This window comes from Nitrosospira sp. Nsp1, assembly GCF_900100985.1.
Lineage (GTDB): Bacteria > Pseudomonadota > Gammaproteobacteria > Burkholderiales > Nitrosomonadaceae > Nitrosospira.
The window spans coordinates 115,344-173,014 of the sequence record NZ_FMUF01000005.1; the positions used below are offsets into that span (position 1 = coordinate 115,344).

The following is a 57,671-nucleotide window of genomic DNA, read 5'->3' on the forward strand; positions in this document are numbered from 1 at the left end:
GTAGCCATTGTATTGGTGCTGTGTGCAGTGTTTGTGCCTGTAGCCTTCATGGGCGGCATCGCCGGTGAGCTATATCGCCAGTTTGCCGTGACGGTTGCCGTCGCCGTGGTAATTTCCGGCATAGTAGCGCTGACGCTCACGCCTGCGTTGTGTGCCATCATCCTGAAAACCACTCATGGCGAATCTGCGTTCTTCCGGAAATTTAACAGCGGATTCAAGGGCCTGACTAATTTCTATACGCATACGGTCAACCTGACATTACATCATCCCATTATTGGCGCGCTCGTGTTCGCAGGGATCGTTGGCGTGGCAATTTACCTGGGCAAAACGGTTCCCGAGAGCTTCGTGCCGCCTGAAGACCAAGGCTATGTGGTGACCGCAACGATCCTGCCTGATGGCGCAACGCTGTCTCGAACAACCAGGACGGCTGAAGCCGTGCGAGCCGCCATTGCGGAAGACCCGGCAGTTTCCCACCAGTTTGTGGTGAATGGTTACGATCTTATCGGCGGTGGAAACAAGACAAGCTCGGCAACCATGTTCGTGACATTCAAAGACTGGTCCGAACGGACTGCCACCGCGGAGGATATTGTCAACAAACTGTTCGGTATCGGCATGCAGCAGCCTGATGGCATCGCGATAGCATTTAATCCCCCCGCCATCCGTGGACTGGGCACCGCTGGGGGTTTTGAAGTTTATGTGCAAGCCCGCGGGGGGTCGGACCCCTTGAAATTGTCAGGTGTCGTAAGCAACCTCATCGACGCATTGAACCAGGAACCGCGCCTCGCCGGCATCAATACTTTCTTTCGTCCTACAGTACCGCAATTTTTCATTGAAGTGGATGAGGCCAAGGCGATTTCGCAGGGAGTATCGATCGCCGACCTGTATGCCACCTTGCAAAGCACCATGGGTTCGCTCTATATCAACGATTTTAACAAGTCCGGCCGTACCTACCGGGTGCAACTGCAGGCGGAACCCCAATACCGTATGAAGCCGGAAGATCTCGGCAGGGTGTACGTGCGTTCCGAATCCGGCGCGATGGTGCCCATGTCGGCGCTGAGCACGATAAAAAGCATCGTGGGTGCGGAACAACTGGAACGCTATAATGGGCTTCTTGCCGCAAAAATCATGGGAAGTGGCGCACCCGGCGTAAGCTCGGGTGACGCCATTAAACTCGTGGAAGAGATCGCGGCAAAAAACCTGCCGGATAATTATCAGATTAGCTGGACGGCACAGGCTTTTCAGGAGAAACGTACCGGTTCCGCAGCAACTCTCGCTTTCAGTTTTGCCATTATTATGGTATTTCTGATTCTGGCTGCGCAATTCGAAACTTGGGGATTGCCGCTGGCCGTTATCATGGCCGTGCCTTTTGCACTGACGGGTGCGCTGCTGGCGGTGCTGGTACGCGGGATGCCAAACGATATTTACTTCCAGGTGGGCTTGATTACACTGATAGGCCTGGCGGCAAAAAATGCAATCCTGATCGTGGAATTCGCCAGTCAGAAAATGAGGGAAGGCATGCCCGTCGCAGAAGCCGCGGTTGAAGCTGCGCGTTTGCGTTTCCGCCCTATCGTCATGACTTCCATGGCTTTCGTGCTGGGGATCGTACCGCTGGTCATCGCGACCGGGGCCGGAGCCGCCGCACGCCGCTCAATGGGAACCGGTGTCTTTGGCGGCATGCTGCTCGCGACCTTTGTCGCAACCATATTCATTCCGTTGTTCTTCACCTGGCTTACTCGCAAGAGCGCGGGAAAACCGACTGAACATGAACATGTACAAAAGGAAACGGCATGATGCGCCAATATAATGTCTGGATCAGAATATTATTCTTACTCCCGTGTCTCGCCATAGCCTCTTGCGCCATGGGACCCGACTATGTCCGGCCCCACATCGACACCGCTGATACGTTTCGCATGGCTGAGAACGAAGGACACTCCATTGCCAATCTTCCATGGTGGGAGCTGCTTCACGACGATGTACTTCAACAACTTATCCGGCAGGCTTTAGCGGAAAACAAAGATCTCAAGCAGGCCGTGGCAAGCGTCGAGGAACTCGAAGCCCGTAGTGCCATCAGCCGTTTTGACCTGCTCCCGAAGCTGGACTACAACATCAACGCGCCTGCATTCGGCACCCTCGGCGGATTTCTTTTCCCCGGGTTTCCCACACCGTACAGCTACTTCGCACAAAATAACCTGGCCTGGGAAATAGATATCTGGGGCAGGCTCCGCCGCGCCAACGAGGCCACTCGTGCGGACTTGATGTCGCGCGAGGAAAATCGCCGGGCCGTTGTCCTCACACTGGTGAGCTCGGTAGCACAATCCTATTTCGATCTTTTGCAATTCGACATGCAGTTGGACATTGCGCAAAATGCACTGCGGTCCTGGGAGGAGTCGGTCGCCCTCTCCCGGGCACAACTGCGTGGAGGCCTCATCTCGCGCCTGGATCTGGATCAGTTCGAGGCAGAGCGAGCCAACGCGGCCACGCGCGTGGCGGAGATCCAGCGTCAAATGGTTCAGAAGGAGAATGAGCTGAGCGTGTTGTTAGGCAAGAATCCGGTGCCGATCGGGCGAGGCATTTCACTGACAGAACAACTGTTGCCGCCCGCAGTCCCTGCCGGCCTTCCCTCCGAGTTGTTGCAGCGGCGCCCGGATATTTTGCAAGCCGAACAAACGCTGGCAGCAGCTACCGCGAGGATTGGAATGGCCAAAGCGGCACGCTTTCCCAGGATTACAATCACCGGTTTTCTTGGCGTGGCCAGTCCGGCGTTGTCCAAGCTACTCGTGTCGGGAAGCGAATTTGGAGCGGCGGGAATCGGTCTGGCGGGCCCATTACTGAATCCGCAAAGCCTGGGGTTCGAACAGCGGGCGGCTGAGGCGATAGCAAGACAGGTATTGGCCAAGTACGAACAGACCATTCTTGTGGCCTTCAAGGAGGTTGAAGATGCCTTGGTAGCCGTTCGTACGTTTAATGATCAACGCACGGCGCAACAAGAACAGGTCGAAGCGTTGCGCTCGGCTTTGCGTGTGGCAGACCTCCGCTACAAGGGCGGCATTACCAGTTATGTGGATGTACTTCTCGCCAAGCGCAACCTGTTCGATGCCGAGTTTGGGCTTTCGGCAACACGCCGGATGCATCTGGTGTCTGTCATTCAACTCTATAAGGCGCTGGGCGGAGGGTGGTTGCCAGCGTAACGAACATCGTCCGCACCAGGTCGTCGCGGTTGGCGGATGGCACGCGCCGCTTCGGTTCTGAACGTATTTTTTTTATACCCGTCTTTTTGCAAAAACTTGCCGGTCCGATATTTCAAGCACCGGCCAGACGTTTCGCCCATATATCAGTACCGCTGGCAAGCCAGCGATACATTTTATATGCTTCACGTTATATTGCTTCACTGCTCTGCTGTGGATCGCTCATAATGGAAGAAGATGCAAGGAGGCGTTTGGTTTTTTATCCAGAACTTTCTTCAGTTGAATCCGCATTTGCGGTCAACTCAAGCCTCACAGTCAATTGCGGCGTGAGCCGCAGCGGAAATCAAGAGTAGCAAGGCTGAACAATACGATTTCATAGCCATGGCTTCCCGCTATGCGTCGATCGCGGCCTCAATCGAAACAGAAATGCACATCCAGCAGCTGAATTTCCGGCAAAATCCGATCGCCGGGTAACTCAGCCCTGGAAACCTGTCCTCTATTCAGGGCAACCCAAGAGCCGGGATATGAATCTGACAATTCAGCGGTTAACAGCATCAGTCATCCGAAATGGAACCCGCATCATTCGCATGAGCGTGGGGTTGCTCCTGGTCCTCCTCGCCGCTTGCTCGGAGAAAGCGCCGCCCAGCGCGGCCCAGCCTGCCCCCGAAGTGGAAGTGATCACCGTTACCACGCAAACGGTCCCGGACGAACCGGAGTTTATCGGACGAACGGAGGCTTTCCGTCCCGTGGAGATTCGGCCACAGGTTACCGGCATCATTCAAAAAATATTTTTTACCGAAGGCCGGAATATTCGCAAAGGTGAACAGTTGTACCTTATCGACCCTGTTCCCTTTAAAGCCGCTTATCTCAGTGCCAGCGCACGCGTGGCCCAGGCTCAGGCGCGACTGGTACAGGCGGAGCAGGATCTGGTCCGTGTAAAACCCCTTCTCGAGGAACAGGCTGTCAGTAAAAAAAACGTCGACGATGCCGTAGCCGAGACACTGGCAGCCAAAGCCGCACTGGAAGCGGCGCGCAGCGACCTGGTGAAGGCGAAATTCGATATGGACAATACGCTGATCACGGCGCCGGTAAGCGGCCGAATCGGCCGTAGCCAGTTCTACGAAGGGAGGCTGGTCTCCGCACAGACGACCCTTTTGACGACTATCGATCAGTTGGATCCCATGTACGTCAATGTGAGCGTCCCGGAAAGCTATCTCCTCCGGCGGCGCCGCGATCTTGCCGAGCGCAGGATCGAAAGACCGGATATTTTTCAGTTACGGGGCGTGATGACCTTTTCCGACGGGAGCGTATATCCGGGAGAAGGGTTGCTTGATTTTGCGGATGTCAACTTACGATCCGAGACAGGCATGCTACAGACGCGATTCACATTTCCTAATCCGGAAGGCGGCTTTGCGCCGGGGCAGTCCTATTTTTATCCCGGGCAGTTCGTCAAAATTCGCCTCAAGGGATATATCCGGCCCGATGCGATCCTCATCCCGCAACGAGCCGTTCAACAGATGCCTACCGGATCGTTTGTCTACGTGATCGGCGAGGGCGACAAGGCGGAGCTTCGTCCGGTTCAAGCGAGCTTGTGGTACGAAAACGAGTGGTTGATCGACAATGGGCTTCAGCCAGGGGAACGGGTGGTGGTGGAAGGTTTTCATCGGGTTCGGCCAGGGGCTCAGGTGACCGCTGTCCCATTCCAGGGTGGAAAGACTCCAAATAGTCGTCCGGAGGAAAAAACCACGCAGAACGCATCATGAGTTCTCATTTTTTTATCGATCGTCCAATTTTTGCGTCGGTCCTGTCCATCATCATTGTCGTGCTGGGTCTGGTGTCTTTGCAGAAGCTGCCGATAGCGCAATTTCCACAGATCACGCCGCCCATGGTGCAGATTGATGCGGATTATCCCGGCGCAAGTGCGGAAATTGTCGCAGAAGCGGTAGCGCGTCCGATCGAGGTACAACTCCCTGGTATCGACAATCTCCTCTACTACGACTCCACCAGTACGAATGATGGGCACATGACGATGAGGCTCACGTTCGAGATCGGAACTGATGTGGATATCGCGCAGGTCCAGACGCAGAACAGGCAACGTCTTGCCGAACCCCAGTTGCCCGATGAAGTCATCCGTCAGGGGGTGACTGTAAAAAAGACGTCGCCGGATCTGCTGGCGGTCATCATGCTGAGCTCCACCGATCCCAGGCATGAGACGGTTTTTCTCTCGAACTATGCCCTGCTTCGCGTTCTTGACAACGTCAAACGAATCCCCGGTGTCGGCGACGCCATCATCTTCGGCGCGCAAAATTATTCGATGCGGTTGATCCTCAATCCCGTCCGCATGGCGCAACTCGATATCACGCCGACCGAGGTTGCGGCCGTGGTTCGTGAGCAGAATCGGGATTTCCCGGCCGGGAGGATAGGCCGCGAACCCACGCCCAAAGGCACTGAGCTCACCATTCCCGTCATTACGCGTGGCCGAATGAGTGAGGTCAAGGAATTCGAGGATATGATCGTTCGGGCTTATCCGGATGGTTCCATGGTCCGGATGCGGGATATCGCACGGGTGGAGCTGGGTGCTCAATCCTATGACCTTGAGGGGCGATGGAACGGGCAGCCGAACGCGTTCCTGCTGACCTTTCTTTCCCCGGGCGCCAATGCGCTCGAGACGGTCAAGCACGTTCGCCATGAAATGGAAAAGCTGGCCAGAAGTTTTCCGGCAGGCGTGTCCTATGATATTCCCTATGACACGACCACATTCATTGATGTCTCCATCAAGGAAGTGGTGAAAACCCTTATTGAAGCGACGCTCCTGGTCATCCTGGTCGTCTTTCTTTTTCTGCAGAGCTGGCGTGCGACGCTCATCCCTGCTGTTGCCGTTCCAATTTCCCTTATTGGAACGCTGGCAGGGATGGAAGCACTTGGATTCTCGATTAATACGCTGACCCTGTTCGGCATGGTTCTGGCCATCGGCATCGTGGTGGATGATGCGATTGTTGTGGTGGAGAATGTCGAGCGGCATATGACCAAGGGAGGCTTGTCACCCAGGGACGCAGCCAAAAAAGCCATGGACGAGGTAACGGGGCCCGTGGTTGCAATTGTCCTTGTACTGGCTGCCGTGTTTGTTCCAGTCGCTTTTCTAGGCGGAATTACCGGTGAGCTGTATAAACAGTTTGCCATCACCATTGCCCTGTCCGTGGCCATCTCCGGGTTCGTGGCGCTTACGCTCAGCCCCGCGCTTTGCGCGCTGGTTCTCAAGCCAGGCCACGACTCGGCCAATAAGTTCTGGAATATTTTCAACCGGTCGTTTGACTGGCTTCAGAGCCGCTACGTCGGAACCGTCGGGATGATCCTGAAGCGATCCTTGATTGCTCTGGCCATCTTCGGAACTCTGATAATCGTCATCCTTGGGCTGTTCAAGACCATTCCGGGCAGTTTCCTTCCGGAAGAAGATCAAGGCTATTTTATTACGATCGTCCAACTGCCGGAGGGGGCCTCCAAGACACGTACGATCGAGGTCCTTAAAAAAATAGAGACCTATTTCCGGGCGAATCCCGCAGTCCATTCGACGGATGTTCTGGCGGGCCAGAATTTCGTGTTCGGCACACGGGGAACGAATCAGGCGACGATGTTCGTACCACTGCAACATTGGGATACACGCACCGATCCCAGCGACCAGGTTCCGGGTCTTATTGCGGCGGCTCTCGGGGAATTTGCCAAAATCCCCGAGGCCTTGATCCTTGCATTTAATGCGCCTTCCATCCCGGGCCTCGGTTCCACAGGAGGTTTTTCGCTTCAATTGCAAGATCCCAGTGGCGGCGATTTTACCGAGTTCGCCGCTGTCGCTCAGGAGTTTGTGGCCAAGGCTGTGGAATACCCTGCGATTGCGGCTGCCAATACGAATTTTCGGGTAAGTACCCCACGGCTGTATGCCCAGGTAGACCGTGAGCGGGCTAAAGCGCTGGGGGTGCCCATTTCTGAAGTCTTCGATACCATGCAGGCTTATTTTGGAAATCTGTATGTCAACGATTTTGTGAAATTCGGCCGCGTCTACCGGGTGCAAACAGAGGCGCTACCGGAGTATCGTTCCCGCCCGGACGACATCAGCAAGGTATATGTGCGCGCCCAGAATGGTACGGAACATACCATGATCCCGCTGGACTCGGTCGTGTCCACCGAATTCAGCAGCGGCCCGGACCCGGTTACGCATTTCAATGGCTTCAATACCGCACTCGTGCTGGGCGGCGCCGCGCCGGGATACAGCTCGGGACAGGCGCTGGCAGCGCTGGAACAAGCAGCAAATGAAATCCTGATACCTCGCGGTTATACGATCGACTGGAGCGGGATATCATTTCAGGAGCAGAAGGCTGGAGGACAGTCCATCATGGTGTTTGCCTTCGCTCTGCTCATGGTCTTTCTGGTGCTGGCCGCGCTGTACGAAAGCTGGTCCGTTCCCTTCGCAGTCATTCTTGCGATACCTTTCGGGGTCCTGGGGGCACTACTGGCCATATGGGTTCGCGGGTTAACCAATGACATCTATTTTCAGATCGGATTGATAACGTTGATCGGTCTCACGGCAAAAAATGCAATCCTGATTGTCGAATTTGCGAATCAGCGATATGCTGAAGGCGTACCGCTGGTCGATGCCGCGCTCGAAGCGGCACGCCTTCGTTTCCGGCCTATCATCATGACCTCCATGGCCTTCATACTGGGTGTGTTTCCGCTTGTGGTGGCATCCGGGGCAGGCGCAGCAAGCCGGAATTCCATCGGCACGGGCGTGTTCGGCGGAATGCTGGCCGCCACATTCCTGGCCATTTTTTTTGTACCGCTCTTTTTTGTCATGATAGGCAAGGTCACTCGACGGGGTAAGCAACCAATCGCTGAGCCTCAACAGATTGCGGCTGGCGATTTATCTCCTGAAGAAAAATCATAGTGTCTATGCGAATAACCGCATCGAATGGCAGCGGGGGGCAGCCGGAATCAGACGCAATAAAACAGGTGGATAACAACACTACTACTTCAGTGTTTCACTCCTGTTATTTCCGGCATCAGCGCTGGGGCCTCCTTCAACAAAAACTCCCTGAATGCTTGCGCTACGCTCGAAAGCCGCTTGTTTTTTCGGTGCACCACATGCCAATGGCGAATGATTGGAAAATCCTGCACATCCAGAATCGAGAGACGCTTTGTCTCCAGTTCCAGCTCAGCGGTATGCAACGACATGATGCCCAGCCCCATCCCCGCTTGTACCGCCTGCTTTATCGCCTCGCTGGTATCCGTTTCCATCCCCCGGTTAATGGCAATATGATGCGCCGCAAAGAAACGTTCCATTGCGCCGCGCGTGCCCGAACCGGGCTCACGCACGAGGAAAGTTTCCCGCTCCAGCCGTTTTACGGGAATACGGCGCATCTTGCATAAGGGATGATTCGGCGGCGCAATGACCACCAACGGGTTCTCCATAAAAGATTCAGTAGCGATGTCCGGGCCATCCGGTGGTTGCCCCATAATGGCCATATCAACCGCATTGTCGGATAATTGCTTCAGAACCGTCTCCCGATTGGCGACATTCAGGCTGACGGTAACGCCGCTATAGCGCTGGCAGAATCTTGCGAGCAGGTGCGGGGCAAAATAATTGGCGGTACTCACTACCGCGATATTCAGTTTGCCTCGCTCCAGACCCTTCAACTCATCGAGCGCCAGTTCCATATCGGCCAGTTGCTGGGAGATCGCGCGGCTGTAATGATAAAGTTCGCGTCCGGCATCCGTCAGATAGATTTTCTTGCCCATCTGTTCAAACAACGGCAAACCGATACTTTGCTCCAACTGCTTGATCTGCATCGAGACCGCGGGTTGGGTCAGGAAGAGGCTTTCGGCCGCACGCGAAAAACTCAGGTGGCTGGCAACGGATTCGAAAACCTTTAATTGCCTCAGAGTGAGATGTAGCATAGTCGTTTTTGTCGAGGCCAATTTTGAGGAATCATATAAGATAAAGATTATCATAACAATCAAAACACGTGACTGTTGTTTATGATAATTCGGGTTACAATTCACCCTGTAGTACTTTTATCTACCCCTATGAGGAGAATCGACATGAGTGAAGAATTAACCGGCAAGGAACGCTACAAATCCGGCGTGCTGCCCTACAAAAAAATGGGTTACTGGGATTCCGATTACGTACCCAAAGATACGGATGTCATTGCTGTGTTTCGTATTACCCCTCAGCCAGGGGTGGACCATGAGGAAGCCGCCGCTGCTGTTGCCGGCGAATCTTCCACCGCAACCTGGACCGTGGTATGGACCGACCGGTTAACCGCTGCCGAGCTCTACCGCGCCAAGGCCTATCGCTCCGAGCTGGTGCCCAACACCGGGCCCGGCACCAAGAACGAGCCTCAGTATTTCGCCTACATCGCCTACGATCTGGACTTGTTCGAAGGCGGTTCCATTGCCAACCTGACCGCATCGATCATTGGCAACGTATTTGGTTTCAAGGCCGTAAAAGCACTACGTCTGGAAGACATGCGCATTCCGGTCGCTTACCTGAAAACTTTCCAGGGTCCCGCTACCGGGATCGTGGTAGAACGCGAACGCCTCGACAAATTCGGGCGCCCATTACTCGGCGCCACCACCAAACCGAAGCTGGGTTTGTCAGGACGTAATTATGGGCGCGTAGTATATGAAGGGCTCAAGGGTGGTCTCGACTTCATGAAAGACGACGAGAATATCAATTCTCAGGCCTTTATGCACTGGCGCGACCGTTTTCTGTATTGTATGGAAGCCGTCAACAAGGCGTCCGCTGCGACCGGTGAAGTCAAGGGCCACTACCTGAACGTCACGGCAGGCACGATGGAAGAAATGTATGAGCGCGCCGAATTCGCCAAATCGCTGGGCTCGATCATCATTATGATTGATCTGGTGATCGGCTACACGGCCATCCAGTCGATGGCCAAATGGGCGCGCAATAACGACATGATTCTGCATCTGCACCGTGCCGGCAACTCGACCTACTCGCGTCAGAAGAATCACGGCATGAATTTCCGCGTGATCTGCAAATGGATGCGTATGGCAGGCGTGGATCATATACACGCAGGTACGGTCGTTGGGAAGCTTGAGGGCGATCCACTCATGATCAAGGGCTTTTACGACACATTGCGCGACACACATACTCCGAAAAATCTCGAAACCGGCCTGTTCTTCGAGCAGGACTGGGCTTCTCTGAACAAGGTTATGCCAGTTGCTTCAGGTGGCATTCACGCGGGTCAGATGCACCAGTTGCTTGATTATCTCGGCGAAGACGTGATATTGCAGTTCGGCGGCGGAACCATCGGTCACCCGATGGGCATACAAGCCGGTGCTGTTGCCAATCGTGTTGCGCTGGAAGCGATGGTCTTGGCGCGTAATGAAGGTCGCGATTATGTGAACGAAGGCCCCAAGATTCTCGAAGCCGCTGCCAAATGGTGTACGCCGCTCAAGCAAGCGCTGGATACCTGGAAAGACATCACCTTCAACTACGAATCCACTGATACTGCCGATTTTGTGCCTTCCACCACGGCCAGCGTTTAATCATATTCAAGGAGATATATAAACCATGATGACCAATGTAGGAAATCTCGTCACGCAGGGGCAGTTTTCTTTCCTGCCCCCATTGACGGACAAACAAATCTCGGCGCAGATTAAATATGCGCTGAAGAATAATTGGGCAATAGGTATTGAATACACCGATGACCCGCATCCACGCAACACTTATTGGGAGATGTTCGGTAATCCGATGTTCGATCTGAAGGATCCCGCCGGCATATTGGCAGAGATCAATGACTGCCGTAAAACCTACCCGAATCATTACATACGGGTAACGGCATTCAACTCCACTCGTGGGGTCGAGAGCCCAACCATGTCGTACATCGTCAACCGTCCCAAAACCGAACCAGGCTTTGGCGTGGTACGCCAGGAGGTGGAAGGCCGCAGCATTCGCTATACCATTCATTCCTACGCAACCGACAAACCGGAAGCCGAGCGGTATTAATCAGGATCTCCCCTACTCCTTTTGACGGATAGGGGCTGATTGGAGGCAGGAACGAATTGGGTGGCAATAGCACTCAGTCGGCTTCTGCCTCTTCCCTGCAGCTTTTCGACTGACGGATGAGCTCGCAGCACTATTAGCACCACACTGATTTCGATGCATAGCAAGCAGTACAGGCGGCGTCTAATGGCGCGCATAAGTTTATAATTTCCCCGTACAAGCTTTGTATGGCCATTTTGTATGGATCAAACGTGAAAAAACCTTCAAAAGAACCTGTCTCTTCGGATGATGATAATCCGGTTGATCTGGCCGCGGAATTTCGCGACTCCAACATCAAGGAAGTGTTGGACAAGCTGGACCTCGAGCTGATCGGCCTTAAGCCGGTTAAAACGCGTATTCGCGAGACGGCTGCGCTGTTGCTTGTCGATCGCCTGCGCAAAAAACTGGACCTGACGGCTGGGGCACCCAGCCTGCACATGTGTTTCACCGGCAACCCCGGTACCGGGAAGACAACCGTGGCGTTACGCATGTCCGAAATTCTGCATCGCTTGGGATATGTGCGTGAAGGGCATCTTGTCTCCGTCACACGCGATGACCTGGTGGGTCAATATATCGGTCACACCGCACCTAAAACCAAGGAAGTATTGAAGAAAGCAATGGGCGGCGTCCTATTCATCGACGAAGCTTACTATCTTTACAAACCCGAGAATGAACGCGACTATGGTGCCGAATCGATAGAGATTCTGTTACAGACCATGGAGAACAACCGTGAAGACCTGGTTGTAATACTGGCTGGCTACAAAGATCGGATGGATAAATTTTTCCATAGTAACCCTGGCATGCGTTCACGCATCGCGCATCACATCGACTTCCCTGACTATGGCGCCGATGAATTGGTTGCCATCGCCAAACTCATGCTGGCTGCGCAAAACTACCGCTTCAGCCCGGAGGGCGAGAAAGCTTTCCGCGAATATATCGGGTTAAGAATGAAGCTGGAGCATTTCGCGAATGCCCGTTCCGTTCGTAATGCCCTGGATCGAGCGCGTCTGCGCCAAGCCAATCGCCTGTTCGCCGGGGCGAAGAAAAATCTTTCGCGAATAGACCTGATGACTATCGAAGCCGAAGACATCCGCGCGAGCCGGGTGTTCAAGGAAGGCGCGGTGGATCTGGACGGTGATGAAGGGGCGAACGAGGTGCCGTCAAGCGGCTGATCTGGTGTATCAATCTGTAATAAAACGCCGCTGAAATTATCGAGGCATGACATGAGGGCGCCCACTCGGGCGCCTTTTTTTTGCACGCGAAACGACTTGCCTGTGGGGGTCATCTGTCAGATCACTGGCGACAGCACCACGTTATACTTATTCCCTCATTCGACATTTCATCCGAAGATAACTGATGCGTCCCACCCGCCTGGAAAAACCATCCGACAATCGCAACGATTGGCAGACCATTCGTTCCTTGCTGCCCTACCTGTGGGAATTCAAGGGCCGGGTAATCACGGCATTGACACTGCTGATCCTGGCCAAGCTCGCCAACGTATCCGTACCGCTGATTCTCAAGGAAATCATAGACGCGCTTGACCGTCCGCGCGCGTTGATGGTTCTGCCGGCTCTGATGCTCTTGGGTTACGGCATCCTGCGCCTGTGCAGCACGCTGTTCGGTGAACTGCGCGATGCCGTATTCGCCAAGGTGACACAGCGCGCCATTCGGCGGGTAGCAATCAGAGTATTCAACCACTTGCATGCATTGTCGCTGCGTTTTCACCTGGAGCGTCAAACAGGCGGCGTCTCCCGCGACATCGAACGCGGCACGCGAGGTATCTCGTTTCTGCTTAACTTCATGTTGTTCAACATTCTGCCTACGCTGCTGGAAATCGGCTTGGTAGCCGCTATTCTTCTCTCCAGATACGACATCTGGTTCTCCGTGGTTATTTTTGCGACGCTGGCTGCCTATATTGCACTCACGTTGATCGTTACCGAGTGGCGCATGATCTTTCGTCGCACCATGAACGACATGGATTCGAAAGCCAATACCCAGGCCATAGACAGTTTGCTGAACTATGAAACAGTCAAATATTTTGGCAATGAGTCATGGGAGGCGCGGCGCTACGACGAGCATATGCAAAAGTGGGAGACTGCGGCCGTGCGAAACCAGACTTCGCTGGCAGCGCTCAATTCCGGGCAAAGTGCCATCATCGCGGTCGGTGTCACCCTGCTGCTGTGGCTGGCAGCGGATGGCGTCATCGAGGGCACCATGTCGTTAGGCGACCTCGTACTGGTCAATACCTTTATGCTCCAGCTATATATGCCTCTGCATTTCCTGGGATTCGTTTATCGCGAAATCAAGCATTCCCTGGCGGATATGGAAAAAATGTTCAGCTTATTGGCGGAGAATGAGGAGATAAAAGACAAATCAGGCGCAGCCGATCTCATTCCTGGACATGCAGCGGTTCGCTTTAAGGAAGTGAATTTTAGCTATGAGCCCAATCGCCAGATTCTGTTTAATGTGAGCTTCGACATACCGGCTGGCTGTAACGTAGCAGTGGTCGGGCATAGCGGATCCGGTAAGTCGACATTGGCCCGCCTGCTGTTCCGTTTCTACGATATCAACAGCGGCTGTATTTTGATAAACAACCAGGATATTCGCGATGTCACTCAGCAAAGCCTGCGTGCAGCGGTGGGCATCGTGCCCCAGGATACCGTGCTGTTCAATGACAGTATTTATTACAATATTGCCTACGGGCGCCCGGATGCAGCCCGCGAAGAAGTACTCGAAGCCGCCAGGCTGGCGCACATTCACGACTTCATCGAAAGCCTGCCGGGAAAGTATGAAACTACCGTAGGAGAACGAGGATTGAAACTTTCGGGTGGAGAAAAACAACGTGTCGCGATTGCACGCGCAATTCTGAAAAATCCCAAAATTATTATTTTCGATGAGGCCACGTCGGCACTCGATTCAAAATCGGAAAAAGCCATCCAGGCAGAGTTGAAGCGTATTGCCGTGGATCGGACTACACTGACCATTGCGCATCGATTGTCCACTATCGCGGATGCCGACCAGATTCTGGTCATGGACAGCGGCAGTATAATTGAACGTGGCACCCACTGGGAGCTGCTTGCAGCAAACGGTACTTATGCCCACATGTGGGAACTGCAGCAGCAGGAAGAACAAACAAGACAACTGCTGGATGGCACCGAAGCGCACTTGGATACCATTGCGAGCTCGGGTTAGTTTTTCCGTCAATCATCATTCGCTATTGTCGAGGATAGACGGCGCCAGATGTATCTGGACGATATTGGGCACGCCATTGGTCAGTTCGGATAACGGCTGAAGCGCTTCCAAAAATCAGCGTGGCTCCAATCCCTACTACCGAAAAAAATACGATGTACCTGAAAAGCTTCTCCTATTAACCTAAATCCGGTAGTTGGACGGGGTGAAGTATACGGTTTTTGGGGTGCAGGGCAAGGCGCAACGACGCGGAATGGTCGTTCCATTCCAAGAAGTTGCAACGCAACCATGTGCCCCAAAAACTGTGCAATTCACCCCGTAGCGCCCTCACCCGAAGGTGAGCGTCAAATAATATGAAATATTGTTATTAATCATAACACCGATCTATAAATGAGCGGTCAACTACCGGATTTAGGTTTAAGCATTGGGCAAGTCATTTACGGTAAATGACTTGCCCGGTGTACGATATCGCTGTGTGGAATCCGATGGGAATTTTTTATGGCCTACCCGTGTCGAAAAAATATTGAGCGGTCAAAATATTTTTGATCCATCGAGCACAAACGGAATCCACAAGGCGTTTTAGCAAGACTTAATTTACCCAACCTAATATAATTACCGTCCGGCTTCCAAAGGTACCCAAAGTGTCCAAGGCGTCTTTTTCGGTTCTTCCGCAATATCTGCTACCCAAGCAGGCAATTACCGTATTTGCCGGAAAGGTTGCAAGCGCCCGCGCGGGTCGTCTGACGGCATTTTTGATTCGCTGGTTCATCAAGCGCTACGATGTGAATATGGACGAAACGATTAATCCGGATATTCACAGTTATAGGACCTTTAATGATTTTTTTACTCGCGCGTTGCTCCCTGGAAAGCGGCCCCTGGCCCAAGCGGACTTTGTTTGTCCGGTCGACGGCAGTATAAGTCAGCTAGGCGTTATTCGCGGCGATCAAATATTTCAGGCCAAGGGGCATAATTTTTCTACGACCGCGTTGGTCGGCGGCGATAGCGAGTTAGCTGAGAAATTTCGCGGAGGTAAGTTTGCGACGCTGTATCTGAGCCCTAAGGATTACCATCGGGTACATATGCCTTGCGATGGCCGATTAACTCGTATGATATATGTCCCAGGCGTGTTGTTCTCCGTAAATCCTCTTACAGCCCGCGGCATTCCAAGCCTTTTCGCCCGCAACGAGCGTGTGATTTGTGTATTTGAGTCGGAACGTGGGCCATTTGTGCTTGCGCTGGTAGGCGCCACTATCGTTGGAAGTATTGCCACGACGTGGCATGGTGTCGTAAATCCTAAACGCCCTGGACGTGTTCGCGAGTGGCGGTACGATTCGCAAAACCTGGTGTTCCGAAAAGGCGATGAAATGGGCCGTTTTCAGCTAGGCTCAACGGTGGTGATGTTATTTCCCAAAAATACAATGCAATTTAATTCACTTTGGACGCCCATGCGAGCCATACGTTTCGGCGAAATGATGGCTATCGGAACCAGCGACAACAATCGGGATGTGTAGTCAACCTGGTTCCCATGAGTTGAGATGTTAGCTTTTCTTGAGCCCGCTTGTTTCTGAACAGCTACATCAGAAGCACGTCGCTCACCACAGTCAACACTGATGCAGAGGTCTACTCTGGATTGTTCAGGCTGAGGCACTCTTCAACACTACCGAACGAGCAGCAGGCTTGTCGATAGCGAGATTCGATGGATAGGAACGTTCGGACGCGAGTTCACGCCCTACTCGCAGTATCACTTCCCGGAATTGTCTGCCTACCTCGGGATGCTGCAAACCATACGCTACCGTGGCTTCCAAAAAACCTATCTTGCTGCCGCAATCATAATGCCTGCCCTGGTAACGGTAGCTCACCACGGATTCCAGTTTGAGAAGACGCGCGATGCCGTCCGTAAGCTGGATTTCTCCCCCTACCCCAGGGTCCAGATTTGCGAGGCATTCGAAAATCGTGGGCGAAAGAATATAACGACCTACGATGGCCAAGTTGGACGGGGCCACATCGGGCGAAGGCTTCTCCACTACGTTTCGAATTTTCATGGTGCGGCTTTCGGCATCTTCCCCGAAAGCGTCCACAATTCCATAATGACAGGTGTCTTCGCGGGGCACCGTCCGGACAGCCACGAGACTGCTCGGTGCTTGCTCGTACTGGGAAATCATCTGCGCCAGTACAGGGGGTTGGGCATCAATCAGATCATCCGGAAGCAGCACAGCAAAAGGCTCGTTCCCGATTTGATGCTGGGCGCATAAAATCGCGTGTCCCAGTCCCCTGGGCTCTTCCTGGCGCACAAAAGTGAAACGGACCCCGTTGGGTGTGAGTTGCCGCAACATCTTCAATGACGCATGTTTCTCTTGTGAAGCCAGTTCGTTTTCCAGTTCCACCGCACGATGGAGATGGTCTTCAATAGATCGCTTGCTGCGATGAGTGACAAAAACGATCTCTTCGATACCTGCCGCCGCTGCTTCATCCACCGCATATTGAATCAGTGGCCGATCCACGATTGGCAACATTTCTTTAGCTACCGCCTTGGTTGCAGGCAGAAAACGCGTGCCGAGCCCCGCCACGGGGAATACGGCCTTTCGCACCAATTTTGTCGATTTACGAATAGATGCGCCACTAAATGACACGACTTCTTTTCGGTTTGGAGTTGCAGTTGCAGCAGAAATACTCATGAGTCCTCTCCCTGATTATGTCGTCATCTTTACATCGATCGTTTATATTCCAGCCATAAAATTCTAAGGATGCGTTCCGCTGATTTCTCTTGCGCCCGAAGTTGCAAAGCGTTAACTATAGTTGACGCATATAAGCTACCAAGTCGGATTTCTCTTCATCGGTCAGTTTGAGCTGCAACACGAGATTGAAGAATTCAACCGTATCTTCGAGGGTCAGCAAACGGCCATCATGCAGATAAGGGGGGCTATCCTTGATGCCTCGCAACGTGAAGGTCTTTATTGGCCCGTCTCCTGGCTCGTTTACGAAGCGTTCGAGTTTCAGGTCGTGCATTTGCTGATCAAGGAAAGAGGGCGGCTGATGACAGCTCACGCACTGCCCCTTCCCGAAAAAAACTTTTTCACCGCGAAGTTCATGTGCGGTCGCTTTGGACGGATCGAGCCGACCTTGCGTATTGAGTTTTGGCGCGGGGGGGAAATCCAGCATATTCTGAAGCTGCGCCATATGACTCACGTGAATTCGATCGAATATCGTAAGGCCCTTTTTCATCGAATGGATCGCGTCTCCATTGAAGTAGGCGGTACGGAATTCGAACTCGGTGAAGTCTTCCACCGAACGAAGGCTGCGCTTAGAACCATGAATCTGCTGGTTGAATAACCCGCGCAAACTGACCGTATCGAGACGAAAACGCCGCTCCTCGGGCCGGATATCGGGGCTAAGATGAAACTGCCCTGTCGTATGACCATTTACATGGCAGTCGAGACAAGTCACTCCCAGGCTGGGTTGAGCACTTTTGCGATCGTCCGTCGGGTTGAATTCTTCCTGCGGGAAAGGGGTGAGCAGCATCCTCAGACCATCCAGTTGTACTGGCGTCAGAATATCCTTGAACAGGCGATAATAATTGTTGATCGATACCACTTCGCCCCGCGAGACATCCCCTAGTTCAGGCCGGTTCTGAAGAAACATGGCCGGAGGGAACTCCGGAAGAAATGCTTCGGGCAAATCATGTTCGATGTCAAACCGCTCCAAGCGTGGAAACATGTCGATCTGAGCCTGGGTGAAGACTTGTCCCCCTGGGGATTGTTTCGGGTGAGGTAACGCCGGATACGGAAACATATTTTTTACCCGTATTTCCGGCGGAGACATGTCGGCTAATTTTTGCCAGGTCATTCCCGCCGGTAGACGCGCCGTAGGCCCAACAGCCAGAGGTTTGCCGCGCGACATTTTTGCTTCTTTATCGAGCCGGGGGTTTAAATCGTATCGCCGCAGGAGAAGCTCACGCTGTGTTTTCATGACCTTGGGGCGAGCGGCTACATCGGCTTTCATGGTTTCCTCGAAGGTCTGCATCGGCTTTTTCGCGTTCAGGGGATCACGATAAAATTCGAATCCCAGTGTCTTTCCCTTGTCGGGCTGATTTTCAAAAGCGGGTGAAGAAGGCATCGCGTTCGGGGCAGCAAATTCGCTGGAACGGTCGTGCTCATTCTTCTGCTGTTCGGGCCGGGTAACGCGTGTTTCGCGCACGGTCTGAGCGCGAACGACAGCATCCTGCGATTGCGGATCTGCCGAGCGGGTGTCGTAATCGTTCTGGCCGAAAACGCTTCCCGTGGTCAACCCTAAGCCAAACATCAGAAAACCCAGTCTTTTCATGGTAGATCTCCATTCTTGATCGCGGGAAGCGTTATCAGCTCTTCACGTTCATTTTTTTCGGATATCCCACACGTTTAATTAACCTAAATCCGGTAGTTGGACGGGGTGAAGTGTACGGTTTTTGGGGTGCAGGACAAGGCGCAACGACGCGGAATGGTCGTTCCATTCCAAGAAGTTGCAACGCAGCCATGTGCCCCAAAAACTGTGCAATTCACCCCGTAGCGGCCTCACTCGGAAGGTGAGCGTCAAATAAGATGAAATATTGTTATTAATCATGACGCTGATCTATTAAATGAGCGGTCAACTACCGGATTTAGGTTGAATCAGCGTGAATAGTCCCATGCCTCAGGTAGCAGGTCTGTGCGAAACCGCACACTAGCAGCCTGTCGGGCTTGAAGAATCGCAGCGAAAAAGTGACTGGGCGAGAGCAGATTTTGAGGATTTTGAAGGCTAATAGTTATTCTATTGGCTGAATAAGCGGTGAAATATGAACCGGCCAGATGCTTTTGCAGCCAATTCCTTTAGGTCCGACAAGCTGCCAGGGGTTGAGCATTCTTTCCCCCGACCTCATACTCGACCGTAGATGCCTTGTTTCCTTTCTCCAAGGCGCAACTGTCGTGTTCGGGAAAATTCGTGACCTACTTGATTGATTGGAAAAACCGCTTGAATTGTTTCTCGGGAAGCCGTCCAAAATGGGTGGCAGACGATACATAAGTTTCCAGCAACCGCTCATACTCTTCTTTTACGATCTTGTAGTTCTCGCCCGCGCTGGCTTCCAGTTGATTGCGGTCCGCTATCGCGATGTGGCCTCGTCTGCAATGAATCGCGCCGGCCATGTGTAGTTTGTTCGCTGCTACCGTTACGCTTTCCCGGCGTACTCCCAGCATAATCCCAGCCTGTTCATGCGTGATGTGAAGCTCATTGCCCGAGAGGCGGTCCAGGCTCATCAGCAGAAAGTAGGCAAGCTGCTGATCGACAGTATGATATCGATTTGAAACCGCTATCTGTTCCGTCTGGATCATCAGCGCATGTGCAAAACGCAGGAGGAAATGTCGTAGCTCGGTTCCCGCCTCAAATTCACTTTTTAATAAGCCAGTTTTGATCCGATAAGCTTCACCTGTGCTCTGCACTATCACGCGAGCGTGGCTGCTCTCGCCGCCAAAAAGAACAGAAATATCGACCACGCCTTCATTACCGATGATGCCGATCTGGGTGCACGCGCCGTTTTCAGTCTCATACAGCCGCGTGACGATGCAGGTCGTCGGAAAATATAGATACCTTATGGGGAGCCCAATCTCATAAATTACGTAACCCGCCGGCATCGATACCAGCTCAAGGAGAGGTAGCAGATGTGTGTAGTCCGCAAGGGAAAGTGCTGCCAGCATTCTGTTCTGCTTGGGGCTTTGAGGCGGAGGCATGATAAATCCCAGTATCGGTTGTCGTATCGGAAGAATACGTCTCGCAATGCATAGCCGAGAGTATGCGTTTAGCCGCGATGTATTGACGTTTTTGGGCTCGTTTCCAGGACACCATCTCTGCTATTGAAAGCTTAGGCTGGTGAGATGTTAATGCCCGAGAACAGGTGGTTCTGTACGGCGACACACATAGGTACGAGGCCTCGTGGATCAAATCAGTGGAAGAAAGCTCGGGGTGACCATGATGGCAGTAAAACCATCAATGGATGGGATAAACGAGTCGAGCATACCCAGCCCACCGTACAAACTTGAATTGAGGACGTGTAGCGGATCGGGGAATGTTTCGATCCGATGGGATGCCGGTTCAGAGCGGCATGGACCTGCCCTCATTAAGAGCCATCCAGCCGCGCCTGACGCGGTAGATGACCCAGATACCGGTGCCTACCGCGAGTATGTATGCAAATGTGATACCGATGACTGTCGCAAAAGGCATTGCCGCAATGGCCAACCATGGCAACGCATACCAGAACGTCCGTATTTGCCAGCGGAAATGGGAATCAAGATAAGTGTGGCGTACTTCTTTACGCTTCAAATAGTTAAGGATCACAGCGATAATTGAAGGCCAGCCGCTGAGAAATGTCGCAATGATAAGCGCCGGCCCTAGAATACCCATCAGGACGCTGAAACCATGCAGTAAATAAATGATGTGTGTAAGACGAACGAGGCCCGCCGGAGGGACGGCAAGCACAACTCGGGGGTCGACTTCGCTCATGTTTTGAATATCCGCCTCCGGGTGAATAATCGCGCGAAACCCGGCCTGGAAGATGAGGTGTTTGCGATATCATCGCGCAAACACCCCTGGGTACCTTTGGTGCTACTATAATTTATCCACAGATTTATCCGTCGATTTATCGGCAGATTTATCCTCAGACTGATCCTCGGCGGGTTGATCGTAAGCTTCGGGTGGCGGCTCTCCGTCATATATCACGTGCTTCCGCTGCTGCAAGTACGCATCGCGCACAAAGAGATAAGGCTCCAGCGCTGCCTGGTCACGAATGCGCATGGGGCCGGCCAGCCTCGCCCGCTTGTCAATGGCACCGAGAACGCCAAGCGGCACGGTAACAGGTGCGCCGATTACGAAAATACCGGTCCAAAAGAGGACATTGGTGAGGACGGTGACAGGAATCCCAGGTGCATCGCGGTTACTGCTGGGGCCAAGCAGAGGAACAAACAGATAGGTTTTTGCATCAACACCCCATACCCCCAGCGTTTGCCCAAAATCTTCGTCGTGCTGCGCCAAACCCATAGGTGACGCCATGTCGAAGAGTCCAACGCCGCCAATGGTCGAATTGATGGCAAAACGAAGACTGTCCCGAAATCCCTGACGCAACTTGCCTTGCAGGAAGTCATTCAGAATGACATTCGGATACTGGAGATTGTCGAAAAAATTCCCGACGGACCGCTGTGCACGATTGGGCAGGTAATCGATATAGAAATCGGCAACCGGCTCCATGATCTTTCGGTCAAGTACATCGGTGAACGTATAGAACTTGCGGTTCATTCTTTCGTAAGGATCGATCGGATCGAACGACTCTGTACTCTGATCGTGCGGGCGTGTGGTAGCGCAACCCGATAGCAGCGCTATACATATCAACAACAGGAGGGAAGTAGAATAATTATGTCTCACGATTGGATAATTAAGTGAAATGACACGGTTGATTAGAACTTCCGAGAATCAGTGAGGCATCGATTCCCTCTGGATGAGATCAGAGTATAACCATAAATAGTCAGATAACGGATAAGATTATTCAATTATTCCCGGAAGACAATATTTCCCCGTTTAACGCTTCCTGGTGCCTCCGGCGAGAACGGAAAATATACCGTCAATCATCTTTTCACCTGATAGGCTAAGCATCGACTCATTCTGCAGTTTGCAGTTGTAAGACTACGATACGGGCGGACCCGGAAGAGACCGGCATTCAAGACAAATGCCGTGATCCGCGCTCGACCATAAATCCCACCAGGAGCCCATCCATAATCAAGGTAGTACTCAAATCGAGGCCATGTTCATTTGCTTTAATTCCTGAACCACGCTACTTAAGGCCTTAAGAAAATCCTCCACCTGTGTCGCTGAATTGTCACCGCCCAAGCTTACACGCACCGCACAGCGCGCCAAGGCGGATTCCACCCCCATCGCGTCCAGGACATGGCTTCTGCCGGGATTTACGCTGGAGCAAGCCGCTCCACTTGCGACTGCAAAACCTGCTTTGTCGAGGCGCACGACCAGCGTGTCGCCTTCGATGTCAGGCAATGCAAAATAGCAGGTATTGGGCAAACGCGCGGCGCCTAACCCGAAAATAACAGCGCCCATCTCAACCAACCCTTGCTCCAGCCGGACGCGCAACGCCGAAATGTGCCCCGTTCTTTCCGCTATCCTTGCCTTGACTAATCCACAGGCCACGCCAAGTCCCACAATGGCAGGAACATTTTCAGTACCGGAGCGCAGCCCATTCTCATGACCGCCACCATAGATAAGGGGCTTAAGTAATAACCGTTTATCGATAATCAACGCCGCCGCGCCCTTGGGTCCATAAATCTTGTGGCCGGACAACGTCAGCGCATGCACATTGAGCGAAGCGAAATCCACAGGTATTTTGCCGAACGCCTGTACCGCGTCGGTATGGACCCAGGCGCCAAGTGATCGCGCTTTCTCGGCAATCGCCGCTACATCCTGAATAACACCCGTTTCGTTGTTTGCGAGCATTACCGATACCAGGCCGGGTTGCCGTTCCGGCAAGGCATTATCCAGATCGGCCACATCTACCCGCCCCAGGCTATCTACTGTCAACCGATGCAAATTCCAGCCATACGGGTTCCGGACCAGTGCCTGGGCGGATCGCATCACACAGGGATGCTCAACCGCGCTCACGGCAATTCGCGCCGGCTTCAGGTAACCTGCCGCTCCCTGGATGAACAGATTATTCGCTTCCGACCCGCCACTCGTGAAAACAACCTGCGCCGGTTGCACGCCTACCGAATCCGCCACCCGCTCCCGCGCCTGATTCACTGCGCGGCGGGCAGCCACACCTGGCGCATGACGACTGGAAGGATTGCCGTACTCTTTTTGAAAATATGGCAGCATTGCATCCAGCACTGCGTCATCAACCGCGGTCGTGGCGTTATGGTCGAAATAAGCGTAAGTCACTTTCTCCGCTCCCGGCAAATACTGATTTTTGGAACATCTGGTTTGGATCGGATTCCACCTTCATCGATATGAGCCGTTTGTCGATATGAGCCCTCACTCAAGCCAGAACCGTTTCATGAGATTTCTTGCAGGCCCTCATGTCTTGCAGTACAGCAATATCCTTTACCTTTGGATTTGCCACGAGCTGATCCAGCGTAACCAATGCCAGATAATCTCGTATCCTGGCATTAAGAGTGGCCCACAGGTCGTGGGTCATACAACGCTGATCGTTATGGCAATTTTCCTTGCCCCCGCATTGCGTTGCATCGATCGGCTCATCCACCGCAAAAATGATGTCTACTACGGATACCTCGTTCATCGGTTTCGTCAAGCGATAGCCGCCGCCCGGTCCGCGCACACTACCCACTAGCTTATTACGACGCAGTTTTCCAAATAATTGCTCCAGATAGGACAACGAAATTTTCTGCCGTTCGCTGATACCCGCCAGCGTAACCGGCCCCTGCGCGCTGTGCAACGCAAGATCAATCATCGCGGTTACCGCAAAACGCCCCTTAGTCGTTAATCGCATTTTTCGCTCCCAATAGGATTTATACCAAATTAACATCTGCCGGAGTTATCGGCTTAATACCCGACAACGTTAGTCAAGTATATGAATCCCCTCCATCCCGGTCAACTATTTTGTTCAGCTAATTTGAATCAAACTTGACCGTTGTCAACTTTTCTCCCCTTTACCAGCCTGATAACCTCTGGCTTGGTTCTTGCGGAGCGCATTGCGGCAAAAGTAATTGGATGATAAGGACGAGGGCGAAGATAGGGAAGTCCGACAGGCTGCCAGATGACTACAAGTTCTAATCCAGATTTCCCGGAGTAGCAGTCGAACCATTCGAAGAAATACGCTGATGCGCTGCCTGCATCTGTTTTTCGCAAGCACCAAGCATACCGCGCAAAATATTGACTTCGTCCTTTTCCAGGTGGGTACGGGCAAACATCCGTCGAATTCGCTGCATCAACCGTTTTGGTTGCTGCGGATCCAGAAAACCGCTATTGATCGCGACCCGCTCCAGGTGATGGTAAAGTAATTCGATTTCATCAAAGCCTGCTGGCACGCCAGCCGTTGATACAGGCTCGATCGATGGGAGCGCCATACGTAATTCATACGCCATCAATTGCACTGCGCTGGCGAGATTAAGGGAGGAATATTCGGGATTCGCGGGAATATGCAGGATAATTTGGCACTTGCTCACTTCCGGCGTAGTGAGACCGGACATTTCCGTACCAAAAACCAGTGCTACCGGATTTTGCCGAGCATGACGGAGCAGTTCCTGCGCTCCCCGGCGGGCATCAAAAACTTCATGCGAAAGATCGCGCTGGCGCGCGGTAATTGCCGCCGCCAGAACCGTGCCGCTTAGAGCCTCGTCAAGATTCCGGCAAACCTTGGCATTATTGAGTACGCTCCACGCGCCGGCGGCGCGTCTTTCCGCTTCCTTGTCGGGAAACGACCTGGGATTCACCAGATAGAGCGAATCCAGCCCCATCGTCTTCATTGCTCTCGCCGCCGCGCCGATATTGCCCGGATGGCTGGTATGGCTTAATACCACGCGAACATTGTCAAGTGGATCGGTAAGATTCATATCAAGTCCGGATAAGGCAATTGATCGCTCATTTCAGTTCAACCTAAATCCGGCAGTTGGACGGGGTGGAGTGGGCGGTTTTTGGGGTGCAGAGCAAGACTTTTTGTGCCACTTGACCTTCACTTTGCCCGCTGAGCTGAACCGTTACAGGACAGATCGAGCACTCCACCCCGCCTTACTGCCGGATTTAGGTTAAGATTCACGCTCATCCACTCTGAATCCAGCCAATGCATCCTATGCTCACCATTGCGGTAAAAGCCGCACGCCGCGCAGGCAGTATCATCAATCGTGCCGCGCAGAATCTCGATTTGCTGCATGTCTCGCGTAAAGCGCACAGCGATTTTGTCAGTGAAGTGGACGGTGCGGCTGAAGAAGCTATTATCGGGGTACTGCTGGATGCCTACCCGAATCATTCCATTCTAGCAGAAGAAAGCGGCGCTCAAGGTGATCCGGGCAAGTCCGAGTACCAATGGATTATCGACCCGCTCGATGGCACCACCAATTTTCTCCACGGCTTTCCGCATTATTCGGTATCCATCGGACTGATGCATAAAAATATACTATTTCAGGCGGTTGTCTACAACCCGGCCGCCAATGAGCTATTTACCGCCAGCCGTGGTGCGGGGGCCTATCTAAACGATCATCGTTTACGTGTGAGCAAGCGCGCTCAGCTCGCTGATTCCCTGATTGGCACGGGCTTTCCGTTCCGCGAGTTTACGCATGCTGAAGCGTATCTTGCGATGTTCAAGGATATCATGCCCAGGGTCGCCGGCATTCGCCGCCCAGGCTCGGCCGCGCTGGACCTGGCCTACGTGGCCGCGGGCCGCTATGACGGCTTCTGGGAATTCGGGCTCTCTCCCTGGGATATGGCTGCCGGCTGCCTTCTTATTACCGAAGCCGGCGGACTCGTGGGCGACATGGAAGGCAACGACTCTTATTTGCAGAGCGGCAACGTGCTTGCGGGAAATCCCAGGATTTTCGGACAACTGTTGCAGGTGATTGCACCGCATCTGACAGCCGAACTGAAGGCGAACTAAAGACACAAGCGGAAAGGAGTCCTCATGCACTTGAAGTAGCGAAAATGGAGCTGCCCAAATTCGTTCACTTCGGCCGTGCCATCTGCTGCGATCTTGACCAAGCCAGCCAGCGTGAATGGTGGCTTGCAAATGGCCTCGGCGGATATGCTGGCGGCACGATTGCGCAATGTCTGACACGTCGTTATCACGGTCTCCTGATCGCTGCCGCACATCCTCCTCTCGGCCGTCGCCTGGTTTTTGCCAAAGCCGACGCCACCCTGCATGACAACGAGCGTAGCTGGCCGCTGTTTACCAATTGTTGGGGCAGTGGGGCGGTTGAGCCCCAGGGACTCATACATATCGAATCGTTCCGACTGGATGGCGGTATACCGGTCTGGCGCTTTGCCGTTGGCGATCTGATTCTGGAGCAATGCATCTGGATGGAGCGGGAGGAGCAGACCACCTGTATTGCCTGGCGCCTGATCCATGCCGTAGAGCGTCCCGTGCATCTCGGCATCGACCTGCTCGTGAATAGCCGCGATCATCATGGCGAAAGCCAGCCGCACAAATTCGTCCCTGCAATTGAAGGCGACGAAAAGCATATCAGCGTCAGGCACCCCGGTGGACCGCCGCTGCATTTTCATACCCATGATGGCCAACTCTTCCGCAGGCATCAGTGGATCAAGGATTTTGACCTTCCGCGGGAACGCGAGCGGGGGCTTCCGGACCGCGACGCGCACTTTTGTGCCGCACATTTGCGTTTGCAGTTGAGCACTAAATGGAGCGGCCTGATCGCGACCTTGGCGGATGGTTCTCCGCCGCACTGCGATACCCTGCTGTTGCGCCGCTGCACTCATGATGCCACGCGACTGGCTACCGCCGTGGCGCAAACACCGGAATTACGCTGTGCACCGCCGTGGATTCATCAACTTGTCGTGACCGCAGACAGTTTCCCGATAGTGCGGCCATTGAAGGAGCAAGAGGGAAACAAGCAGAAGCGCGGAGAGTCGATTATCGCGGGCTACCCCTGGTTCAGCGACTGGGGACGCGATGCGATGATCGCGCTGCCAGGGTTGATGCTTGTTACCGGACGCCATGCTTCTGCCCGGAACATCCTCATGACGTTTGCCCGTTTTATCGATCAGGGCATGCTCCCGAATACATTCCCGGATAGTGGCGGACTACCGCAATACAATACTGTCGATGGTGCGCTATGGTACTTCGAGGCCTGGCGCGCCTATATCGCCGCCAGCCATGACATCGCGGCACTGCGGGAAATTTATCCCTTACTCCAGGCGATGGTGGAGTGGCATGTGCGCGGCACCCGCCACGGTATCATTGTCGACTCTGCGGATGGCCTGTTGCGTGCGGGCGAACCCGGCATGCAACTGACCTGGATGGATGCCAAGGTGAACGATCAGGTGATCACGCCGCGATGCGGAAAACCGGTGGAGATCAACGCGCTATGGTTCAACGCGCTTATGTGCATGACGGAGTTCAGCCGCTTGCTGGAAAGAAAGAATCAAGTCTTCAAAACGCTGGCTGCGCATGCGCAAACCGGTTTCTCCCGTTTTCTGAAGCCGGACGCGGGTTTGTACGATGTGCTGGACGGTCCGGAGGGAAATGACGGCAGCGTGCGCCCCAACCAGATCATGGCGGTGACCCTGCACTACTCCCCGCTTGCGTCACAGGCGCAGGCGCGGGTGGTGGCCGAGACAAAGCGGCATTTGCTCACTTCTTACGGTTTACGCTCATTGTCCCCGGAATATCCCGGTTACCGTCCCCGCTATGGAGGCGGGGTATGGGAGCGAGATTCCGCGTATCATCAGGGTACGGCCTGGAGTTGGCTATTGCCCCACTATGCGATGGCGGAGTACCGGGTCACGGGCGACGCCGAGATGGCTCAATCCCGCTTGGCTCCCTTTCGTGATCACCTGCTGGATGCGGGGCTGGGTACAATATCGGAAATTTTCGACGGCGAACCGCCTCATGCGTCGCGTGGCGCCCCGTCACAGGCATGGAGCGTGGCCTGCGTGCTGGAAGCCTGGGTCAAGCTGGAGCGTGCTCGATCGGTGGGGAAAGAAAGCACGGCAAAAGAAGAGGAGTAATGTCAATGTCCACGAAACTGGATGCCGAACGGCAGCGGCTGGAGAATCAGCGGCAAGGCAGAGAAGCTTGGCGCTTGTGGGGACCCTATCTATCCGAGCGCGCCTGGGGCACGGTTCGAGAAGACTATAGTCCGGACGGCACCGCCTGGGAATATTTTGATCACGACCAATCCCGTTCCCGCGCCTATCGCTGGAATGAGGACGGCCTTGGTGGAATTTCGGACGAGGCACAGCATCTCTGTTTCGGGCTGGCGCTCTGGAACGGCAAGGATGCCATTCTCAAAGAACGCGCTTTCGGCCTTACCGGCAACCAGGGCAATCGGGGCGAAGATGTAAAAGAATGCTATTTCTATCTTGACGCGACGCCTTCGCATTCCTGGCTCCATTACCTCTATAAATATCCCCAGTCCCCATTCCCCTATGCTCGACTGGTGGATGAAAACGCTCGCCGTTCCCGCAAGGATCCCCCTTTTGGCCTGATCGATAGCGGCGCTTTCGCGGATGGACGCTATTGGGATGTGGAAGTATTCTACGCAAAGGCATCTCCCGACGAGTTACGCATCCGCATACTCGCCAGTAATCGCGGACCGGATGAAGCTATCCTGTGGTTGTTGCCGCAACTCTGGTTTCGAAATTATTGGTCGTGGTCGGGAAAAGATGAAGTGAAACCGGTCTTGCACGCCATGCCCGCACCCGACGGCGCCGCCTGGGCAGTCATGGCCGAGCATCCAGCACTCGGAAATTACAACCTCTACGGGCAGCAGCACGCCAACCTCCTTTATACCGAAAATGAGAGCAATAGCTCCCGCTTGTGGGGGGCGCCCAATGCAGGGCCTTATGTCAAAGACGCATTTCATCGCTACCTGGTGGATGGTGAACATACGGCAGTGAATCCGGCACAGCAGGGAACCAAGTTCGGTGCAATGCACAGACTCACTATTGAGCCAGGCAAGACCGGAATAATCGACCTGGTGCTGTCGGCCGCACCCCTGCCTCAGCCATTCGCAGACCAGGATCAGATTTTTATTCAACGTCGCGCCGAAGCGGATGGTTTTTTCAAGACCTTGTTACCTGATGCTACCTGTCAGGATAAACGCATCCTGCGCCAGTCATTAGCGGGCATGATATGGAACAAGCAGTTCTTTCACTATGATGTCTCCGACTGGCTGAAAGGCGACGGAGCAACCCCATCGCCGTCGAGGAAGCACGGACGCAATCACAACTGGAGTCATCTCAAGGCAAGCCACGTTATTTCCATGCCGGACACTTGGGAATTTCCCTGGTTTGCCGCCTGGGATCTCGCCTTCCATTGCCCAGTGCTGGCGCTCGTCGATGTTGATTTTGCGAAAGAGCAAATCGAACTGCTGCTGAATGAAAACTATCTGCACCCCAACGGCCAGATTCCGGCCTATGAATGGGCGTTTGGCGACGTGAATCCCCCAGTGCAGGCGATGGGCGCGCTCAAGGTATTTCGCGCGGAACGGGTACAGCGCGGCAAAGGCGATACTGCTTTTCTCAAACGCGTGCTGCACAAGCTATTGCTGAATCACACCTGGTGGATCAACCTCAAGGATACCGCCGGCATGAACGTGTTCGAAGGCGGTTTTCTCGGGTTGGACAACATTTCGGTATACGATCGCTCCCGGCCGTTGCCGCCTGGCTATACGTTGAAGCAAGCCGACGCTACCGGCTGGATGGCGATGTTTTCCCTGCAACTCACGGTGATGGCACTGGAAATCGCCGTTGAAGACCCAGCCTATGAAAATATTGCAATTCAGTCCTACAGCCAGTTTTTGGCGATTGCCAATACGATTGCCGGTCATACCGGTGCGGGCGTATCGCTATGGGACAATGTGGATGGCTTCTTCAAGGATCTCGTGGTCGAACCGAATGGCGACATACATCGTATCGACGTTTTTTCCTGGGTTGGCATCATTCCGCTATTTGCCTGCGAGGTGATAGACGCGCGGCTGCTTGCAAATTGTGCCCGCTTCAATGCGCTCCTCTGGGAGCATAAAGGCGGCATGTTTGACGGAAGCATCATCTGCGCCTGCCCGACAGATACGAATGAGCGCGGGGAGCACTTGTTGTCGGTGGTCGCCCCTTCCATGCTGGTGAAAATGCTGCCGCGTATTTTTAACGAATCGGAGTTTCTTTCCCCGTTTGGCATGCGCAGCGTCTCCAAACGCCATGCCACGGACCGGAATCTGGGCCATATTCCCGGTATCGGCAACGCCGTCATCCGATATGTGCCAGGGGAATCCGACTCTGGACTATTCGGCGGAAATTCCAACTGGCGTGGGCCGATATGGATGCAAACCAACTATTTATTGGTTCAGGCTATCGAAAAAATGTATCGTTATCTGGGCGACGCCTTTACTTTTCCGGCACCTTGCCTGAACGACTACGAGATTAATCTCAAATACGCCGCCAATTTGCTGGCCGAGCGGCTTGCAGATATCTTCCGCCGCGATGAATCCGACCTGATTCCGGCCTTTCCTGTCGACAGTCCACATCAGACCGATCCGCATTGGCGCGACCTGCTACTGTTTCATGAATATTTTCACGGCGAAACGGGCCAAGGCCTGGGGGCTGCTCATCAAACCGGCTGGAGCGGACTGGTGGCAAACTTGATTATGCGCCGCTATCATTCGGACATACCGGAGTTCTGGAGACAGCAGGCTGCTGCTGATCCGTCGAAACGATAAACAGGATCAAGCAGATCACCCTTTCGCGTTGATACGCTCTTTCCGCTTTTTCTGTAATACGTGGTAGGGCGTGGAAAACAGCCGTGCTTATTCCGGCCGTGAAGCAACCGATAGTGATACGACTCGCTCCCTCGCTGCCAAGGACCAAGATCTTCACTACAAGCGGGTTTCACGATTCCAACGGCACACTCACAGGGAAAATCAACGATTTATTTTATAATAGAGACCGCGTCAAAAATCAATGGAAAACAGTGCCTTCAGGGCGCGAATAGCGAAAGTCGGGCTAGAGCCCTCAACATCATGCCCCAGCCTTTCCCCCAGCGTCTGATTCCACACTCGGTGACGGCACCAATCGGCCTTGATGGCGATAGCCACTTTGAATATTCACGCATCTACTGTTGTGCTGCTTGTGTTTCCCAAACCGCCTTAATCTCTTTCCTAGTGCTATGAATTTTTTTATCATGAAATACCAAACCTAGCTGTAACAGAAGAACATAATGTTCCTCCTCGGCCTCAGTCCCTCCTGATGATCTCATTGAACGGAAGAGCCGCGCACTCATGGTACTGGCGAATTAGCACCAAGTACAATCCTTGAGAAGATACAGGATATTCATGCTTAATCCATCACCACGCTGGATGGCTCAACAGCACCCGAAACCGTAGAAGCCAACTTGGCAAACAGTGCATCAGCCTGTTCTGTAAACTTCTTGACGTTGGTCCTCTGCAATTGCGATAGGTTGTGCAGCTTCCAGCGTATGCCCGGCAGGTGTTCGAGATGCTCGATACCTAGCAGAGACCAGTCAGGCGCGCCGGCGACCTGCCCGGTCACATCACCTTTATGCGGAATGCGAACATCGGCCACGGTATCGCCGCACACCAAACCATTGGCGCAGACGAAGCGGAACGCGCCCGTCGGCATTTGGTAGCTACTTGTACCATCGTGCGAATTCAGCAAAATAATTTCATTGGCAATGCTGTCATTCACCTGATTGGCATGGCGCAAGCGAATCATGTGCTTGGTGTGGTCGCAGCGGTCTTCATTGCGCACGCGGGTCTGCGTGACCATGAAGGGCTGAAATCCTTCTTTCCGTAGCTCCGTCAGCACCGCTGCGGTGGGGATGTAACTATAGCGTTCTGAACGGCTTTGATGGGGTGCCTCGGCATAAATGGACGGAACCACGGCCCTGATCTGGTCATCGGACAGTGGGGAGTCGCTGCGCAGCACCGGGGAACGGGAAGCGAAACGGGATGAGAGTTGCATGGTCTTTCTCCTGACAAAAAGGTTTTGCTGTTCAAACCGCATACCGGATTCCAAGATTCGGAGCCCAGCCTTTCGGCTGTTCGGTGCGGTCGGCACGAAGAACCCGGTTGGCCTCGTTGCCACCGTCTTTCCTGAGTTCATCGCCCGCGACGGTCAGGAACCCACGGACGTGGGCCGTCAAGGAGGAAAGCGTCAGGTTGGTACGGCCCGCAGGCGCAGTTGAGGACACGGCCTGGCGCGCCTTGACGGCACGCGGACACAGGCTTCAGTCGCGGACAAGGTGATGAAGTCAGGAAAGATGGCTGGACAGGCAACGGTCGCCTGTGTGTGCCGACCGCATGCAAGCGAAGCGCGCAGGCCCGAAGCTGGAGGCCGGGCCGTAGGCGTCAGGGATGTAAGGCTGGCGATGACCAGTTCCGTTAGGAATGAGCGGATAGCGAACCTGGAACAGCTCGGTCCGCGAAACGGAGACGCAAAAGCCTGCTCCACCTGCTATTCATCTCTGATAAAACTATTCTCGGCCGGACGCAATCAAGCGTTTTGAAGTCTAATTACTGTGTCTGGTGTGGCGTGACGTTGGCATTACATCACACAGGAGTGGAATTGTTCGGCAGGCTGTGGGTCGGAAATTTATCAAGGTGCGGCTTCTGCTCGATCCGAATAACGCTTCATTTATCGGAAGCAATTGAAAAACCTACACAATAAATTTATGCCGCTCCCACAATAGCGGCAGGATACATTCAAGAAATAGACACATTGCTGTGCGTTATGGTGTTGCGAGATTGAGTCGCCCTTTAGGATAATAGGTTCCCATGGATTATGTGCAACTTCGCAATTTGCTTGAACCACTGGTGACTGGCCTCAAAGATGTCGGTACACATACGATGTTGCCAGTTCTTTGCGAGGAGTTGGATCTACCTGCCCCCACCCCAGATGGCTCCAAGCGTGAACGCATGACCGCCAGCTTCAACGCGCTCGCGGATACGGAACTGCCGGCGGTCGCCCGCAAGCTACTGATCCGCCACCCTCCCAGCGCCGCCACGCGCAACCGGATTCAGGACATTCTCTGGAGCGACAGTTCATATCCCCCTATCCCGAAGCGGTATCGGCACGAGGTTGCACGCAGGCTCAATAGCGAAGAATTGTATAGGGACGCTCGTAGATTCGACGAACTGCTTGAGCGGCTCTGGATTCTGGATACTGACGACTGGATAGCCTTGCTTGGCGGAAAGCCCAAGGGATTGCGTGCTGATATCCAGCAGCATGTCCATTGTAATCCTGAGGACTGGTCAGCAGAAGTCCTGTTTGATCAGTTGGGTGCGTACGACGCATCGGATCGGCGCTTTGCCCTGTTTCTTGAGGGACTCGCTTCCGCTGATGTTCGCCCTGACGAAACCGCACAACGCCACTTCGTAGCCTGCGTTAACGAACTGTTGCGCAGTTGCGGCGTCGAGTTGCGCGAAACCGGTTCTGAAGGTGGCTACCCGATATTCTCCGTAGTCTCACTACACACGACGACAAAAGGTCGTCCCAAGAATCTCATCTTCGCCTCGCCCGACAAGCCCGACCTGCGCTTTCGAGACGCATTGGATAATGACGTCGAGATCGTTACCAATGCGGACAAGGTGCTTGTCTATGATCGGCCCATCGGCAACGATGGGCTGCGTTGGAACGATCTGCAGCAGTGGTGGAGCGAAGCAGAGCAGATCGGCGACGCCAACATGGCTAAGCGCTCCCTGTATGCACGCCTCAAAGCCAGCTTGCCACGCAGCTCCCCCCCACAGACACTGTTGTTTGAAGCTTTCTTCGAAGGGTTTCGCAGTGCAGTGCCGCTCTTGCCAGCGCTGCTACCAGAGGTCTGGCTACACTGGACCCTCGGACTGTTAAAGAGCGGGGTCCGGATGCCCTTCTGCGGTTTCGCATGGACTTTCTGCTCTTGCTGCCGCAAGGCGTGCGTGTCGTCATCGAGGTGGACGGCAAGCATCACTATGCAGATTCCACTGGCAGCGCCGACGTGCAGCGCTATTCGCAGATGGTCAAGGCTGACAGGGAACTCAAACTAGCCGGCTATGAAGTCTTTCGATTCGGAGCAGCGGAATTACAAGAGCCAACGGCGAAAGCCGACGTCAAAGCCTTCTTCGAGGCACTGTTCAAACGCTACGGCGTTCCGATGAACTGAGAACCCAGGCCAATTTTGGCCGTGAACAAATCCATGGGAGAGCGCCATGCAGAACCAAGAAGACGACGCAGCAGAAGACGTAGACCCTCTTGCAAGAATGAAATCGCCATCGGACTTTGCCGGCCAGCAGCTTTTCATCCAGGGAGAGGACTGGCACAACAACGCCATGCTGGGCTGGACCTATTTCCCTTGGGATATCTACGCAGCCGGCTACAAAGACGCTGCTGATGCACTGGTAGATGCGCTCGCCCATCGGAAGGCATCGCTCGACAGTGTGATCTATCCCTTGGTGTTCCTGTACCGGCAAGGACTGGAACTTGAACTGAAGCTCATCCTGCCACTGGCCCGTCGCTTGGCCGGCAAAGAAGCCATCACCGATCATCACCATGGTCTCATACCGCTGTGGAGTGAACTTAGGCGGTTGTTGGAACAACTCGACTCTCGTGAAGACGACAAAGAGCTACCAGCAATTGAAGACTTCATCCGCCAAATGGACACGGTCGATCCTGGCTCTTTCGCATTTCGATATCCTACGACTAAGAAAGGCGAGACCTCGCTTCCAGAGTTGCGGCATGTTAACGTTCGACATCTATCCGTAATCATGGACAGCGTGTTCATGCTGCTGGGCGGAATCTATTCCTGGTTGGGTGAGATGGAACAGAATGACAGTTACTACTGAAACTGGTGTACGGCCCCTGCCTCGATAGGACGAATAGGTAAAAGCAATTCAAACCGACCCTGCAGCCCCAATGCTGAATCGCTTGGGATTAGCAGAAATGCACAGAACAGCTTATGTTCAAGGGGAGGCAAAAAGGGGACCGAAGCCCCCGAGTTCAGATCAAGCCGCGCTCCGCAAACGATGTGGTATCCACCTGCCACAATGATGTGATCCAACGTGCGCACGTTCTATGGCCGCTGGATAGATTCGGAGTCTCCCAGCGAGCTGGAACACATCTGGGTCGGCATGCAAAACATGAGGAAAATTGTCTCAAATTTGTCCCAATAAACTAGCGGAGAAACAATAAATTATTGATATATATGAGTAAAATAGACTTGTCTTCGCACACTCCCATGATGCAGCAATACCTGCGCATCAAGGCGCAGCATCCCGACATGCTGATGTTCTATCGCATGGGGGATTTCTACGAGCTGTTCTTTGAAGATGCGGAAAAGGCGGCCAAGCTGCTCGACATTACCCTGACCCGGCGTGGCGCCTCGGCGGGGGAGCCCATCAAGATGGCGGGCGTGCCCTATCATTCCGCCGAACAGTATCTGGCAAAACTCATCAAGCTTGGCGAATCGGTGGCGATCTGCGAACAGACCGGCGATCCCGCTACGTCCAAGGGCCCGGTGGAACGCCAGGTCATGCGGATTATTACGCCCGGAACGCTGACGGATTCGGCGTTGCTGGATGAAAAACGGGAAAGCATTTTGCTTGCCCTGTGCGTGCATGAAACAACGCTGGGGCTGGCATGGCTCAATCTGGCGGCGGGGCAATTCCGTGTATTGGAAACATCGCTCGATAATCTGGCAAGCGAGCTTGAACGCCTGAAGCCGGCGGAGATTCTCTTGCCGGATTCGCTGGATACGCCTGCCGGGCTTAACGGCGCGGGTGCATCCAAAACATCTCTTAAACGCCTGCCTTTTTGGCAGTTCGACGTCGAGGCTGCTGTTCGCATTCTCTCTCGCCAACTGGGAACCCATGACCTTTCCGGTTTCGGTTGCGAGGGCCTGCATTCGTCGCTGGGCGCGGCCGGTGCGTTGCTGGAATACGCCCGCCTCACGCAAGGCAGCAGTATCGCCCATATCAAGGCATTGCGGGTGGAGCGGGACGACGCCTATTTGCGCATGGATGCTGTCACTCGGCGCAATCTGGAAATTTCCGAGACCATACTTGGTGGTGCGTCGCCCACTCTGTTATCCCTGTTCGATACCTGCTCGACCAATATGGGCAGCCGTCTGTTGCGGCACTGGCTGCATCATCCCCTGCGTGACCGGGCAGCGATTCGGAATAGGCTTGACAGCGTATCGTTTTTAATCGGCGAAGCGGGCTCAGGACCCTACCTTTCCGTTCGAGGATGCCTCAAGCGGGTCGCCGACATCGAGCGTATCACCGCCCGCATTGGGCTGAGATCGGCCCGTCCACGGGATTTGTCCGGATTGCGCGATAGTCTCAAACGGTTGCCGGAAGCGATTGCGGCTATCGCTGATATCGCCGCTATTGCTGAAGTCATGAACGGCATTGGCGAACATATTGCCGCGCTGGCGCGATCGATGACCCCGGATACCACGCTTGTCGGGCTTCTGGAAGCGTCCTTGCGCGAAGAACCGGAGGTCGTGCTGCGCTCAGGCGGTGTGATCGCGGATGGCTACGATGCCGAACTGGATGAGCTGCGCGCCATACAGAACAATTGCGGTGAATTTTTGCTGCAACTCGAAATACGGGAAAAAACACGCACCGGCATTTCGAATCTCAAAGTGGAATACAACCGGCTGCACGGTTTTTATATCGAAGTGACGCACGCGCACACCGAGAAAATCCCGGAGAATTACCGTAGAAGGCAAACGCTGAAGAATGCCGAGCGCTATATTACGCCAGAGCTCAAGGCTTTTGAAGAAAAGGCACTCTCCGCGCAGGACCGCGCGCTGGAACGGGAAAAACTTTTATATGATGAGCTGCTGGAAGGGCTTTTGCCGCATATCAGTCACTTGCAGCAGGTCGCCCGCAGTATTGCCGAACTGGATGTATTAGCCGCCTTCGCCGAACGCGCACTGGCTCTGGACTATATCGTGCCGACCTTCACCGATGAAGCCGTTATTGAAATTGAAGCGGGCCGTCATCCGGTGGTGGAAAAACAGGTGGAAAATTTCATTGCCAATAATGTCCGGCTCGGCGCTTGCGGCGATGCCGGACGGCAAATGCTCGTCATTACCGGCCCCAATATGGGGGGCAAATCCACCTATATGCGACAAGTCGCACTGATTGCGTTACTCGCACATTGCGGCAGCTACGTACCGGCAACAAATGCGCGCTTCGGTCCGCTGGATCAGGTTTTTACCCGTATCGGCGCTTCCGATGATCTGGCCGGGGGGCGCTCGACCTTCATGATGGAAATGACGGAAGCCGCCAATATCCTGCATAACGCCACTGCACAAAGCCTGGTGTTAATGGATGAGATAGGACGGGGAACTTCTACTTTCGATGGCTTGGCGCTGGCCTTTGCGATTGCCAGGTATCTATTGAAGTACAACCGCTGTTACACATTGTTCGCGACCCACTATTTTGAACTGACGAGGCTCGCGGAGGATTTTACGCAGGCTGTCAACGTGCACCTGCGTGCGGTGGAACACAAGCATCATATTGTATTCCTGCACTCGGTCGATGAGGGCGCTGCGAGTCAGAGCTACGGGCTTCAAGTGGCTGCGCTGGCCGGGGTGCCGGAGCAAGTGATCAGAACAGCAAGAAAATATCTGGCGAAACTTGAGGAAGAAGCAGTAGGCAGACACCCACAACGGGATTTGTTCGCGGCAGCGTCGGCTACCGCAAAAGAAAACCCGCAAACCCTGCCCGAACACTCCGTACTCAAACTGCTACGCGCCATCGTCCCGGACGAGCTAAGCCCGAAGCAAGCGCTGGAAGAGCTCTATGCGCTGAAAAAAGCCGCGGAGAAAGACCGGTCCTAGTTACTGCGGGTTCGCGGACTTCTGTTCAGTGTTCGTGCCCATGGGCACCGTGGACGTGGCCGTGAGCCAGTTCCTCTGCGGTGGCGGGCCGTACTGCGGTAACCGTACAATCAAAGCGCAGTGTCACGCCCGCGAATGGATGATTGCCGTCTACTACCACCTTGTCTTCGGCAATGTCGGTTACGGTATAGATAAAGGCATCGTCAGAACCTTCTTCGCCTCCTTCAAACTGCATTCCGACCGTTATGTTGTCCGGAAAAAGATCGCGAGGCTCGACTCGCACCAAGTCGCTATCGTATTCACCAAAAGTATTTTCCGGCTCCATCAAAACTGAGCAACTATAGCCCACTTCCTTGCGATGCAATTCTTCTTCCACCATCGGGAAAATTCCATCGTAGCCTCCATGCAGGTAGCTGATTGGCGCATCGGGTTCTTCCATGATCTTGCCGGTCAAATCAGATAATTTATAGTTGAGTGACACCACGCTGTCTTTTTCGATTCTCATATTATCAAGGCCGTAGGTTAATATAGGTTAATTGTTGCAATAAAGATGAGCGGCAATATTTCTTGCGCTATTCTCAAAAAAACCGCTCGCTCCCAAGTATGCGCATATGCTATCAATGTGGCTTATCGAGAGCAACCATAATTGCATTAGTAATTATGAAATGAATAAAGTTCTGCCTCGAGGGAATCTGTATATGGCCAATGCAACCTTATCCGCAGGTTCACAGGTTTTTACAAGTTCCAATCAATTCTCTGACTGGCGCAAAGCTGCGTCGGTGCACTACCGAGACCCCATGAGTCCTTAGCGCCGCAATGTGTCGTTCTGTGGAATATCCCTTATGCTGGTCAAAGCCATAATGTGGGAAGCGCTGATGTAACGCCACCATCTCCGCGTCACGCGCCGTCTTTGCCAGTATGGAAGCGGCGGAGATCTCGGGTACCAGGCTATCGCCTCTGACGATTGTGGTCACGGGACATCGCAGGCGAGGTTTCTGGTTCCCATCCACCAATACCCTGGAAGGAATCAGAGACAGACTCTCTACAGCACGTTTCATGGCCAGCAAACTTGCCTGAAGAATATTGATTCGATCGATTTCCTCAACCGATGCGAAACCGATAGCCCAGGCGATGGAATGTGCTTTAATGGCAACAGTCAAGCTGTTGCGCTTGGCTTCGCTTAGCGTTTTTGAATCCGCCAGACCCTCAATGCAATAGTCTGGATCGAGTATTACGCAGGCGGCGAATACCGGTCCTGCCAGCGGTCCCCTGCCGGACTCATCCACGCCGCAAACCCAGCTGGATTCGATTGCCATCACTTCTTGCAGCTTCCCTTTCTCAATGCTCGCAACTGCCTGGCCAAAATATTTTCGGCACCATTATCCTAAATCCGGTAGTTGGACGGGGTGAAGTGTACGGCTTTTGAGGTGCAGGGCAAGGCGCAACGACGCGGAATGCGACCGCGCAGGGCGGAGCAGTGCCTTCCGCAGGAAGGTGCGACCCCGAAGCGGGATGCAGGCGCCCCTCTTGTGTGTGGAACGCGATCGCGGCATCCCCTTCGCTGCCCGATCCCCGCTTCGCGGGGCCCCTCGGGCGACGCTTCGAGGCGCTGTTCCATTCCAAGGAGTTGCAACGCAGCCATGTACCGCAAAAACTATACAATTCACCCCGTAGCGGCCTCACCCGGAAGATGAGCGTCAAATAATATGAAATATTGTTGTTAATCATGACAATGATCTATTAAATGAGCGGTCAACTACCGGATTTAGGATTATTCCTTGCGGCGCATTGTGCACATCAATTCGGCCACGGCAACAGTCCGGCCTTCCACTTCCGCCTGGACAGCATATTTCCAGATTCCAATCCGCTCGCGCAGAATCGTGGCCTTGAGTATCAATTGGTCACCTGGCACTACCGGCTTCTTGAAACGAGCACCATCTATGCCGACAAAATAGTAAACCGAATTCTCGTCGGTTTCCAGATTCGCGGTCTTGAGCGTCAGAATGGCAGCCGTTTGTGCCAATGCCTCGATTATGAGAACGCCCGGCATAACCGGGTAATGAGGAAAATGACCGCCGAAGAACGGCTCGTTAATGGTCACATTCTTGAGCGCGGTGATGCTCTTCCCCGGATCGCAGGTTAAAACGCGGTCAACGAGTAAAAAAGGATAGCGATGGGGGAGATACTTTAGAATTTCCTTAATATCCATGGGTGATAATATCTCCTGAATCCGCAATGATAACAGTCTGGATAAGCAATGCCGACCCCGCGTATTTCCGCTGAGGAACTACCGGGCTGCTATTTGTCCGCCAAGGCCTTGATCACCTTCTCGGTAATGTCGACACGCGCACTGCGGTAGACGAGATCGCGCAGGGGCAATATCAAGTCGTACTTTTCTGCCTCCGCGATTACCTGAATGGCTTTACTGGCGGTCAACTGAAGTGTGGCGACTTCATCGTTCTGGCGCAGGCTCAAGTCTTCGCGCATCTGCCGTTGAGCGCGCTGAAGTTCGCGGTTAAGGGTGGCAAGTTCGCGCTCCTTGCTGCGCCGGTCCGCTTCCGGCATCGCTTTTCCCTCATTTTCAAGAAGGTCCTGCAGCGCCTTGGCCTGTAAAGCCAACTTCTTGATTTCCTGGTCGCGCGGCAAGAATTCCTTCTCTATTTTTTTCAGCGCTCTTACCGCAGGCGCTGATTCGGCTAGAATTCTCTCGGTATCGACAACGCCGATCTTGATCTCATCCGCAAAGGCACCCGCCGATCCCCAGGCAGATACCAGAATCACGCATGCTGCCGCCGTTAAAGTTCTTAGCCTTAGAACCTTTTGTTTCAATTTTATCTCCGGATTGTTCATTTAATTTAGAACTGCTGCCCAAATTGAAACTGAAACCGCTGTAGACTGTCGCCTGGTTTATCATTCAACGGTTGTGCGGCGCTGACTTTAAGTGGCCCCATCGGTGAAATCCACATTACTGCGACTCCCGCGGAATAACGCAAGCCTTCCTGCTGCGGCCTTTCTCCATCGGGACCCCAGACGGTGCCGCCATCAAGAAATACGCTCAGGCGCACTGTTCGATCGTTTCTCATGCCGGGCATCGGGAACAGTACTTCCACGCTGCCTACACCCCGCTTATTGCCGCCAAGGGCCCTATTGGTTGCGTCACGTGGACCCAACGAGCTGATGTTATAGCCTCGAACCGAGGTATTGCCACCGGCAAAAAAGTTCTTGAAAAAGGGAAGATCCTTGCCGTTGTAACCGTCACCGTATCCGAATTCGCCCTTCAACATAAGAGTAAAGAGTTGCGTAATAGGATAATACCAACTGAGGTCATAGCTCACTTTATAATAGGTCAGATCGCCTCCCGGCAAACCTGCTTCCGCAAATACCCGCTGTGTGGTGCCTTCGGTCGTCCAGATGGCGCTATTGCGACCATCGCGCCGCCAGCTGAACGTTAGCGGTATATTAATGGTGCTCCGCCCGAATTTTTCCACAAAATTGATGTTGCGCTGTGGACTGTTGGCACCTAGATCGATCACCGTATTCTCGATCCCCAATCCACCTATAATTCTGTCGTTTTCGTTGATCGGAACGCCAAAGCGTACACCGGCGCCGGTGGTGTCGGTATTGAAGTTCATCACAGACGAAAGCGAACTTGTATTCAGAACTCGCTTATAAAGATCGAACCCGGCGTTAACGCCGTCGCGGGTGAAATAAGGATCGGTATAAGATAACGAATAGGTCTTGTTTACACGACCGGTATTGATCATGAGATTGACAAATTTACCTGTACCGAAAATGTTGTCCTGGGCAATGGAACCGCTCAGTATCAGTCCCTCCATATTGGAATAACCCGCTCCAAACATTACCGCACCAGTGGGCTTTTCCTTAACCTCGACGTTCACGTCGATCTGATCGGTAGTACCCGAAACCGCCGGGGTCTCAAGGTTAACGGCAAGGAAAAAATTCAGCCGGTCTATACGTGTCTTGGACTGATTTATCTTGCTGGTCGAATACCATCCTCCCTCGAATTGGCGCATTTCCCGGCGTATCACTTCATCACGGGTGCGGTTGTTGCCCGTTATGTTGATACGTCTTACGTACACCCTCCGCCCGGGATCTATAAAAAAAGTAAACGCCACCTGTTGCGTTTCCTTATCCAGTTGAGGCGACGCATTGATATTTGCAAATGCGTATCCATCGTCGCCAAGCCGGTCGGTAATGAGCTTGATGGATTCAGTCAACCGCTCGCGTGAAAAAACCGCACCCTCTTCGATTTTTATAAGCTTGCGCAATTCTTCTTCCGGTACCAGCAGTTCACCGGCGAGCTTTATCTCGGAAACCTTATATTGGGGACCCTCGACGATATTTACCGTAATGTAAATATCCTGCATGTCGGCGGTGATGGAAACCTGGGTGGATTCAATGCTGAACTCCAGATAACCCCGATTGAGATAATAGGATCGTAGCGACTCAAGATCAGCGGAGAGCTTCTGTTTTGAATATTGATCCTCCTTGGTGAACCAGGTGAGCAGACCAGGTGTCCTCAACACGAGCGCGCTCAGCAACTCTTTTTCCTTGAAAGCCCGGTTCCCGACGATATTGATCTTGCGAATTTTGGCGGTCTTGCCTTCATCCACATGGAAATTGATTCCGATGCGGTTACGTTCAAGCGGTGTTGTGGTAGTGGTAATTTTTACCCCGTATTTACCACGGCTGATGTACTGCTGCTTGAGTTCGTGTTCGGCTCTTTCCAGCACTGAGCGATCGAATATCCGCGATTCCGCCAACCCAGCCTGTTTCAGCCCTTCTTTCAGTTTATCTTTCTCAAATTCCTTCGCGCCGATAATGCTGATCTGTGCAATAGCGGGACGCTCCTCAACCACAACTATCAAAATGCCGTTTTCAGATTCGAGCCGTACATCCTTGAAAAAACCGGTGGCATAGAGCACCTTGATGGCAGCCGCGGCCTTTTCATCGTCAAGCGTATCTCCCACCTTCACGGGAAGATAACTGAACACTGTCCCCGCCTCGGTTCTCTGTATGCCTTCCACCCGTATGTCTCTCACTACGAATGGCTCACGCGCCCATGAAACCGAAGCGCAGAAGGCAGAAACGAGCGCGACGAGATACCTGACTTTCATACTTTAACTGGGGATAAGCCGACTGATATCGTTGTATATGGCAAAAGCCATCAGGGCAAATAACAGTATCATCCCGACCTGCTGGCCCATTTCGATGGTTTTCGCAGAAACAGGACTGCCTTTGACGATTTCGATCACATAATACATTAAATGCCCCCCGTCCAGTACGGGAATAGGTAACAGGTTCAGCACACCCAGACTGATGCTGATGAGGGCGACAAAGCCCAGATAGGATGACAGACCCATCTGCGCCGACTTGCCTGCGTAGTCGGCGATCGTGATAGGGCCGCTCACATTCTTCCAGGATACTTCGCCCGCGACCATTTTCCACAACATATGCAAAGTAAATATCGACGTTTCCCAGGTTTTGCTCATGGCCTTGACCATGGCTGTGCCCGCCGGATAACTGACTTCTATGAGCAGCTTTTTCAGTTCGTCATGGTCGATCCGGGGTCCGATACCTATTTTGCCGATTTTCTCTCCGCTGTCGGTGGTCGCATCGGGAATGACTTCTATACTCAGCGTCGTGTCATTGCGGTGAATATCCAGCATTAGCGGGATTCCCGGACTGGCCCGTATCTTTTGCACCAGGTCTTCCCAAAGCGTAATCCGCTTACCGTCTATTGCCAGAATCTCATCGCCCGCCTGCAAGCCGGCACGACTACCTGCGCTATCCGGCGTCACCTGCGAAATGATGGGTTTCACCGCGGGCTGATAACTGCTCAAGCCGACTTTCTTCAGAAAATCACCGTCCAGATCGTCGGCATGAATGCCGCTGAAGTCTATTTTCCGCGAGACAAGTTGTCCGTGTGTATCAAGTGTCTCCACGGTCACGGCGGGTGACCTTTCCACTGCACTCGACAGTAATAGCCAGCGAGCATCCTGCCAGGTGGCGACGGGTTCAGCTTCGATTTTCACGATAGTGTCACCCTTCTCGAAACCTGCAACCGCTGCTGGCGTTGCCGGCATCACAGGCCCCAGGACGGGTTTCATAGCGCTGACGCCGAGCACGAACAGAAGCCAGTAAAGCACGATGGCCAGAAGAAAGTTGGCGATAGGCCCTGCCGCCACAACCGCCAGCCGCTGTGCCACGGGCTTGCGGTTGAAGGTTCGCGTCAGTTCCTCGGGTGGAACGGCGCCCTCGCTTTCATCGAGCATCTTCACGTAACCGCCGAGAGGAAAGGCAGCTATTACCCACTCGGTCTGGTCTTTTCCCCAGCGCTTCCGTAATAAAGGCTGACCAAAGCCGATCGAAAAACGCAGCACCTTTATTCCACACCAGCGCGCCACCAGAAAATGGCCAAATTCATGAAATACGATCAGCAGCCCCAAGGCGACAACGAAAGCAACGATGGTGAAAATGAATGTCATGCGGCATGCCGGCGACTAACGCGGCCCAAGGGAGCTTCAAATATCCGGAAGAATCGGCTTGCTGTCTTCCGCAAGGCAGGATGGCAGCGTGATCGGTGAGAAATGATCAGGTTGGTGTCAGGCACAACGGGGGAAATACCGATACTTTATGCCAGGCACGTCAGCCACTCATGTGCGGCTTCACGCGCTATGCTATCCGCATCCAGTACATCGTCAAGGGTGGCGATATCCTGGCGACCGATAGTTTGCATGACGTCTTCAATCATGGTTGGGATCGCGGTAAAAGGCATTTTACATGCCAGAAAAGACTCTACCGCTACCTCATTCGCTGCGTTGAGTATCGCTGGTGCGCTGCCTCCGGTTGCCAGCGCCTGGTATGCCAGCCTCAAACAGGGAAAGCGTCTGAAATCCGGCGCTTCGAAATCCAGCCGGCCGACCTTGAACATATCCAGCGGTGTCACACCCGTTTCAATCCGGTCCGGAAAACCCAGGGCATGTGCAATCGGCGTGCGCATATCCGGATTACCAAGCTGTGCCAATACCGAACCATCCACATATTCGACCATGGAATGGATGATGCTTTGTGGATGAATCACTACCTGGATCTTGTCCGGCGGGGCTTCAAACAGCCAATGCGCCTCGATGACTTCCAGCCCCTTGTTCATCATGGTAGCGGAGTCGACTGAAATCTTCCGCCCCATTACCCAGTTGGGATGAGCGCATGCCTGCCCCGGCGTTACCTGTTCCAGCGAGCTCAGTGGAGATTGCCGAAACGGACCGCCGGATGCGGTCAGTAAAATGCGGCGTACGCCGATTGCGCCTAAATCACCATTGAAATGCTGCGGAAGCGATTGGAAAATCGCATTATGTTCGCTGTCAATCGGCAGTAGAGTGGCGTTATTCTCTTTGACCACATCCATAAAAATCCGCCCCGCCATGACCATGGTTTCCTTGTTGGCGAGCAGTACCTGCTTGCCCGCACGGGCAGCAGCAAACGTGGGACGTATGCCCGCCGCACCAACGATCGCAGCCATCACGGTATCGACTTCTGCTAGCGACGCCACTTTTTCCAGAGACTCGACACCACAGAGCACCTCGGTAGCAAGCCCTGCAGCATGCACTTCTGCCCGCAGCCATTCGGCGCTCGCCTCCTCCAGCAGGACTGCATAACGCGGCAGAAAGCGACGGCATTGCTCCAGCATTTTTTCGGCGCTCTTGTTGGCAGCAAGGGCAACGATACGAAACCGGTCAGGATGGCGTGAAACCACGTCAAGGGTACTTACGCCGATGCTGCCGGTAGAACCAAGAATAGTGAGGTGACGAACTGCTATCATAATTCGGACTGTAATAATAGAAGTGACAAAACGGCTAGGGGCAGGGTTGAAGTCAGCGCATCAATACGGTCAAGTATACCACCGTGGCCCGGCAAAATATTCCCGCTATCCTTGAGTCCGGCATGACGTTTCATCAAAGACTCAAACAAATCTCCGATGATCCCCATTGCAGCAAGTAAAAGTAACAGTGGTATCAGTAGCCTGGCTGGAACTTCGTTTCCCCCGGCGTAACTCCATATCAGCGCATAAATAAACACCGCGGCCAGCGCGCCCGCCACGCCTTCCCAGGTCTTTCCCGGACTGATGGTGGGTGCAAGCTTATGCTTTCCCCAGGCACGACCGGAAAAATATGCTGCCGTATCGGATATCCAGACGGTGGACATGAACCCCAGGAGGAGAAGCGGACTGATAGCCCGCAACTGGTACAGGGCAAAACAGGTCGGCAATAACAGCAACCAACCCGCCAAGGCCAGCAAGGTCGTATTTCCGATCGGACGTCTTGATTTCAACAGAAACGGAACACCCAACGTCCAGAACACCAGTGATGCGACGTAAATCCAGAGAAATGACGTGGTGTATGGATCAGCCAAAACGGCGCCGCTTAACAGGAACAGCAGTTCACCCGTCAGCAACACGGTAAATAAAAGATAAACGATGGAATGCTTGAGGGAAAACTGTGCGAGCCGGGTCCATTCCAGTGAGCCTGCCGCGGTCAGGAGAAGCAGTAATGCCATCCAGAAAATAGGCGACAGGTAAAATAATGCCGCCAGGAAAAGGCATAATATAACGACGGCGGTTAAAATCCGAGCCCTAAGCATGACTGGGAAGGTAAAGAAGAAACGGCACGGATTGGAAAGGCGTAGAAGTTATGCCGTTTTTTGGACGACAGCTTCTCTTCCTCCATGAACGGATGGCGTCGTTTGAAGTTGCTCGCTGGTGCGCCCAAACCGGCGTTCACGCTGTTGATAAGACTGAATCGCGAGGTCCAGCGCACGCGCATCAAAATCCGGCCAAAGCGTATCGGTGAAATAAAGCTCGGTATAAGCCAGTTGCCATAACAAAAAATTGCTGATGCGTTTTTCGCCGCCGGTACGGATAAATAGATCCGGTTCGGGAGCGTAGTTCAAAGAAAAATGCTTCATCAAATCATTTTCATCAAAACAATCAATTAATTGCGGGCTTTGCTCCAGCATTTTCCGAACAGCCTGCATCATATCCCAGCGCCCGCCGTAATTGGCCGCGATGGTAAGTGTAAATCGACTGTTCCCGGCTGTAAGCGCCTCGCCATTACGCACAAATTCGACTATTTTTGGATCAAATTTAGACAAATCGCCGATCACTTTGAAGCAAATGCCGTTCTCGTGCAGTTTTGTAACCTCCTGCTCGAGCACGCTGATGAAAAGTTGCATCAGGAATGCGACCTCGTCCGTTGGCCTGCGCCAATTTTCGCTGCTGAACGCGAATAGGGTGAGATATTCCACACCGCGCTCCATACAAGCCTTGATCGCCGTGCGTACTGTTTCCACGCCGCGTTTATGCCCAGCCATTCGCGGCATGAAGCGATTTTTCGCCCAGCGGCCATTGCCATCCATGATGATGGCGATGTGCCGCGGAATCAGGTCGGTTTCAGGTATTTCCCGGGTTGAACTGGTGGTAGCGGGCATGGGATACGGTTGAGTCAAGGACATTTAAAATCCAGTGATTCGCAGCACCGGTTCGCGAAAGCGGATGCTAACCTCCACAATATCTTCGTGCTACGTTGCTTAACCTCAGATCGCCATCAGTTCGGCTTCCTTGATCTGTAGAAGTTTGTCTATTTCCGCGATATGGCGGTCGGTGATTTTCTGAATCTCATCCTGTCCGCGGCGTTCGTCGTCCTCGGCTATTTCTTTTTCCTTCAGTAGATCCTTCAGATGCGTATTTGCGTCACGGCGGATATTTCGCACCGCCACCCGCGCAGTTTCACCCTCATGCTTTACCACCTTGGTGAGATCGCGACGACGCTCTTCGGTGAGTGCCGGCATGGGCACGCGGATCAACTCGCCGACGGTTACAGGATTTAGCCCCAGATCGGAATTCCGAATCGCTTTTTCAATCGCACCCAGCATTTTCTTTTCCCATGGCGCGACGGTAATAGTGCGTGCGTCCGCCAGGTTGACGTTCGCGACCTGGTTGATGAGCGTGGGTGCGCCATAATAGTCGACTGTAACGTGATCCAGCAGACCCGTGTGGGCCCGGCCGGTCCGTATCTTGCCCAGATCCAGTTTCAGCGCGTCCAGGCTCTTCTGCATTTTTTGTTCAGCGGATTTTTTTATCTCGGCGATCATGATTGTCGTTTACAGAATAACGGGATTTTGCGCTGTTCGTTGACAGCCCCTATTTTACGGTGATTCCAACGGGAATTGAGTAGTAAAAACTGGCCATTTCAAGCCTGCACGAGCGTTCCCTCATCTTCCCCCATCACCACCCGTTTCAGCGCACCGGGCTTGAAGATGCTGAATACATTGAGCGGCAACTTCTGATCGCGGCACAGGGTCAATGCCGTCGCATCCATCACCTTGAGATTCTGGGCAATGGCCACATCAAATGATAGCTTTTGATAGCGGATGGCGTCGGCATTCGTCTTGGGATCGGTAGTATAAACGCCATCCACCTTGGTGCCCTTGAGCACGATATCGACGTTCATTTCCATCCCGCGCAGCGCGGCAGCCGTATCGGTCGTAAAAAAAGGATTGCCTGTACCGGCGGCAAAAATCACCACCTTGCCGGTCTCCAGATAACGTATGGCCTTTCCGCGAATATAAGGCTCCACGACTTGATCAATACGCAATGCCGATTGTACCCGACTTACCAAACCGCCGCGGCGCATGGCATCCTGTAGGGCCAGGGCATTCATAACCGTAGCCAGCATTCCCATGTAATCCGCGGTGGCGCGATCCATCCCATCTTCAGCAGACGTTATTCCACGAAAAATATTGCCGCCGCCAATTACCACGGCCACCTGGACGCCCAACTGAATTACGTCGGCGATCTCGGCTACGATTCGTTCAATTACCGCCCGATTGATGCCATAGCTATCATCGCCCATAAGGGCTTCGCCGGAGAGCTTAAGCAGAATACGCTTGTAAGAGGCGATCGTCATGAATAGTGAATAATCAATTTGGCTGCGATGTGTTGTCTTCTTTGGCCTGGTTTACCTGCGCCATCACTTCGGCGGCAAAATCACCAGTTTTCTTTTCGATGCCCTCACCCACGATAAACAAGGTAAAGCCATTAACCTTCGCAGACTTTGCGGTAAGCAGTTTCTCCACAGTCTGATCCGGATTCTTGACGAATGGTTGGCCGAGAAGAGTCACTTCAGCAAGATATTTAACAACACGCCCATCAACCATCTTCGTGACGATATCGGCAGGCTTACCGCTTTCCGCCGCCTGTGCCGTATAGATCTGCCTTTCACGCGCCAGCAACTCGGGCGACACCTGCTCGCTTGACACACATATCGGCTTGCTGGCCGCGATGTGCATCGCCAGATCCTTGCCCAGCGTCTGGTCACCCCCCGTGTAATCGACCATTACGCCAATTTTTGCACCATGCAGGTAGGACGCAAGATGCCCCTGCGTTACGTGGCGGGCGAAACGGCGCAGGCTGATATTTTCGCCTAATCTCATTACCAGCGCTTCCCGGAACTCATCCACGTTTTCCCCGCCCGGTAGCGCAGCGCTCGCCAATGCTTCGGTATCGGCTAAATCTTTCGTCGCTGCCAGTTGCGCAAGATCGCGGACAAAACCGATAAAGTCTTCGTTTCGGGCGACAAAATCGGTTTCGCAGTTGACTTCCACCAGGGCGCCGCTCTTGCCATCCGGCGTAATATACGCCGCCACCATTCCTTCCGCCGCAACACGCCCGGCGGCCTTGCTCGCCTTGGCGCCACTCTTGATGCGCAGCAGATCCTCCGCCGCTTTAATGTCCCCGCCGGTTTCAGTCAACGCTTTCTTGCATTCCATCATGCCTAGACCGGTCATGTCGCGCAATTCCTTCACCCTTTTTGCGGTGATGTCCGCCATATTCACTCCAGATATAATTTGTTAAAGTAGCCGGGCGTGGATCATATCGCCAGCACCGCCTTCGCAGAGGAAAGTCCATCTGACCAGCTAACGGCAGCCCTTGTTATTCCGCGGCTATTGCCTCATCCGCCTCTGCCAGCTCATTTTTTACGATCTCCTGCATGGCCTGATTGCGCCCTTCCAGAATCGCATCGGCGACACCGCGTGCGTAAAGGCGTATCGCCTGGCTCGAATCGTCATTGCCGGGGATTACGTAGTTCAATCCCTCTGGGCTGTGGTTGGTGTCCACCACGCCGACTATCGGTATGCCGAGCTTCTTGGCCTCGGTAATCGCTCCTTTCTGGTAGCCGACATCGATCACAAACATGGCATCGGGCAAACCTTTCATATTCTTGATGCCGCCGAGGCTGCGATCGAGTTTTTCCAGATCGCGTTGAATATCCAGCGCTTCTTTCTTGGAAAGCTTGTCGAGAGTGCCATCCTCCGCCATCGCCTCCATATCATGCAGACGCTTGACCGACAGCTTTATCGTCTTGAAGTTGGTGAGCATCCCGCCGAGCCAGCGCTGATCGACATAGGGCGCACCACAGCGAAGGGCTTCCTCACGCACGATATCGCGCGCCTGGCGTTTGGTACCGACAAACAGGATATTGCCCTTGTTGGCCGATAGCTGGCGCACATAGCTCATCGCGTCCTGATACATCGTCAGGGTTTTTTCGAGATTGATGATGTGTATCTTGTTGCGATGGCCGAAAATGTACTGTGCCATCTTGGGATTCCAGAAACGGGTCTGATGCCCGAAATGGACGCCTGCCTCCAGCATTTGCCGCATGGTTACTGACATGAATTTCTCCTTTGGGGTTGAGCCTCTATCCGCCATAGTCGCTCTTCTCGAGAGCACCCTATTTGAAACAGACGGATATGCGAATTTAAGCTGACTTACGAAAAACGCCTCCCGAAACTCGGGAACGAACTTCACGCAAAACCAGATTAGCGCGAAATTATATCATTTTTGCCGGGATTCACTCAATTTGAACCTGCGAAATACGATATATACCTCTGGCGTGCGTTACGTTTCCGGCGCGGAAGGGCCTGTATATTGAGATCACAGAAGAGAAATAGTAGGATCGCGTTGATAGCGATTCAATTATCCTGAATTCGGCAACTGGACGGGGTGGAGTAAGCGGTCAACCGCCGGACTTGGGATTATGTGTGTCAACGAACATAGCCATGTCAACAATTGTGAGAAACTGATCATTGATGACAAGGCGCTCGCAACCGGGTACTGCGTATATCTTCTGACTAACAATTGAAGGAGCCATTATGGAACAGAATACTTCGGATAAGATTGATGACGCAAAAGCTGCGGCGGAAAACATGGCGGACCGGGCAGGTGCGGCAGCTCAGCGGGTCGGAAATGCAGCCAGGTCAGCGGGCAAGCAGGTAGGTGATGCCGCGAGTGACGAACTGGCCAATCTCAGAGCCGATCTGGACGACCTTATTTCGCGAATTCCCAGTTTATCCGATATCGACCTGGAGGAAGCCAAGGAAAAACTGATGACAAAGGTTGCCTCCACGCGCGAAGCGGCTGCGGACCTGGCCCATGATGCCCGCGAACAGTTCGACTACGGTGTTGAATGTTCAAGGGAGTGTATAAAGGAGCATCCCCTGCAATCGGTAGGTTACGCCGCCGGTATCGGCTTGCTGATCGGCTTGCTGATGACGCGTCGTTAACCGTCCTTCCGGCCCCAGCACATCAGTCGAGATAATCGCCATGTTTGAGTCCATCAAAAAAGCCAAACAACTCGGAGCACTTGCCTTGGAGCGCGTCGACGACTATCTCGAGTTGGTGAAGTTATCAGCGGAGATTCAGGTTCAGAATTGGAAGAAGCAAACGATCAGTTATCTGATGGTAGCGCTTTTTTCTGCCTTGAGCCTGATCTTCCTGGGGTTGGCCGTCATCATCACCTGTTGGGACACCCCTTATCGCATACTCTCCGCATGGGGTATTGCCGGCATTTACGCTTTGATAGCTTTTCTGGTCTACGCCGCAGCGCCAAAGCAGACAACTTCTGTTGCAGCCTTCGATGTCGTGCGTGACGAATTACAGCAGGATATAAAGCTGATGAAGGATGTGGTATGAGCAGCGCTCTCGAAGATGAACAAAAGGCGCTACTGGAGCGAATGGATGCCAGTCGCAGAAATTATCGATCCATGTTCGTTCATGAGGATGAAGATGAGCAGGTCCATGATACGCATGCGTTCCCACGCAGTCATACGTTCAAATTCATAGCGCGACATCCGTATTACGTCTCCGGCACGCTTGTTGCGTTGTCGCTGGTTTCACGCGGACGACTGAGCAGAGCGGTGAAAGGTGGCCTAGCCCTCATGGCAGGAATACTGGGCAGCAGCGCAAGAACATTGGTGATGCGTCAGGTCCTGCCCTCGGTGATAAGCTCGCTACGATCGCGTAATCGCCGCCCGTGATTCGGCAACGAAAAAACGCGGATGTGAATATGGTGTGACCGGAACAGCTTCTGCTTTTTTTGAGGAGAGTTATCATGGGTAAATATGTTCTTGCCTGGATTCTGGGCGTGCCCGCGTTTGTTTTAATAATAATTTACTTCTTGATGAATTGAGGGATGTTGATCTGCATTGCTGCTCTAGCTGGGCATTTCTTCCGGCCGGGGCGCGAGCCACTATCATAAAGGCGATCCCATGAGATATTTTTCAACATGCCATGTCTTCAAACTGCAGTGGTTGGCAATACTGATTGCCGGCGCCACAGGGCCGGCTGTTGCAGAGGTACCTCCTCCAGAGGCAAACCGAAATACGCCGGAGGCAGTGGCGCCCCCATGGGAGTTATACGACACCAATGAGGATGGCTATATCAGCACTGACGAAGCAGCGGCTCAGGGAATGTCCGCTCGGACTTTTAAAGGCCTGGACATTGACCGGGATGGACGGCTGAATCGGGATGAGTTCGCTAAGGCGCCTCGCATCAGGTTGAAATGATATCCCCCACCTGAACTTACCCGAGCGCCGCCTGGGCTGTGGGTCATCGGTTGTAGCTTTCGTCTCCTCGTTCTCCTCGTTTCCTCGTTCTGCTGGAAGTTATCCCCTTGACTTGCGGGCGATCGGTAGTCGGGGGCACCGTCATCAAAATACATTCATACTCGGCCTGACCGGGCGGGTATCGTTTTACCCCTGGCAGCCAAAACCTGAACATCTTGTATTTAACGCGGATCGGGCATTTCGGCTACAATTCGCGAATGTATGCAATTAAAGCAATAGTGACGCTGGATAACAGGGTAGACGAACCCGGCCTGGGCGAGACAAGCGGAAATATTTTTCTGGTCGGAATGATGGGTGCGGGAAAAACAACGGTTGGCAGGCTTCTGGCAAATTTCCTCGAAAAAAAATTTTATGACTCAGACCGGGAAATCCAGAAGCGAACCGGCGTCAGCATACCGCTTATTTTTGAAATTGAGGGCGAGGCTGGTTTCCGCAAGCGGGAGACAGAAATGCTCTCCGAACTGGTGAAAACCGGAAATATTGTACTTGCCACAGGAGGTGGAGCGGTACTGAGCGCAGAAAACCGTGAAATGCTGAAGCGTAGCGGCACCGTGATCTACTTGAGAGCCACGATCGATGATTTGTGGCGGCGAACGCGACATGACAAGAATCGTCCATTGCTCCAGACTCAGGATCCTCGCACGAAACTGACTGAGCTTTATGCGCAACGGGATCCGCTTTACCGGGAGACAGCGCATATCATCGTTGAAAGCGGGAAACGAAGTGCACGCCATCTGGCGCAATTGCTGGCACAGCAACTGGCCTGCTCCGGTTTGAGGATGGATGAAATTTGAGAAGAAAGGTTGCCGCAGCAGCAATGTACATTGATGTACATTACTCCGGCCCGGCGTCCTATAAATTGACAGGCTGATAAGTAAGGATGGCGACGGATAGCTCGGCTTACTCGTCCATTGGCGCCTCATCGGGAAACAGAACGTCGGTAAAACCGAATGTACGAAAATCAGTAATACGCATGGGGTAGAGAATGCCATTCAAATGGTCGCACTCGTGTTGTACGACACGGGCATGGAATCCGTCGACGCTGCGATCTATGGATTCACCATACTGATCCGAACCCTGATAGCGCACGTTGGTAAAGCGTGGAACCATGCCACGCATGCCTGGAACACTCAGGCAGCCCTCCCAACCCTGTTCCGTGGTCGTTGCCAGCGGCGTTAACACCGGATTCACCAGTACGGTATAAGGCACCTCCTCCGCATCAGGATAGCGTGGATTGCGCCTCACCCCGAAGATTACGACTTGCAGGCCGACTCCAATCTGAGGTGCAGCCAGGCCTGCGCCGTTGAGGGCTTCCATGGTGTCATGCATATCACGAATCAGGGCCTCGAGCTCGGGGGTGCCGAACGCCTCCACTTTGCGGGCCACTTCGAGCAATCCGGGATCGCCCATTCTCAAGACCGGCTTAATCGACATCGAGCTCCACCGCATGCTCGAGAATATTTCTGACACCCACCATCGCTTTCTCCAGAACAGCATGAGCATCTTCCAGACGAATCGAATGTGCGCTCGTTTTACGTCCTGCGGCATAATTGGCCACTACCGTGATAGACGCATAGCAGAGGCCTAATTCCTTGGCAAGTGCGGCTTCGGGCATACCGGTCATACCTACCATGTCCACTCCGTCCCGTTCCATGCGATTGATTTCGGCTGCGGTTTCCAGCCGTGGCCCTTGAGTTGCGCCATAGACACCACCATCAATCACATTTTCATTGGCGCGTCCTGCTGCCTCGAGCAAACGTCCACGAGTCAACTGACAATAGGGTTCGGTGAAATCGACATGAGTAACCGACTTGGCTGTGTTGTCGTGATAAGTATACTTGCGACCGTGGGTATAATCGATAATCTGGTCGGGAATGGCAACCACGCCGGGTGTTAAATCCGAGCGGATGCCGCCTACCGATGCGACAGCTATCACCCGGGTCAGTTCCAATGAGTGTAACGCCCAGAGGTTGGCACGGTAATTTACCTCATGGGGTGGAATGGTGTGCCCATAGCCATGGCGTGCCAGGAATACAACCTCGTGATCATTGATTTTGCCGAAAGTCAGCGGGCTCGACGGTTCACCATAGGGTGTCGTCATAATGCGCCGATGCGATATCTCAAGACAGGCAAGCTGGGCCATACCTGTGCCACCGATGATTGCAAGCATGTCTTTCAGAAATCCAGAGATATTGAAAAGTGCCCTTGACCGCTTTTAAAAAACCATGGTTCGCGAGCGTTCACTCCGCAGTTTTCGTTCTTGTCGCGTGTTAGCGAATTAGCGACGTCAGCGATTTTGCAGCTGCATATTTTTTCAGGTTTCTCCTACGCCTTCAAGGCGTAAATCGCGGGGAGATTCCGCCATGCGCCATAGATATCCATTCCGAAGCCGAACACAAAGCGATCCGGCAGCATGACACCCACGAAATCCGCGCTGATGGGCTTGGGTTTATCTATGACCTTCTCGGCAAAAACAGCACTATAGAAGGCCGCTGCGCCTTGGCTCATAACCCGTTCACGGATTGCCGCAAGCGTGATCCCTTCATCAAGGATGTCATCCAGCACTAGCACTACCCTGTTTCGCACGTTCTCGGGCGGTGATACCTTCCAATTGATTTTACCACCCCGAGTAGCATTATCGTAGCGGCTGACGTGGAGATAGTCGAAATTGAGCGGAAATTCCAGCAGCGGCAGCAATTGACCAGTAAACACCACAGCGCCGCCCATTATGCTCAATACCAATGGATACCGATGCGATAGTGCCGCAGTAATCTCGGCTGCCATGTGTTTGACCGTCTGGGATACCACGTCAGCAGAAAATATCTGCTCCGCCGCACCAAGGATCTTCTTTGCTTCTTCGCAAGAAAGCATCAGGTCAATATGGATATCAGTTGAAACCGTGAAAAGAAAAAAATCATCAAACAGAAGGAATGTCGCGGCATCTCGCATCCAGATAGTCGGAAAATTCCTGGCGCACTTCCGGATGCTCTAGCGCCAGCGCGATAGTGGCCTTGAGGTAACCTATCTTGCTTCCACAATCGTAACGGGTACCCGAGAATTCATATGCCAACGCACGCTCTTCCAATAATAGCGAGGCGATGCCGTCCGTCAACTGGATTTCCCCACCGGCACCGGGATCGATTTTTTCCAGATGCTCAAAAATCTTGGGAGTCAGAATATAACGACCCACCACACCCAATGTTGAAGGTGCATTCTCCGGCTTGGGTTTTTCAACGATACCGGTGATAGGGTGCAGGCGGTTCATCCCCGGCCCGCATTTCACAATACCGTAATTCACGGTATCTTCCGGCTCGACCTCTTGTACGGCCAGTATCGAGCAACCGTTCTGTTCATACACCCGGCACAACTGTTGCATGATCGGTTCGTCATCCACAAGCAAGTCGTCCGCAAGCAGTACTGCGAATGGTTCATTACCCACTGCGGGACGAGCACATAATATTGCATGGCCTAACCCGAGTGCTTCCGATTGACGGATATAGATGCAGGAAACATTTTTCGGCAGAATATTTCGCAGTACTTCCAGCGTTTCCGTTTTACCACGCGCTTCCAGCTCTGCTTCCATCTCGTAAGCTTTATCGAAATGATCCTCGATAGCACGCTTATGACGGCCGGTTATAAAAATCATCTCTGTTATGCCCGCCGCTACGGCTTCTTCAACCGCATACTGGATCAACGGCTTATCCACCACGGGCATCATTTCCTTGGGGCTCGCCTTGGTGGCGGGGAGAAAACGGGTGCCCATCCCCGCCACGGGGAAAACTGCTTTAGTTATTCTGGCCATGAACGCACTCACTTAGTGTTGGAATTTCAGGAAAATGAACTTGAATCAACCCTGTGAACCTCGCAATAATTGCAGCAATCCTGCCTCGTCAAGGACCGTTATTCCCAATTCAACCGCCTTGTCATACTTGCTGCCCGGATCCGCGCCAGCCACAACATAGTCGGTTTTCGCCGAAACGCTGCCTGTTACCCTCCCCCCAACAGTTTCTATTCTTTCCCTGGCATCCTCTCGTGTCAGATTCGGCAGGCTCCCCGTCAGCACGAAAATCTTGCCGCCGGCTTTGTCCATATCCGAGGTACTGTCGGAACTCGCCTTCGCCTGGATACCCTCATCCTCTTTCCACCGTACTCCGCTGGCGCGCAATTGCTCGATAACTTCGAGATTGTGTCTTTCGCCAAAAAAATCGGCAATGCTCTCAGCGACTACGGGACCAATGTTCGGCACCAGGCGTAAACTTTCCGCGTCCGCTGCGATCAACCTGTCCAGACCGCCGAAGTATCGGGCCAGATCCTTGGCAGTGGTCTCGCCCACATTACGGATACCCAACGAATAAATAAATCGGGCCAGCGTGGTATTTTTACTTTTTTCGATGGCGCTTATGGCATTGCCTGCGGACTTGTCGGCCATTCTCTCCAGGGCAGCAAGTCCGGTTATACCCAGTTTATAAAGATCCGCCGGCGTTCTGATAATGGCGTTGTCTACCAGTTGCTCCACGAGCTTATGGCCCAAGCCGTTGATATCCATGGCGCGGCGTGAGGCAAAATGCAGAATCGACTGTTTTCGCTGCGCCGGACAGAACAGCCCACCCGTGCAACGTGTTAACGCCTCACCGGGCAGGCGCACCGCTTTCGAGCCACATACCGGGCAGTGATCAGGCATGACGAATGGCCTTGCATGCGGCGGCCGGCTTTCCTTCTGTACTGACACCACCTC

50 protein-coding genes (2 of these 50 cut by a window edge) are annotated in these 57,671 nt (G+C 53.4%); 21 read left to right on the plus strand and 29 right to left on the minus strand.

The window, feature by feature from the left end:
• The 5 genes from BLP78_RS04890 to BLP78_RS04910 all read left to right on the plus strand — a co-directional run.
• A protein-coding gene (locus BLP78_RS04890) for an efflux RND transporter permease subunit (RefSeq protein WP_090457068.1) crosses the window boundary here: on the plus strand, window positions 1-1,791 show its 3' portion. 1,332 nt of this gene lie to the left of the window's left edge; only the last 1,791 of its 3,123 coding nucleotides appear in the window; the start codon falls outside the window, past its left edge; its stop codon occupies window positions 1,789-1,791.
• Complete coding sequence (locus BLP78_RS04895; protein ID WP_090457070.1) at window positions 1,788-3,188, plus strand: efflux transporter outer membrane subunit; 1,401 nt, start codon at window positions 1,788-1,790, stop codon at window positions 3,186-3,188. The genes BLP78_RS04890 and BLP78_RS04895 overlap by 4 nt, the downstream gene beginning before the upstream one ends.
• A 29-nt stretch (window positions 3,189-3,217) precedes the next feature.
• Window positions 3,218-3,538, plus strand: coding sequence for a hypothetical protein (locus BLP78_RS04900; protein WP_143002891.1), 321 nt, complete (start codon window positions 3,218-3,220; stop codon window positions 3,536-3,538).
• Between the two features lie 171 nt (window positions 3,539-3,709).
• Window positions 3,710-4,948 (plus strand): efflux RND transporter periplasmic adaptor subunit, encoded by a 1,239-nt coding sequence (locus BLP78_RS04905; protein WP_090457074.1) that lies wholly within the window; start codon window positions 3,710-3,712, stop codon window positions 4,946-4,948.
• Complete coding sequence (locus BLP78_RS04910) at window positions 4,945-8,118, plus strand: multidrug efflux RND transporter permease subunit (protein ID WP_090457076.1); 3,174 nt, start codon at window positions 4,945-4,947, stop codon at window positions 8,116-8,118. Before BLP78_RS04905 ends, BLP78_RS04910 begins: the two co-directional genes overlap by 4 nt.
• Window positions 8,119-8,204: 86 nt before the next feature.
• Here BLP78_RS04910 and BLP78_RS04915 read toward each other — a convergent pair whose 3' ends face one another.
• Window positions 8,205-9,128: a LysR family transcriptional regulator gene (locus tag BLP78_RS04915; RefSeq protein WP_090457078.1), complete on the minus strand. Its 924-nt coding sequence runs from the start codon at window positions 9,126-9,128 to the stop codon at window positions 8,205-8,207.
• Window positions 9,129-9,272: 144 nt separating this feature from the next.
• Here BLP78_RS04915 and BLP78_RS04920 point away from each other — a divergent pair, with 144 nt between their 5' ends.
• The 5 genes from BLP78_RS04920 (at window position 9,273) to asd (ending at window position 15,938) form a co-directional block, all read left to right on the plus strand.
• A complete protein-coding gene (locus BLP78_RS04920) occupies window positions 9,273-10,742 on the plus strand; it encodes a ribulose-bisphosphate carboxylase large subunit (RefSeq protein ID WP_176752781.1) in 1,470 nt (489 codons plus the stop codon).
• Window positions 10,743-10,767: 25 nt separating this feature from the next.
• Window positions 10,768-11,202 carry a ribulose bisphosphate carboxylase small subunit gene (locus BLP78_RS04925; protein ID WP_090457082.1) on the plus strand — a complete coding sequence of 145 codons (435 nt, stop codon included), beginning with the start codon at window positions 10,768-10,770 and terminating at the stop codon, window positions 11,200-11,202.
• 248 nt (window positions 11,203-11,450) lie between these two features.
• Entirely contained in the window at window positions 11,451-12,410 is a 960-nt protein-coding gene (gene cbbX, locus BLP78_RS04930; protein WP_090457203.1) for a CbbX protein, read from the plus strand.
• A gap of 184 nt (window positions 12,411-12,594) precedes the next feature.
• On the plus strand, window positions 12,595-14,430 hold the full coding sequence (locus tag BLP78_RS04935) for an ABCB family ABC transporter ATP-binding protein/permease (protein ID WP_090457084.1): 1,836 nt from the start codon (window positions 12,595-12,597) through the stop codon (window positions 14,428-14,430).
• 638 nt (window positions 14,431-15,068) lie between these two features.
• On the plus strand, window positions 15,069-15,938 hold the full coding sequence (gene asd / locus BLP78_RS04940) for an archaetidylserine decarboxylase (protein ID WP_090457086.1): 870 nt from the start codon (window positions 15,069-15,071) through the stop codon (window positions 15,936-15,938).
• 123 nt (window positions 15,939-16,061) lie between these two features.
• On the opposite strand, the gene galU (BLP78_RS04945) is transcribed toward asd, so the two are convergent.
• The 8 genes from galU (BLP78_RS04945) to BLP78_RS04980 form a co-directional block, all read right to left on the minus strand.
• Complete coding sequence (galU, locus tag BLP78_RS04945) at window positions 16,062-17,102, minus strand: UTP--glucose-1-phosphate uridylyltransferase GalU (protein WP_090457088.1); 1,041 nt, start codon at window positions 17,100-17,102, stop codon at window positions 16,062-16,064.
• Window positions 17,103-17,217: 115 nt separating this feature from the next.
• Entirely contained in the window at window positions 17,218-18,747 is a 1,530-nt protein-coding gene (locus BLP78_RS04950; RefSeq protein ID WP_090457090.1) for a cytochrome B6, read from the minus strand.
• A gap of 638 nt (window positions 18,748-19,385) precedes the next feature.
• A complete protein-coding gene (locus tag BLP78_RS04955) occupies window positions 19,386-20,165 on the minus strand; it encodes a Crp/Fnr family transcriptional regulator (protein ID WP_090457092.1) in 780 nt (259 codons plus the stop codon).
• A 361-nt stretch (window positions 20,166-20,526) separates the two neighbouring features.
• On the minus strand, window positions 20,527-20,934 hold the full coding sequence (locus BLP78_RS04960) for a DUF4870 family protein (protein ID WP_090457094.1): 408 nt from the start codon (window positions 20,932-20,934) through the stop codon (window positions 20,527-20,529).
• 105 nt (window positions 20,935-21,039) lie between these two features.
• The gene (locus tag BLP78_RS04965) at window positions 21,040-21,849 is read right to left on the minus strand and encodes an MlaA family lipoprotein (RefSeq protein WP_090457096.1); all 810 of its coding nucleotides are present in this window, start codon (window positions 21,847-21,849) and stop codon (window positions 21,040-21,042) included.
• A 363-nt stretch (window positions 21,850-22,212) separates the two neighbouring features.
• The gene (locus BLP78_RS04970; protein ID WP_090457098.1) at window positions 22,213-23,367 is read right to left on the minus strand and encodes a cysteine desulfurase family protein; all 1,155 of its coding nucleotides are present in this window, start codon (window positions 23,365-23,367) and stop codon (window positions 22,213-22,215) included.
• Between the two features lie 97 nt (window positions 23,368-23,464).
• The gene (gene iscR, locus BLP78_RS04975; RefSeq protein WP_025040308.1) at window positions 23,465-23,935 is read right to left on the minus strand and encodes a Fe-S cluster assembly transcriptional regulator IscR; all 471 of its coding nucleotides are present in this window, start codon (window positions 23,933-23,935) and stop codon (window positions 23,465-23,467) included.
• Window positions 23,936-24,215: 280 nt separating this feature from the next.
• Window positions 24,216-24,998: an RNA methyltransferase gene (locus tag BLP78_RS04980; protein ID WP_090457100.1), complete on the minus strand. Its 783-nt coding sequence runs from the start codon at window positions 24,996-24,998 to the stop codon at window positions 24,216-24,218.
• A 227-nt stretch (window positions 24,999-25,225) separates the two neighbouring features.
• Here BLP78_RS04980 and BLP78_RS04985 point away from each other — a divergent pair, with 227 nt between their 5' ends.
• From BLP78_RS04985 to BLP78_RS04995, 3 genes are read left to right on the plus strand one after another with little or no spacing between them, the layout of a single operon-like run.
• Window positions 25,226-26,035 (plus strand): inositol monophosphatase family protein, encoded by an 810-nt coding sequence (locus BLP78_RS04985; protein WP_090457102.1) that lies wholly within the window; start codon window positions 25,226-25,228, stop codon window positions 26,033-26,035.
• A gap of 44 nt (window positions 26,036-26,079) precedes the next feature.
• Window positions 26,080-28,122: an amylo-alpha-1,6-glucosidase gene (locus tag BLP78_RS04990; RefSeq protein ID WP_090457104.1), complete on the plus strand. Its 2,043-nt coding sequence runs from the start codon at window positions 26,080-26,082 to the stop codon at window positions 28,120-28,122.
• A gap of 5 nt (window positions 28,123-28,127) precedes the next feature.
• On the plus strand, window positions 28,128-30,830 hold the full coding sequence (locus BLP78_RS04995) for an MGH1-like glycoside hydrolase domain-containing protein (protein ID WP_090457106.1): 2,703 nt from the start codon (window positions 28,128-28,130) through the stop codon (window positions 30,828-30,830).
• A gap of 616 nt (window positions 30,831-31,446) precedes the next feature.
• Here the strand turns inward: BLP78_RS04995 and BLP78_RS05000 are convergent.
• Window positions 31,447-32,091 carry a DUF932 domain-containing protein gene (locus tag BLP78_RS05000; protein WP_371128855.1) on the minus strand — a complete coding sequence of 215 codons (645 nt, stop codon included), beginning with the start codon at window positions 32,089-32,091 and terminating at the stop codon, window positions 31,447-31,449.
• A gap of 31 nt (window positions 32,092-32,122) precedes the next feature.
• Window positions 32,123-32,320, minus strand: coding sequence for a hypothetical protein (locus BLP78_RS15170; RefSeq protein ID WP_143002892.1), 198 nt, complete (start codon window positions 32,318-32,320; stop codon window positions 32,123-32,125).
• A 583-nt stretch (window positions 32,321-32,903) separates the two neighbouring features.
• Between BLP78_RS15170 and BLP78_RS05010 the strand changes: the two genes are divergently transcribed.
• The 3 genes from BLP78_RS05010 to mutS all read left to right on the plus strand — a co-directional run bounded on the left by BLP78_RS05010 (window position 32,904) and on the right by mutS (window position 37,954).
• Window positions 32,904-34,154, plus strand: coding sequence for an AbiJ-related protein (locus BLP78_RS05010; RefSeq protein WP_218118915.1), 1,251 nt, complete (start codon window positions 32,904-32,906; stop codon window positions 34,152-34,154).
• A gap of 162 nt (window positions 34,155-34,316) precedes the next feature.
• Complete coding sequence (locus BLP78_RS05015; RefSeq protein ID WP_090457110.1) at window positions 34,317-34,949, plus strand: hypothetical protein; 633 nt, start codon at window positions 34,317-34,319, stop codon at window positions 34,947-34,949.
• Window positions 34,950-35,308: 359 nt separating this feature from the next.
• Window positions 35,309-37,954, plus strand: coding sequence for a DNA mismatch repair protein MutS (gene mutS / locus BLP78_RS05025; RefSeq protein ID WP_176752782.1), 2,646 nt, complete (start codon window positions 35,309-35,311; stop codon window positions 37,952-37,954).
• 25 nt (window positions 37,955-37,979) lie between these two features.
• Here the strand turns inward: mutS and BLP78_RS05030 are convergent, their stop codons facing one another.
• The 13 genes from BLP78_RS05030 to rpsB form a co-directional block, all read right to left on the minus strand.
• Window positions 37,980-38,459, minus strand: coding sequence for an FKBP-type peptidyl-prolyl cis-trans isomerase (locus BLP78_RS05030; protein ID WP_090457116.1), 480 nt, complete (start codon window positions 38,457-38,459; stop codon window positions 37,980-37,982).
• Window positions 38,460-38,679: 220 nt separating this feature from the next.
• Complete coding sequence (gene rnhB / locus BLP78_RS05035) at window positions 38,680-39,270, minus strand: ribonuclease HII (RefSeq protein WP_090457118.1); 591 nt, start codon at window positions 39,268-39,270, stop codon at window positions 38,680-38,682.
• Window positions 39,271-39,725: 455 nt separating this feature from the next.
• Complete coding sequence (fabZ, locus tag BLP78_RS05040; RefSeq protein WP_090457120.1) at window positions 39,726-40,163, minus strand: 3-hydroxyacyl-ACP dehydratase FabZ; 438 nt, start codon at window positions 40,161-40,163, stop codon at window positions 39,726-39,728.
• A gap of 89 nt (window positions 40,164-40,252) precedes the next feature.
• Window positions 40,253-40,783, minus strand: a complete 531-nt coding sequence (locus BLP78_RS05045; RefSeq protein WP_256330067.1) for an OmpH/Skp family outer membrane protein — start codon at window positions 40,781-40,783, stop codon at window positions 40,253-40,255.
• A gap of 26 nt (window positions 40,784-40,809) precedes the next feature.
• Complete coding sequence (gene bamA / locus BLP78_RS05050; RefSeq protein WP_090457124.1) at window positions 40,810-43,092, minus strand: outer membrane protein assembly factor BamA; 2,283 nt, start codon at window positions 43,090-43,092, stop codon at window positions 40,810-40,812.
• Window positions 43,093-43,095: 3 nt separating this feature from the next.
• On the minus strand, window positions 43,096-44,463 hold the full coding sequence (rseP, locus tag BLP78_RS05055) for an RIP metalloprotease RseP (RefSeq protein WP_090457126.1): 1,368 nt from the start codon (window positions 44,461-44,463) through the stop codon (window positions 43,096-43,098).
• A gap of 146 nt (window positions 44,464-44,609) precedes the next feature.
• Window positions 44,610-45,797 carry a 1-deoxy-D-xylulose-5-phosphate reductoisomerase gene (ispC, locus tag BLP78_RS05060; RefSeq protein ID WP_090457128.1) on the minus strand — a complete coding sequence of 396 codons (1,188 nt, stop codon included), beginning with the start codon at window positions 45,795-45,797 and terminating at the stop codon, window positions 44,610-44,612.
• On the minus strand, window positions 45,794-46,615 hold the full coding sequence (locus BLP78_RS05065; protein WP_090457130.1) for a phosphatidate cytidylyltransferase: 822 nt from the start codon (window positions 46,613-46,615) through the stop codon (window positions 45,794-45,796). The genes ispC and BLP78_RS05065 overlap by 4 nt, the downstream gene beginning before the upstream one ends.
• A gap of 48 nt (window positions 46,616-46,663) precedes the next feature.
• Window positions 46,664-47,461 carry a polyprenyl diphosphate synthase gene (gene uppS, locus BLP78_RS05070; protein ID WP_090457132.1) on the minus strand — a complete coding sequence of 266 codons (798 nt, stop codon included), beginning with the start codon at window positions 47,459-47,461 and terminating at the stop codon, window positions 46,664-46,666.
• Window positions 47,462-47,566: 105 nt separating this feature from the next.
• Window positions 47,567-48,124 carry a ribosome recycling factor gene (gene frr / locus BLP78_RS05075; RefSeq protein WP_025040323.1) on the minus strand — a complete coding sequence of 186 codons (558 nt, stop codon included), beginning with the start codon at window positions 48,122-48,124 and terminating at the stop codon, window positions 47,567-47,569.
• A gap of 98 nt (window positions 48,125-48,222) precedes the next feature.
• Complete coding sequence (gene pyrH, locus BLP78_RS05080) at window positions 48,223-48,939, minus strand: UMP kinase (RefSeq protein WP_090457134.1); 717 nt, start codon at window positions 48,937-48,939, stop codon at window positions 48,223-48,225.
• A 13-nt stretch (window positions 48,940-48,952) separates the two neighbouring features.
• A complete protein-coding gene (gene tsf / locus BLP78_RS05085) occupies window positions 48,953-49,861 on the minus strand; it encodes a translation elongation factor Ts (RefSeq protein ID WP_090457136.1) in 909 nt (302 codons plus the stop codon).
• Window positions 49,862-49,964: 103 nt separating this feature from the next.
• Entirely contained in the window at window positions 49,965-50,705 is a 741-nt protein-coding gene (gene rpsB, locus BLP78_RS05090; protein WP_090457138.1) for a 30S ribosomal protein S2, read from the minus strand.
• A gap of 479 nt (window positions 50,706-51,184) precedes the next feature.
• On the opposite strand from rpsB, the gene BLP78_RS05095 reads away from it, so the two are divergent.
• The 5 genes from BLP78_RS05095 (at window position 51,185) to BLP78_RS05115 (ending at window position 53,730) form a co-directional block, all read left to right on the plus strand.
• Window positions 51,185-51,595, plus strand: a complete 411-nt coding sequence (locus BLP78_RS05095) for an ElaB/YgaM/YqjD family protein (protein WP_090457140.1) — start codon at window positions 51,185-51,187, stop codon at window positions 51,593-51,595.
• 40 nt (window positions 51,596-51,635) lie between these two features.
• Window positions 51,636-52,004: a phage holin family protein gene (locus BLP78_RS05100; protein WP_090457142.1), complete on the plus strand. Its 369-nt coding sequence runs from the start codon at window positions 51,636-51,638 to the stop codon at window positions 52,002-52,004.
• A complete protein-coding gene (locus BLP78_RS05105) occupies window positions 52,001-52,348 on the plus strand; it encodes a hypothetical protein (RefSeq protein ID WP_090457144.1) in 348 nt (115 codons plus the stop codon). The genes BLP78_RS05100 and BLP78_RS05105 overlap by 4 nt, the downstream gene beginning before the upstream one ends.
• A 231-nt stretch (window positions 52,349-52,579) precedes the next feature.
• Window positions 52,580-52,876, plus strand: coding sequence for an EF-hand domain-containing protein (locus tag BLP78_RS05110; protein ID WP_090457146.1), 297 nt, complete (start codon window positions 52,580-52,582; stop codon window positions 52,874-52,876).
• 347 nt (window positions 52,877-53,223) lie between these two features.
• Window positions 53,224-53,730 carry a shikimate kinase gene (locus BLP78_RS05115; RefSeq protein ID WP_256330080.1) on the plus strand — a complete coding sequence of 169 codons (507 nt, stop codon included), beginning with the start codon at window positions 53,224-53,226 and terminating at the stop codon, window positions 53,728-53,730.
• 106 nt (window positions 53,731-53,836) lie between these two features.
• On the opposite strand, the gene def is transcribed toward BLP78_RS05115, so the two are convergent.
• From def to ligA, 5 genes are all read right to left on the minus strand, one after another.
• Window positions 53,837-54,370, minus strand: a complete 534-nt coding sequence (gene def, locus BLP78_RS05120; protein WP_090457150.1) for a peptide deformylase — start codon at window positions 54,368-54,370, stop codon at window positions 53,837-53,839.
• On the minus strand, window positions 54,360-55,106 hold the full coding sequence (locus tag BLP78_RS05125; RefSeq protein WP_025040333.1) for an S-methyl-5'-thioinosine phosphorylase: 747 nt from the start codon (window positions 55,104-55,106) through the stop codon (window positions 54,360-54,362). Before BLP78_RS05125 ends, def begins: the two co-directional genes overlap by 11 nt.
• 155 nt (window positions 55,107-55,261) lie before the next feature.
• The gene (locus tag BLP78_RS05130) at window positions 55,262-55,807 is read right to left on the minus strand and encodes a hypoxanthine-guanine phosphoribosyltransferase (protein WP_090457208.1); all 546 of its coding nucleotides are present in this window, start codon (window positions 55,805-55,807) and stop codon (window positions 55,262-55,264) included.
• Between the two features lie 46 nt (window positions 55,808-55,853).
• Window positions 55,854-56,738 carry a UTP--glucose-1-phosphate uridylyltransferase GalU gene (gene galU / locus BLP78_RS05135; protein WP_090457152.1) on the minus strand — a complete coding sequence of 295 codons (885 nt, stop codon included), beginning with the start codon at window positions 56,736-56,738 and terminating at the stop codon, window positions 55,854-55,856.
• A gap of 45 nt (window positions 56,739-56,783) precedes the next feature.
• Window positions 56,784-57,671 carry the end of an NAD-dependent DNA ligase LigA gene (gene ligA, locus BLP78_RS05140; RefSeq protein WP_090457154.1) on the minus strand. The gene runs 1,188 nt beyond the window's last position, so 888 of the gene's 2,076 nt are visible here — the last part of the coding sequence; the start codon falls outside the window, past its right edge; the stop codon is at window positions 56,784-56,786.

What these genes read in the sequence shown, in the direction of transcription:
- rseP (WP_090457126.1), bottom strand. Translation starts at nt 44,463, where the DNA reads ATGACATTCATTTTCACCATCGTTGCTTTCGTTGTCGCCTTGGGGCTG.
- iscR (WP_025040308.1), bottom strand. Translation starts at nt 23,935, where the DNA reads ATGCGATTAACGACTAAGGGGCGTTTTGCGGTAACCGCGATGATTGAT.
- BLP78_RS05015 (WP_090457110.1), top strand. Translation starts at nt 34,317, where the DNA reads ATGCAGAACCAAGAAGACGACGCAGCAGAAGACGTAGACCCTCTTGCA.
- frr (WP_025040323.1), bottom strand. Translation starts at nt 48,124, where the DNA reads ATGATCGCCGAGATAAAAAAATCCGCTGAACAAAAAATGCAGAAGAGC.
- BLP78_RS05105 (WP_090457144.1), top strand. Translation starts at nt 52,001, where the DNA reads ATGAGCAGCGCTCTCGAAGATGAACAAAAGGCGCTACTGGAGCGAATG.
- BLP78_RS05125 (WP_025040333.1), bottom strand. Translation starts at nt 55,106, where the DNA reads ATGCTTGCAATCATCGGTGGCACAGGTATGGCCCAGCTTGCCTGTCTT.
- BLP78_RS04925 (WP_090457082.1), top strand. Translation starts at nt 10,768, where the DNA reads ATGATGACCAATGTAGGAAATCTCGTCACGCAGGGGCAGTTTTCTTTC.
- BLP78_RS05065 (WP_090457130.1), bottom strand. Translation starts at nt 46,615, where the DNA reads ATGCTTAGGGCTCGGATTTTAACCGCCGTCGTTATATTATGCCTTTTC.
- ispC (WP_090457128.1), bottom strand. Translation starts at nt 45,797, where the DNA reads ATGATAGCAGTTCGTCACCTCACTATTCTTGGTTCTACCGGCAGCATC.
- BLP78_RS05095 (WP_090457140.1), top strand. Translation starts at nt 51,185, where the DNA reads ATGGAACAGAATACTTCGGATAAGATTGATGACGCAAAAGCTGCGGCG.
- def (WP_090457150.1), bottom strand. Translation starts at nt 54,370, where the DNA reads ATGTCGATTAAGCCGGTCTTGAGAATGGGCGATCCCGGATTGCTCGAA.
- BLP78_RS04960 (WP_090457094.1), bottom strand. Translation starts at nt 20,934, where the DNA reads ATGAGCGAAGTCGACCCCCGAGTTGTGCTTGCCGTCCCTCCGGCGGGC.
- galU (WP_090457152.1), bottom strand. Translation starts at nt 56,738, where the DNA reads ATGGCCAGAATAACTAAAGCAGTTTTCCCCGTGGCGGGGATGGGCACC.
- BLP78_RS04895 (WP_090457070.1), top strand. Translation starts at nt 1,788, where the DNA reads ATGATGCGCCAATATAATGTCTGGATCAGAATATTATTCTTACTCCCG.
- BLP78_RS04995 (WP_090457106.1), top strand. Translation starts at nt 28,128, where the DNA reads ATGTCCACGAAACTGGATGCCGAACGGCAGCGGCTGGAGAATCAGCGG.
- BLP78_RS04990 (WP_090457104.1), top strand. Translation starts at nt 26,080, where the DNA reads ATGGAGCTGCCCAAATTCGTTCACTTCGGCCGTGCCATCTGCTGCGAT.
- BLP78_RS04935 (WP_090457084.1), top strand. Translation starts at nt 12,595, where the DNA reads ATGCGTCCCACCCGCCTGGAAAAACCATCCGACAATCGCAACGATTGG.
- rnhB (WP_090457118.1), bottom strand. Translation starts at nt 39,270, where the DNA reads ATGGCAATCGAATCCAGCTGGGTTTGCGGCGTGGATGAGTCCGGCAGG.
- rpsB (WP_090457138.1), bottom strand. Translation starts at nt 50,705, where the DNA reads ATGTCAGTAACCATGCGGCAAATGCTGGAGGCAGGCGTCCATTTCGGG.
- BLP78_RS04950 (WP_090457090.1), bottom strand. Translation starts at nt 18,747, where the DNA reads ATGAAAAGACTGGGTTTTCTGATGTTTGGCTTAGGGTTGACCACGGGA.
- BLP78_RS05030 (WP_090457116.1), bottom strand. Translation starts at nt 38,459, where the DNA reads ATGAGAATCGAAAAAGACAGCGTGGTGTCACTCAACTATAAATTATCT.
- BLP78_RS05000 (WP_371128855.1), bottom strand. Translation starts at nt 32,091, where the DNA reads ATGCAACTCTCATCCCGTTTCGCTTCCCGTTCCCCGGTGCTGCGCAGC.
- BLP78_RS04985 (WP_090457102.1), top strand. Translation starts at nt 25,226, where the DNA reads ATGCATCCTATGCTCACCATTGCGGTAAAAGCCGCACGCCGCGCAGGC.
- BLP78_RS04905 (WP_090457074.1), top strand. Translation starts at nt 3,710, where the DNA reads ATGAATCTGACAATTCAGCGGTTAACAGCATCAGTCATCCGAAATGGA.
- BLP78_RS05110 (WP_090457146.1), top strand. Translation starts at nt 52,580, where the DNA reads ATGAGATATTTTTCAACATGCCATGTCTTCAAACTGCAGTGGTTGGCA.
- fabZ (WP_090457120.1), bottom strand. Translation starts at nt 40,163, where the DNA reads ATGGATATTAAGGAAATTCTAAAGTATCTCCCCCATCGCTATCCTTTT.
- mutS (WP_176752782.1), top strand. Translation starts at nt 35,309, where the DNA reads ATGAGTAAAATAGACTTGTCTTCGCACACTCCCATGATGCAGCAATAC.
- galU (WP_090457088.1), bottom strand. Translation starts at nt 17,102, where the DNA reads ATGAGTATTTCTGCTGCAACTGCAACTCCAAACCGAAAAGAAGTCGTG.
- uppS (WP_090457132.1), bottom strand. Translation starts at nt 47,461, where the DNA reads ATGCCCGCTACCACCAGTTCAACCCGGGAAATACCTGAAACCGACCTG.
- BLP78_RS04920 (WP_176752781.1), top strand. Translation starts at nt 9,273, where the DNA reads ATGAGTGAAGAATTAACCGGCAAGGAACGCTACAAATCCGGCGTGCTG.
- BLP78_RS04910 (WP_090457076.1), top strand. Translation starts at nt 4,945, where the DNA reads ATGAGTTCTCATTTTTTTATCGATCGTCCAATTTTTGCGTCGGTCCTG.
- BLP78_RS04915 (WP_090457078.1), bottom strand. Translation starts at nt 9,128, where the DNA reads ATGCTACATCTCACTCTGAGGCAATTAAAGGTTTTCGAATCCGTTGCC.
- BLP78_RS04955 (WP_090457092.1), bottom strand. Translation starts at nt 20,165, where the DNA reads ATGCCTCCGCCTCAAAGCCCCAAGCAGAACAGAATGCTGGCAGCACTT.
- tsf (WP_090457136.1), bottom strand. Translation starts at nt 49,861, where the DNA reads ATGGCGGACATCACCGCAAAAAGGGTGAAGGAATTGCGCGACATGACC.
- BLP78_RS05115 (WP_256330080.1), top strand. Translation starts at nt 53,224, where the DNA reads ATGATGGGTGCGGGAAAAACAACGGTTGGCAGGCTTCTGGCAAATTTC.
- BLP78_RS05130 (WP_090457208.1), bottom strand. Translation starts at nt 55,807, where the DNA reads ATGCTTTCTTGCGAAGAAGCAAAGAAGATCCTTGGTGCGGCGGAGCAG.
- BLP78_RS04980 (WP_090457100.1), bottom strand. Translation starts at nt 24,998, where the DNA reads ATGAATCTTACCGATCCACTTGACAATGTTCGCGTGGTATTAAGCCAT.
- bamA (WP_090457124.1), bottom strand. Translation starts at nt 43,092, where the DNA reads ATGAAAGTCAGGTATCTCGTCGCGCTCGTTTCTGCCTTCTGCGCTTCG.
- BLP78_RS05010 (WP_218118915.1), top strand. Translation starts at nt 32,904, where the DNA reads ATGGATTATGTGCAACTTCGCAATTTGCTTGAACCACTGGTGACTGGC.
- pyrH (WP_090457134.1), bottom strand. Translation starts at nt 48,939, where the DNA reads ATGACGATCGCCTCTTACAAGCGTATTCTGCTTAAGCTCTCCGGCGAA.
- BLP78_RS05100 (WP_090457142.1), top strand. Translation starts at nt 51,636, where the DNA reads ATGTTTGAGTCCATCAAAAAAGCCAAACAACTCGGAGCACTTGCCTTG.